General features: G+C 64.7%; 52 protein-coding genes (2 of these 52 running past the window's edge). 21 read left to right on the top strand and 31 right to left on the bottom strand.

What is annotated here, in order from left to right; genetic code table 11:
- A protein-coding gene (pbpC, locus tag B5D62_RS03415; protein ID WP_218190929.1) for a penicillin-binding protein 1C crosses the window boundary here: on the top strand, positions 1–1,609 show its 3' portion. The gene continues 422 nt to the left of window position 1, outside the view; the window shows 1,609 of its 2,031 coding nt (coding positions 423–2,031); its start codon lies beyond the left edge, outside the window; it ends in the stop codon at positions 1,607–1,609.
- Between the two features lies 1 nt (position 1,610).
- Here the strand turns inward: pbpC and B5D62_RS03410 are convergent, their stop codons facing one another.
- From B5D62_RS03410 to B5D62_RS03400, 3 genes are all read right to left on the bottom strand, one after another.
- A complete protein-coding gene (locus tag B5D62_RS03410; RefSeq protein ID WP_085932396.1) occupies positions 1,611–2,201 on the bottom strand; it encodes a LysE family translocator in 591 nt (196 codons plus the stop codon).
- 71 nt (positions 2,202–2,272) lie between these two features.
- Positions 2,273–3,178, bottom strand: a complete 906-nt coding sequence (locus B5D62_RS03405; RefSeq protein WP_085932395.1) for a hydroxymethylglutaryl-CoA lyase — start codon at positions 3,176–3,178, stop codon at positions 2,273–2,275.
- Between the two features lie 27 nt (positions 3,179–3,205).
- The gene (locus B5D62_RS03400) at positions 3,206–3,946 is read right to left on the bottom strand and encodes a sulfite exporter TauE/SafE family protein (protein WP_085932394.1); all 741 of its coding nucleotides are present in this window, start codon (positions 3,944–3,946) and stop codon (positions 3,206–3,208) included.
- Positions 3,947–4,038: 92 nt separating this feature from the next.
- Here B5D62_RS03400 and B5D62_RS03395 point away from each other — a divergent pair, with 92 nt between their 5' ends.
- The 3 genes from B5D62_RS03395 (at position 4,039) to B5D62_RS03385 (ending at position 7,924) form a co-directional block, all read left to right on the top strand.
- The gene (locus tag B5D62_RS03395; protein WP_085932393.1) at positions 4,039–4,932 is read left to right on the top strand and encodes a LysR substrate-binding domain-containing protein; all 894 of its coding nucleotides are present in this window, start codon (positions 4,039–4,041) and stop codon (positions 4,930–4,932) included.
- A gap of 58 nt (positions 4,933–4,990) precedes the next feature.
- Positions 4,991–5,920, top strand: coding sequence for an aminotransferase class IV (locus tag B5D62_RS03390; RefSeq protein WP_085932392.1), 930 nt, complete (start codon positions 4,991–4,993; stop codon positions 5,918–5,920).
- A gap of 96 nt (positions 5,921–6,016) precedes the next feature.
- Entirely contained in the window at positions 6,017–7,924 is a 1,908-nt protein-coding gene (locus B5D62_RS03385) for a serine/threonine-protein kinase (protein WP_170920766.1), read from the top strand.
- An 85-nt stretch (positions 7,925–8,009) separates the two neighbouring features.
- Here B5D62_RS03385 and B5D62_RS03380 read toward each other — a convergent pair whose 3' ends face one another.
- The 8 genes from B5D62_RS03380 to dapA all read right to left on the bottom strand — a co-directional run bounded on the left by B5D62_RS03380 (position 8,010) and on the right by dapA (position 16,872).
- The gene (locus tag B5D62_RS03380) at positions 8,010–10,022 is read right to left on the bottom strand and encodes an acetyl-CoA carboxylase biotin carboxylase subunit (protein ID WP_085932390.1); all 2,013 of its coding nucleotides are present in this window, start codon (positions 10,020–10,022) and stop codon (positions 8,010–8,012) included.
- Positions 10,022–10,798, bottom strand: a complete 777-nt coding sequence (locus B5D62_RS03375) for an enoyl-CoA hydratase/isomerase family protein (protein ID WP_139373706.1) — start codon at positions 10,796–10,798, stop codon at positions 10,022–10,024. Before B5D62_RS03375 ends, B5D62_RS03380 begins: the two co-directional genes overlap by 1 nt.
- Positions 10,799–10,806: 8 nt before the next feature.
- Positions 10,807–12,351 (bottom strand): carboxyl transferase domain-containing protein, encoded by a 1,545-nt coding sequence (locus B5D62_RS03370; RefSeq protein ID WP_419188776.1) that lies wholly within the window; start codon positions 12,349–12,351, stop codon positions 10,807–10,809.
- 118 nt (positions 12,352–12,469) lie between these two features.
- Positions 12,470–13,546 carry a TRAP transporter substrate-binding protein gene (locus B5D62_RS03365; RefSeq protein WP_170920765.1) on the bottom strand — a complete coding sequence of 359 codons (1,077 nt, stop codon included), beginning with the start codon at positions 13,544–13,546 and terminating at the stop codon, positions 12,470–12,472.
- Between the two features lie 118 nt (positions 13,547–13,664).
- Positions 13,665–14,801, bottom strand: coding sequence for an acyl-CoA dehydrogenase family protein (locus tag B5D62_RS03360; RefSeq protein WP_085932386.1), 1,137 nt, complete (start codon positions 14,799–14,801; stop codon positions 13,665–13,667).
- Positions 14,802–14,804: 3 nt separating this feature from the next.
- Positions 14,805–15,485 (bottom strand): SDR family oxidoreductase, encoded by a 681-nt coding sequence (locus B5D62_RS03355; RefSeq protein ID WP_085932385.1) that lies wholly within the window; start codon positions 15,483–15,485, stop codon positions 14,805–14,807.
- Between the two features lie 26 nt (positions 15,486–15,511).
- Positions 15,512–15,982: an SsrA-binding protein SmpB gene (smpB, locus tag B5D62_RS03350; RefSeq protein WP_085932384.1), complete on the bottom strand. Its 471-nt coding sequence runs from the start codon at positions 15,980–15,982 to the stop codon at positions 15,512–15,514.
- A gap of 11 nt (positions 15,983–15,993) precedes the next feature.
- Positions 15,994–16,872 carry a 4-hydroxy-tetrahydrodipicolinate synthase gene (gene dapA, locus B5D62_RS03345; protein WP_085932383.1) on the bottom strand — a complete coding sequence of 293 codons (879 nt, stop codon included), beginning with the start codon at positions 16,870–16,872 and terminating at the stop codon, positions 15,994–15,996.
- Between the two features lie 110 nt (positions 16,873–16,982).
- Between dapA and B5D62_RS03340 the strand changes: the two genes are divergently transcribed.
- A complete protein-coding gene (locus B5D62_RS03340; protein ID WP_139373705.1) occupies positions 16,983–19,166 on the top strand; it encodes a lytic transglycosylase domain-containing protein in 2,184 nt (727 codons plus the stop codon).
- Positions 19,167–19,193: 27 nt separating this feature from the next.
- Here B5D62_RS03340 and B5D62_RS03335 read toward each other — a convergent pair whose 3' ends face one another.
- Complete coding sequence (locus B5D62_RS03335; RefSeq protein ID WP_085932381.1) at positions 19,194–20,369, bottom strand: patatin-like phospholipase family protein; 1,176 nt, start codon at positions 20,367–20,369, stop codon at positions 19,194–19,196.
- Positions 20,370–20,552: 183 nt separating this feature from the next.
- Between B5D62_RS03335 and B5D62_RS03330 the strand changes: the two genes are divergently transcribed.
- The gene (locus B5D62_RS03330; protein WP_085932380.1) at positions 20,553–21,311 is read left to right on the top strand and encodes an acetoacetate decarboxylase; all 759 of its coding nucleotides are present in this window, start codon (positions 20,553–20,555) and stop codon (positions 21,309–21,311) included.
- Positions 21,312–21,374: 63 nt separating this feature from the next.
- Positions 21,375–22,292 (top strand): polyphosphate kinase 2, encoded by a 918-nt coding sequence (ppk2, locus tag B5D62_RS03325; RefSeq protein WP_218190927.1) that lies wholly within the window; start codon positions 21,375–21,377, stop codon positions 22,290–22,292.
- A 38-nt stretch (positions 22,293–22,330) separates the two neighbouring features.
- Here ppk2 and B5D62_RS03320 read toward each other — a convergent pair whose 3' ends face one another.
- Positions 22,331–23,299 (bottom strand): aldo/keto reductase, encoded by a 969-nt coding sequence (locus B5D62_RS03320; RefSeq protein ID WP_085932379.1) that lies wholly within the window; start codon positions 23,297–23,299, stop codon positions 22,331–22,333.
- Positions 23,299–23,616 (bottom strand): hypothetical protein, encoded by a 318-nt coding sequence (locus B5D62_RS03315; protein WP_085932378.1) that lies wholly within the window; start codon positions 23,614–23,616, stop codon positions 23,299–23,301. Before B5D62_RS03315 ends, B5D62_RS03320 begins: the two co-directional genes overlap by 1 nt.
- A 63-nt stretch (positions 23,617–23,679) precedes the next feature.
- Between B5D62_RS03315 and B5D62_RS03310 the strand changes: the two genes are divergently transcribed.
- Entirely contained in the window at positions 23,680–24,357 is a 678-nt protein-coding gene (locus B5D62_RS03310) for a haloacid dehalogenase type II (RefSeq protein WP_085932377.1), read from the top strand.
- A complete protein-coding gene (locus B5D62_RS03305; protein ID WP_085932376.1) occupies positions 24,357–25,343 on the top strand; it encodes a threonine ammonia-lyase in 987 nt (328 codons plus the stop codon). The genes B5D62_RS03310 and B5D62_RS03305 overlap by 1 nt, the downstream gene beginning before the upstream one ends.
- A 17-nt stretch (positions 25,344–25,360) precedes the next feature.
- Here B5D62_RS03305 and B5D62_RS03300 read toward each other — a convergent pair whose 3' ends face one another.
- From B5D62_RS03300 to B5D62_RS03290, 3 genes are read right to left on the bottom strand one after another with little or no spacing between them, the layout of a single operon-like run.
- Positions 25,361–26,314 carry an ABC transporter permease gene (locus B5D62_RS03300; RefSeq protein WP_085932375.1) on the bottom strand — a complete coding sequence of 318 codons (954 nt, stop codon included), beginning with the start codon at positions 26,312–26,314 and terminating at the stop codon, positions 25,361–25,363.
- Complete coding sequence (locus B5D62_RS03295) at positions 26,308–27,828, bottom strand: sugar ABC transporter ATP-binding protein (RefSeq protein ID WP_085932374.1); 1,521 nt, start codon at positions 27,826–27,828, stop codon at positions 26,308–26,310. Before B5D62_RS03295 ends, B5D62_RS03300 begins: the two co-directional genes overlap by 7 nt.
- 46 nt (positions 27,829–27,874) lie before the next feature.
- Positions 27,875–28,828 (bottom strand): sugar-binding protein, encoded by a 954-nt coding sequence (locus B5D62_RS03290; RefSeq protein ID WP_085932373.1) that lies wholly within the window; start codon positions 28,826–28,828, stop codon positions 27,875–27,877.
- A gap of 226 nt (positions 28,829–29,054) precedes the next feature.
- Here B5D62_RS03290 and B5D62_RS03285 point away from each other — a divergent pair, with 226 nt between their 5' ends.
- Positions 29,055–30,077: an adenylate/guanylate cyclase domain-containing protein gene (locus B5D62_RS03285; protein WP_085932372.1), complete on the top strand. Its 1,023-nt coding sequence runs from the start codon at positions 29,055–29,057 to the stop codon at positions 30,075–30,077.
- A 6-nt stretch (positions 30,078–30,083) separates the two neighbouring features.
- Here B5D62_RS03285 and B5D62_RS03280 read toward each other — a convergent pair whose 3' ends face one another.
- Genes B5D62_RS03280 through B5D62_RS03270 form a run of 3 tightly spaced genes read right to left on the bottom strand, consistent with a single transcriptional unit; the run spans position 30,084 to position 34,270 of the window.
- Complete coding sequence (locus B5D62_RS03280; protein WP_085932371.1) at positions 30,084–32,039, bottom strand: alkyl/aryl-sulfatase; 1,956 nt, start codon at positions 32,037–32,039, stop codon at positions 30,084–30,086.
- Positions 32,040–32,082: 43 nt separating this feature from the next.
- Positions 32,083–33,057, bottom strand: coding sequence for a Bug family tripartite tricarboxylate transporter substrate binding protein (locus B5D62_RS03275; RefSeq protein ID WP_085932370.1), 975 nt, complete (start codon positions 33,055–33,057; stop codon positions 32,083–32,085).
- 25 nt (positions 33,058–33,082) lie between these two features.
- Positions 33,083–34,270 carry an MFS transporter gene (locus B5D62_RS03270; protein WP_085932369.1) on the bottom strand — a complete coding sequence of 396 codons (1,188 nt, stop codon included), beginning with the start codon at positions 34,268–34,270 and terminating at the stop codon, positions 33,083–33,085.
- A gap of 67 nt (positions 34,271–34,337) precedes the next feature.
- Here B5D62_RS03270 and B5D62_RS03265 point away from each other — a divergent pair, with 67 nt between their 5' ends.
- From B5D62_RS03265 to B5D62_RS33275, 5 genes are all read left to right on the top strand, one after another.
- Complete coding sequence (locus B5D62_RS03265) at positions 34,338–35,168, top strand: AraC family transcriptional regulator (protein ID WP_085932368.1); 831 nt, start codon at positions 34,338–34,340, stop codon at positions 35,166–35,168.
- A gap of 152 nt (positions 35,169–35,320) precedes the next feature.
- The gene (locus tag B5D62_RS03260) at positions 35,321–37,132 is read left to right on the top strand and encodes an FAD-dependent oxidoreductase (protein ID WP_085932367.1); all 1,812 of its coding nucleotides are present in this window, start codon (positions 35,321–35,323) and stop codon (positions 37,130–37,132) included.
- A complete protein-coding gene (locus B5D62_RS03255) occupies positions 37,117–38,961 on the top strand; it encodes a 2-oxoacid:acceptor oxidoreductase subunit alpha (protein WP_085932366.1) in 1,845 nt (614 codons plus the stop codon). The genes B5D62_RS03260 and B5D62_RS03255 overlap by 16 nt, the downstream gene beginning before the upstream one ends.
- Positions 38,958–40,013 (top strand): 2-oxoacid:ferredoxin oxidoreductase subunit beta, encoded by a 1,056-nt coding sequence (locus tag B5D62_RS03250; RefSeq protein ID WP_085932365.1) that lies wholly within the window; start codon positions 38,958–38,960, stop codon positions 40,011–40,013. The genes B5D62_RS03255 and B5D62_RS03250 overlap by 4 nt, the downstream gene beginning before the upstream one ends.
- A gap of 122 nt (positions 40,014–40,135) precedes the next feature.
- A complete protein-coding gene (locus tag B5D62_RS33275; RefSeq protein WP_170920764.1) occupies positions 40,136–40,303 on the top strand; it encodes a hypothetical protein in 168 nt (55 codons plus the stop codon).
- Positions 40,304–40,310: 7 nt separating this feature from the next.
- Here B5D62_RS33275 and B5D62_RS03245 read toward each other — a convergent pair whose 3' ends face one another.
- From B5D62_RS03245 to B5D62_RS03230, 4 genes are read right to left on the bottom strand one after another with little or no spacing between them, the layout of a single operon-like run.
- Positions 40,311–42,029 (bottom strand): ABC transporter ATP-binding protein/permease, encoded by a 1,719-nt coding sequence (locus B5D62_RS03245; protein ID WP_085932364.1) that lies wholly within the window; start codon positions 42,027–42,029, stop codon positions 40,311–40,313.
- A gap of 30 nt (positions 42,030–42,059) precedes the next feature.
- A complete protein-coding gene (locus B5D62_RS03240) occupies positions 42,060–43,358 on the bottom strand; it encodes a TRAP transporter large permease (protein ID WP_085932363.1) in 1,299 nt (432 codons plus the stop codon).
- Complete coding sequence (locus B5D62_RS03235) at positions 43,355–43,846, bottom strand: TRAP transporter small permease (RefSeq protein WP_085933503.1); 492 nt, start codon at positions 43,844–43,846, stop codon at positions 43,355–43,357. The genes B5D62_RS03240 and B5D62_RS03235 overlap by 4 nt, the downstream gene beginning before the upstream one ends.
- Positions 43,847–43,902: 56 nt before the next feature.
- The gene (locus tag B5D62_RS03230) at positions 43,903–44,937 is read right to left on the bottom strand and encodes a TRAP transporter substrate-binding protein (RefSeq protein WP_085932362.1); all 1,035 of its coding nucleotides are present in this window, start codon (positions 44,935–44,937) and stop codon (positions 43,903–43,905) included.
- A gap of 78 nt (positions 44,938–45,015) precedes the next feature.
- On the opposite strand from B5D62_RS03230, the gene B5D62_RS03225 reads away from it, so the two are divergent.
- Entirely contained in the window at positions 45,016–46,314 is a 1,299-nt protein-coding gene (locus B5D62_RS03225) for an RsmB/NOP family class I SAM-dependent RNA methyltransferase (RefSeq protein WP_085932361.1), read from the top strand.
- A 132-nt stretch (positions 46,315–46,446) separates the two neighbouring features.
- Here the strand turns inward: B5D62_RS03225 and B5D62_RS03220 are convergent, their stop codons facing one another.
- Genes B5D62_RS03220 through B5D62_RS03210 form a run of 3 tightly spaced genes read right to left on the bottom strand, consistent with a single transcriptional unit; the run spans position 46,447 to position 49,496 of the window.
- A complete protein-coding gene (locus B5D62_RS03220; protein ID WP_218190926.1) occupies positions 46,447–47,892 on the bottom strand; it encodes an MFS transporter in 1,446 nt (481 codons plus the stop codon).
- Positions 47,893–47,952: 60 nt separating this feature from the next.
- Entirely contained in the window at positions 47,953–48,294 is a 342-nt protein-coding gene (locus B5D62_RS03215) for a DUF4387 domain-containing protein (RefSeq protein ID WP_218190925.1), read from the bottom strand.
- Positions 48,291–49,496: an acyclic terpene utilization AtuA family protein gene (locus B5D62_RS03210; protein WP_336470156.1), complete on the bottom strand. Its 1,206-nt coding sequence runs from the start codon at positions 49,494–49,496 to the stop codon at positions 48,291–48,293. Before B5D62_RS03210 ends, B5D62_RS03215 begins: the two co-directional genes overlap by 4 nt.
- Here B5D62_RS03210 and B5D62_RS33695 point away from each other — a divergent pair.
- Both B5D62_RS33695 and B5D62_RS03205 read left to right on the top strand, forming a co-directional pair.
- The gene (locus tag B5D62_RS33695; RefSeq protein ID WP_218190923.1) at positions 49,380–49,622 is read left to right on the top strand and encodes a hypothetical protein; all 243 of its coding nucleotides are present in this window, start codon (positions 49,380–49,382) and stop codon (positions 49,620–49,622) included. The genes B5D62_RS03210 and B5D62_RS33695 overlap by 117 nt on opposite strands.
- A gap of 126 nt (positions 49,623–49,748) precedes the next feature.
- Positions 49,749–50,399, top strand: coding sequence for a GntR family transcriptional regulator (locus B5D62_RS03205; RefSeq protein WP_170920763.1), 651 nt, complete (start codon positions 49,749–49,751; stop codon positions 50,397–50,399).
- Between the two features lie 27 nt (positions 50,400–50,426).
- Here the strand turns inward: B5D62_RS03205 and B5D62_RS03200 are convergent, their stop codons facing one another.
- The 4 genes from B5D62_RS03200 to B5D62_RS03185 are packed head-to-tail and all read right to left on the bottom strand — an operon-like array spanning position 50,427 to position 54,850.
- On the bottom strand, positions 50,427–51,968 hold the full coding sequence (locus tag B5D62_RS03200) for an amidohydrolase family protein (protein WP_085932358.1): 1,542 nt from the start codon (positions 51,966–51,968) through the stop codon (positions 50,427–50,429).
- Positions 51,969–52,012: 44 nt separating this feature from the next.
- Positions 52,013–52,837: an ABC transporter ATP-binding protein gene (locus B5D62_RS03195; RefSeq protein ID WP_085932357.1), complete on the bottom strand. Its 825-nt coding sequence runs from the start codon at positions 52,835–52,837 to the stop codon at positions 52,013–52,015.
- A complete protein-coding gene (locus B5D62_RS03190) occupies positions 52,827–53,765 on the bottom strand; it encodes an ABC transporter permease (RefSeq protein WP_218190922.1) in 939 nt (312 codons plus the stop codon). The genes B5D62_RS03195 and B5D62_RS03190 overlap by 11 nt, the downstream gene beginning before the upstream one ends.
- On the bottom strand, positions 53,765–54,850 hold the full coding sequence (locus B5D62_RS03185; protein ID WP_085932356.1) for an ABC transporter substrate-binding protein: 1,086 nt from the start codon (positions 54,848–54,850) through the stop codon (positions 53,765–53,767). Before B5D62_RS03185 ends, B5D62_RS03190 begins: the two co-directional genes overlap by 1 nt.
- Positions 54,851–55,228: 378 nt before the next feature.
- On the opposite strand from B5D62_RS03185, the gene dctP reads away from it, so the two are divergent.
- The 3 genes in view from dctP to B5D62_RS03170 are tightly spaced (each overlapping or abutting the next) and all read left to right on the top strand, a layout consistent with a single transcriptional unit that may run on beyond the window.
- The gene (gene dctP, locus B5D62_RS03180; protein ID WP_085932355.1) at positions 55,229–56,254 is read left to right on the top strand and encodes a TRAP transporter substrate-binding protein DctP; all 1,026 of its coding nucleotides are present in this window, start codon (positions 55,229–55,231) and stop codon (positions 56,252–56,254) included.
- On the top strand, positions 56,251–56,712 hold the full coding sequence (locus tag B5D62_RS03175; protein WP_218190921.1) for a TRAP transporter small permease: 462 nt from the start codon (positions 56,251–56,253) through the stop codon (positions 56,710–56,712). Before dctP ends, B5D62_RS03175 begins: the two co-directional genes overlap by 4 nt.
- Positions 56,709–56,835, top strand: the 5' portion of a protein-coding gene (locus B5D62_RS03170) for a TRAP transporter large permease (RefSeq protein WP_085932354.1). 1,226 nt of this gene lie beyond the right edge of the window; 127 of the gene's 1,353 nt are visible here — the first part of the coding sequence; its start codon is at positions 56,709–56,711; the stop codon falls past the right edge of the window. The genes B5D62_RS03175 and B5D62_RS03170 overlap by 4 nt, the downstream gene beginning before the upstream one ends.

Below are 56,835 nucleotides of genomic sequence, written 5' to 3'. Positions count from 1 at the left end.
ACTCGAATGGCGCTATTCGAAACAGGACATCCTCGCGATCTACCTGACGCTCGCCCCCATGGGCGGCAATCTCGAGGGCGTGCGTGCCGCCTCCCTCGCCTATTTCGGCAAGGAGCCGAAGCAGCTCAGCGCGGCGCAGGCCGCCCTCCTGGTCGCGATCCCCCAATCGCCGGAACGGCGACGGCCCGACCGCACCCATAGAGGAGCGGAGATGGGTCGCGACCGCGTTCTGGAGCGTGGTCTCGAGCATGGCGTGATCGACCGCGCGCTCTTCCAGCGTGCCGAAAGCGAGGCCGTGCCGTATCGCCGCCTCGCCCTGCCGATGAACGCCCCGCATCTGGCGGCGTGGCTCGCGGCCCAGTCACCGGGTCAGGTCGTGCCGACGACGTTGCGCCTCGGCTTGCAATCCAGTCTTGCCGATCTCCTGCGCGATGAGCGCGGCCAGATGGCCGACAAGCCGGACATCGCTCTGGTCGCGATCGACAATCGAACCGGCGGAGTCGTGGCCTGGGTGAGCGGCTCGGATTACTTCGGCCGCGCCGGACAGGTCGATCTGGTGCGGGCTCATCGCTCCCCGGGCTCGGCGCTGAAGCCGCTGATCTACGCCCTCGCCTTCGATGACCGCACGCTGCATCCCGAGTCGCTGGTCGAGGATGTGCCGGTGCGCTTCAAGGACTGGCTGCCGCGCAACTTCGATCGTGGTCATCAGGGCATGGTGACAGCACGACGGGCTCTGCAGCAGTCGCTGAACGTCCCGGCCGTCCTGGCGCTGGAGCGCGTCGGGCCACAGCGCTTCCTGGCGACCTTGCGCGCGGCAGGAGCCGCGCCGGTCCTACCACCCAGCGACAATGGTGCATCCCTTGGCATGGCGCTCGGCAGCGCCTCCGTCTCGCCCCTGGAACTGGCCGGCCTCTATTCCGGGCTGGCGAACGGTGGCCTGTTCGCTCCCCCGCAAATACGCCGCGATCGGCCACGGCCGACACCGGTCCGGCTGGTCGGGCCAGCGGCCGCCTGGTACGTCGCAGACGTCTTGGCCGATGCGCCCTTGCCCGAAGGATTCGCGTCGCTGCCGGTTGCGCTGCGCGAGCGCCGCATCGCCTTCAAGACCGGCACGTCGGCGGGCTTCAAGGATGCCTGGGCCGCCGCCTTCAGTACCAACTGGACCGTCGTGGTGTGGGTCGGCCATGCCGATGGCACGACGCGACCGGGAGAACTGGGGCGTGCGGCCGCCCTGCCGATCGTCCTCAAGGCCTTCGACCGGCTTCCGGCCGAGGACAATCGCGCCGCTCCGCCGCCCTCCGATGTGCTGCGCGTTGCGAACTGGCGCGACTTGCCGCCACGCATGCGCGTTCTTGCTCCGGTGGCCGACATGGCGGGCGGCCCGCGCATTGCCTATCCGCCCGCCGATGCCCGGCTCGAATTGCGCCCGCATGAGGCGATATCGCTGGCCGCGCTTGGCGGCGACGGCCGGCTGCGCTGGTTGATCGATGGCCGGCCGCTCGACGGCACCAGATGGACGCCCGATGCCTCCGGCCAGGCCCGAGTGGCTGTCGTCGATGAGGCCGGCCGCTCCAGCGCCGTCACCGTGCAGATCGTGCGGCGACCTTAGTTCAGAGCATGGCAACGGCAACCGATGCCAGCAGCAGCAACGCGAACAGGATGTTGACGATGCGGTTGCTGCGTGGCTCGCGGAAGAACCGCGTCAGGGCCGTGCCCGACAGCAGCCACAGGACATTCACGGCAGTGATGACAATGGTCAGCACCGCGATCTTGAGCCCGACGTCGACGGCCAGTCGCTCCCGCACCAGCACAAAGCTCGAGAACAGGGCCGCCATGGCGGCGTATCCCTTGGGATTGATCAACGACAGGCCGAGACCGCCCAGGAAAGTCGGCGGCCGTCCAGGTGAGCTCCCCTCCACCAGAGGCGGCGCCGAGGCGATGCGATAGGCGAGCCACAGGAAATAGATCGCCGCCGCGACGGTCACGACGGATGTCATGCCGGGCAGCGCCAGCAACAGGCCGACGAGACCGCCGGCGGTGATGGCCATCACGGCCACCATGCCGAGCACGATGCCGACGAGATAGCCACGCGTCTGATGCGCCCCGAACGCGGCGCTGGCCGCCGCCAGGCTAAGCGTTGCCGGACCGGGGCTGCCCGCGAGCGCCACCGCCGCCAGAAGAAATCCCGACAGGCCTTCCATGCCCGCGATGTGACAGGCGCGGGCCTCGGCGTCTTGAACGATCGTGCGCGGCGATGCCGTCAGACGCGGTGTCAGGCCGCCTTTGCCTTCAGCGCCTGCGCCACCTTCGACGCCGGCTCGCGGCCGAGTTCGGCGCAGATCGCGCGGCCCGCTCTGGCCACGGCGTCGATATCGACACCATGGTCGATACCCAGGCCGTTCAGCAGATAGAGAACATCCTCCGTGCCGACATTGCCGGAGGCGCCCTTGGCATAGGGGCAGCCGCCGAGACCGGCTACGGAAGTATCGAATACGGCGATGCCCCGTTCCATGACCGCCATGATGTTGGCGAGCGACTGGCCGTACGTGTCGTGGAAGTGCGCGGCCAGCTTTTCACGCGGCACCCGGGCCGCCACCGCGTCGATCATCGTCACGCATTCGGCGGGCGTCCCGACGCCGGTCGTGTCGCCGAGCGAGACCTCGTAGCACCCCATGCGGAACAGCCGCTCGGATACCTCGGCCACCTTCGCCGGCGCCACCTTGCCATCATAGGGGCAGGCAATGACGGTCGACACATAGCCCCGCACCTTCATGCCGTGCTTTTGCGCCGCCTCCAGCACGGGAGCGAAACGCTCGAAGCTTTCGTCGATGGAGCAGTTCGTGTTCTTGCGGCAGAAGGCCTCCGAGGCCGCCGTGAAGATGGCGATCTCCTCGCAGTGTGCTTCGACAGCGCCGTTCATGCCCTGCTTGTTGGGCACCAGCACCGGATAGCCGACACCGGGCTTGCGTTTGATCTCGGCCATGACGCGATCGGTGTTGGCCATCTGCGGCACCCACTTGGGCGAGACGAAACTTCCGGCTTCCACCGCGCTGTGGCCGGCGGCGGTCAAGGCGTCAATCAAGGCCACCTTGGCCTCGACGGATACCGGCTTGGCTTCGTTCTGCAGGCCGTCGCGCGGCCCGACTTCGACCAGGCGCACCTTCTTCGGATAGTTCATTCCTGTCTCCTGAGGGATGGGCGCATTCTATGCCAATCCGCGCACCGCCAGGTACAGTCCGAGCAGGAGCAGGCCGAGAAAGAATACAGTGCGAAACAGCGGTCCTGAGATGCGCCGCCGCAACGCCTGCCCCGCCTGCATGCCGGCAAGGGCGGGAACGAGCGCCAGGAGGGACATCCAGAGCGAGCCCGCGTGCCAGGCATCCACCCGCAACAGGCCCAGCGCCAGCGCGATCGTCGATACGGTGAAGGACAGGCCCAGCGCCTGGATCAGGTCGTCCTTCTCGAGGCCGATCGCCTGCAGGTACGGCACGGCCGGCAGCACGAACACGCCGGTTGCGCCCGTCACCACCCCGGTCGTCACGCCCATCAGCGGTGCCAGCCACCCTTCGTGTCGTGCCGTGACGTGCAGCTTGAGACCTGCCAGGCCGGTCACGGCGTAGAGCAGCAGGGCGATGCCGAGCCCGACGCTGGCCAGGCCGGCCGTATCGGCTGCCAGAATTCCCGCGCCAGAGACTGTCCCGACCAGGACACCTGCCATCATCGGCCAGAGCCGCCGCGCCAGGGCGGCGAAACTGGGGCCGGCCATCAGCTGCCAGACGTTGGTGACGAAAGAGGGCACGACCAGCAGGGTGGCTGCCTCGGCCGGTGGCAAGGTGAGAGCGAGCAGCCCCATGGCAACGGTCGGCAATCCCATGCCGATCACGCCCTTTATCAGCCCGGCCAGGACAAAGGTCACGGCCACAAGGATCACGAAGTTCGTGTTCATGCGCGCACCATCGACGGCAGGCCCAGGCACCACAATGCGGAAGGTCTGAACTCAGCCTTCGGCCAGTCCGAAGGCTGGGCTATGCTTCGGACATGCGCATCGACCTGGTGGATTTGAGGCTCGTCCTCGACATCGCGGAGGCCGCGAGCATCACCCATGGCGCGAACAGAAGCGGCCTGGCGTTGGCGTCGGCAAGCGAACGACTGCGCGCTCTGGAGCAGACGCTGAGCGTGTCGCTTTTCGAGCGCCAGCGCCGCGGCGTGAGACCGACGCCCGCCGGCCTCGCTCTGCTCCATCATGCCCGCATGGTTCTGCAACAACTGGAGGCCATGCGCGGCGAACTGCACGGCTTCGCCACGGGAATACGAGGACGCGTCCGGCTCTTGTCGAATACCGCGGCGACGCTCGAGTTCCTGCCGCCGGTCCTCGGGCCGTTCCTCGCCGCCCATCCTCGTATCGATGTCGAGGTCGAGGAGAAGCCGAGCCCGCAGATCGTACGCGGCATCGCCCAAGACGATGCCGACATCGGCATCATCGCCGACGCCGTCGATCCTGCGGCGGAGCTGGAAACCTATCCCTTCGCAATCGATCGCCTGGTCCTCGTCGTTCCGTCGAAGCATCCCTCGGCGAGACGCCGACACCTCGCCTTCCGCGACATCCTCGCCAATGACTTCGTCGGCCTGCCGTCCGGGAGTGCCCTGCAGGAGCGTATCGAGGAACATGCCGGACGGATGGGCCACCGGATGAGGCTGCGCGTTCGGCTGCCGAGTTTCGACGCCATTTGCCGCGTCGTCGAAAGCGGCATCGGCGTTGCCATCGTCTCCCATCGGGCAGCCGATCGTTGCCGTCGATCAATGGATATCCGCGCAGTGCCGCTTAGCGATGCCTGGGCGCTGCGTCACCTGCGACTGTGTGTGAAAGCCCAAAGCGCGCTGTCGCCGATGGCACAATTGCTGCTGACTCACTTGCGGGCCGGGATTAACTAGAAGCAGCAACGCTCGATCGTGCGCCGCTCAGCTTGCCATCCCGGTGCAGGAGAATGTCATGGCCCAATCGCTCAGCAATCAACGTGTCGCCTGGTTCAACGGCAAGTTCATGCCCGAAGGCCAGATCATGATCCCGTTCCGGGACCGGAGCTGGAAGTATGGCGATGGCGCCTTCGACATGACGCGCACCTTCGAGGGCCATCCGTTCCGCCTGAAGGAGCATATCGATCGCTTCTACCGCTCGCTGCGCTACCTGCAGATCGATCCCGGCCTGTCGCCCAAGGAGATGATCGCCTACAGCGAGGAAGTGGTGGCCCGCAACGAGCATCTGCGGCCGGCGGTCGGCGACTGGTGGCTCGGCCAGCGGGTCAGCCGCGGCGTCGACGCAGTCGGCGACGAAGGGTGGGATCATACGGGACCGAATGTCGTGATCGAGGTGCTGCCGTTGCCGTTAGCCAAGCGGGCCAAGCTGTTCCGCGACGGCGCCGACGTCATCACGACCACCGCCCGCCGGACAGCACCGTCGATGCTGTCGCCGCGCGCCAAGACGCACAACTATCTCAACATGATCGTGGCCGAGCGTCCGGTGAAGGCGCTCAACCCCGATGCCTGGGCAGTGCTGCTCGACGAGAACGGCAATCTCGCGGAAGGCCTCGGCAGCAATATCTTCCTCGTGCGCGATGGCCAGCTCTTCACGCCATCGGAGCGCTACGTCCTGCCGGGCGTGAGCCGGCAGATGACGATCGACATGGCCAACCGGCTCGGCATCGCCTGCACGCAAGGCGACATCGATCTGTTCGACGCAGCCAACGCCGACGAGATGTTCCTGACCTCGACCAGCCTGTGCATCCTGCCCGTCCGAAGCTTCAACGGCACGCCGGTGGGCGATGGCAAGGTACCGGGCGCCGTCACGAAGAAGCTGATCGATGCCTACTCCAAGGACGTGGGTTGCGATTTCGTCGCTCAGTATCTGAAATTCCTGCAGTAAGGGCGGCGATCTGCGGCGAAACGTGCCCGCTAGGGCTGGCTGTGCTATTGAGTTCCTGGGCGACAACAGGACGGTCCGACGCCCAGGGGAGTGCCTGTGCCGAACGTCGACGCACAGTCAGGCGTAGCAGCGAGCGGGGAATTGCGCGGGACATTGCCTCCCGGCACTCGACTACGCAGCTACGAAGTACTGTCCGTCCTTGGCCAGGGCACCTTCGGCATCACCTACCGTGCCCATGATACGGCCTTGGAGCGCCGCGTCGCGATCAAGGAATATCTTCCCGTTACGCTCGCGGTCCGCGAAAAGGACGGGATGGTCGTGCCTCGCTCGGCGAGGCTCGCGGACGAGTTCATCTGGGGCCGGGATCGATTTCTCGAAGAGGCCCGCACCCTCGCCAGGCTCGGCCAGGCGCCGGCAGTTGTCCGTGTGCACGATTTTCTCGAGGCCAATGGGACCGCCTACATGGTCATGTCGCTGGCCGAAGGGGAAACGCTGAGTCAGCGGCTGCAGCGCGGCGATCGTCTCGATCCTGAAACGGCTGGGCGCGTGCTCGATCGCCTGCTCGATGGACTCGAGCAGGTCCACACGGCCGGCTACCTGCACCGCGACATCAAACCAGCCAACGTCGTTCTTGATACCAGGGGCGATCCGACCCTGATCGACTTCGGCGCGGCTCGGATGGCAATGGCCGATCGCACGGCGGCGCTGACGGCGATCTTCACACCGGGCTATGCCGCCCCGGAGCAGTTCACGGCCTCCCGGCAAGGACCATCGACCGACATCTATGGCCTGGCCGCCACGGTCTACAGCGCCATCATCGGCAAGGCCCCGCCGAACGCCGTGGAACGCCTTCAGGACGACACCTACGAGCCGCTTGGGAGGCTTCTGCCACCCGGCTTTTCGCTGTCGCTGCTGCGCGGCATCGATGCGGGGCTTGCGGTTCGCACCGTAGATCGACCGCAGAGCGTTGCCGAGTGGCGAAGCCTGCTGCGGCAGCGACACTTCGGCGTTGCAGACAACGAAGTGACGACCCTCCTCACCAGCGAACCTATCGGCTACCCAGGCCGCACTCGCACTGCCGTCCACGAGCCGCAGAACGTGTCGCTGCGGCTCGGCTACAGGCAGAGGGTGACAAGAATGGCGCTCGCGGCTGTGATCGTCCTTCTCGCCTTCGGTGCCTATTTCAACAGATCGCTTTTGCCGACCGCATCACTCCGGACGGCGACCGTCAGCGAACCAGCGCCGACACCGGCGCCTCGAACCAGCGATGCCGCGATGGACGCCAGAGCGGCCGAGGCGGTGGAGGCCAAGCTCAAATTGACGATGGCGGATCGCCGCCGGCTGCAGGTTGCCCTTACCGCGCTTGGTTTCGATACCTACGGCAACGACGGCACCTTCGGCCAGCGCTCCCGTGAAATGATCGCGAACTGGCAGCGGGCACGCAATCGACCGCCCACAGGCTTTCTCGACGACGCGCAGCGCCAGACGCTTCTGACGGAGGCGGCTTCGGCCGTCGGACGGTATGACGCGACAGTGAAGAGAAGTGCCGAGGAGAATCGTGACCTGCCGGGGACGAGCCAAGCCGTCGCCGCCGTGGCAATGCCGTCGCCTGCCCTTCCGGCGGGCGCTCTTGCTCCGTCCCCGCCGCCACCTGCTGCAGCGACGTCCGCCGCAGCCTTCGACGGAACCTATGAGGGCTCGTTCGTCATCTATTCCAACAACTCGGCGGCCACCATTGTGGCGCGGACGAACATCAAGCTTACGAATGGACACGGCTCTGCCCCTCTCACCTTTGGCGGCAGCATCGGCTCGGGCGGCGGAACGATCTCGCTGGATGTTTCGGCCGATGGCAAAGTGACCGGCAACGGCGACACCATCGGCCCCAACGGCGTGCACGACAAGTTCGTCGTCACGGGCCGACTCCAAGACCAGCACCTCGCTCTCGAGCTGACAGGATTGGGCAAGGCTCCTTTCCGCCTGACCCTTCGCCGCATGTCACAATAATCCTGCGACTTCGGCGTCCATGGTTTCGAGATTCCCTGCGAACAGGCGGATTTCCGCGCTGTCGCGGTCGCCGAGCCGCGCCCGTTCAGTCCTGCTCGAACTCCATCAGCTCGGCACCTTCGCTCACCTGCTCGCCAACGGCATAGCGGACACTCTTCACCCGGCCGTCGCCGGGCGCAGTCAGCGTGTGCTCCATCTTCATGGCTTCGAGCACGAGCAACGGCTGGCCCTTGCTCACGCTATCGCCGGGCTTCACCCGCACATCGATGATCTTGCCGGGAAGCGGCGAACGGACGGTCCCCTCACCCGCTGCGACGGCTTCGTATTGCGTCACGTCGAGCGGATCGACCAGCCGCAACCGGCGCAGGCCACCGTCGGCGAACAGCGTGTAGTCGACGCTTCCGTCATTGGCGGGCCGACGTACGACCGCCGCGGTGAAGGTCTCGCCATCCAGCCAGATGGCAAGCCGGCCATCGTCGGCGCGCTGTACCCGCGCTTCGAGAGTGCCCCCGGGAAGATCGAGACCGATGCCGCCGCTTCGACGGCGATGCGCCTTGACGGCGATCTCGCGGTCGCCATCCTTCCAGCGCACCTCATCATGGCCTTCGCCGAGCAGGCGAAAGCCGTTCTGCAGCCCCCACGGTGAATGCGGGTCGCCAGGCTGAGCCGCGGCTGATTCCCGCCATTCGATCAATCGGGCCAGGGTCGCGATGGCAAACACCCGGTCGTCGGCCGGCCCCGGCTGGCCAAAAAGCTCAGCCCGATGGCGCTCGATGAAGCCGGTGTCGACATCGCCAGCGATGAAGGCCGGGTGCGAGCACAGCGCCTTGAGAAGCGTCGCATTGGTCGCGACCCCGACAACCTCGGTCTCGCCCATCAGGGTCGCCATGCGCCGTAGCGCCGAGGTGCGGTCGCGGTCATGCACGATCACCTTGGCGATCATGGGATCGTAGTACGGCGTCACCGTATCGCCTTCGCGCACGCCGGTGTCGACACGCACATGCGGCCCTTCATCCGGCAGGCGCAGATGGATGAGCGCCCCGGTCGAAGGCAGGAAATTGCGTGCCGGGTCTTCCGCGTACAGCCGGACCTCGACGGCGTGGCCATCGATGTGGAGTTGATCCTGCCGCAGGGGCATCTTCCCGCCGGCGGCCACGACAAGCTGCCATTCGACCAGGTCCTGGCCGGTGATCGCCTCGGTCACGGGATGCTCGACCTGCAGGCGGGTGTTCATCTCCATGAAGAAGAAGGTGCCATCCTGATCGGCGATGAACTCGACCGTTCCCGCGCCGACATAGCCGATCGCCTTGGCAGCAGCGACCGCCGCCTCGCCCATCGCCTCGCGGCGCGCCGGATCCATGTTCGGCGCCGGCGCCTCTTCGATCACTTTCTGATGCCGGCGCTGGATCGAGCAGTCGCGCTCGAAGAGATACAGGCAGTTGCCGTGCGTATCGGCGAAGACCTGGATCTCGATATGGCGCGGCCGCGTCAGATACTTCTCGATCAGGACATGATCGTCGCCGAACGCTGCCTTGGCCTCGCGCTTGGCGCCGGCAAGCGCCTCGGAAAACTTGGGCGCGCTCTCGACGACGCGCATGCCCTTGCCGCCACCGCCGGCGGAGGCCTTGATCAGGACGGGATAGCCGATGCGCCCTGCCTCTCGCGCCAGCAGGTCCGCCGCCTGGTCGTCGCCGTGATAGCCCGGCACCAACGGCACCCTGGCCTTTTCCATGATCTTCTTGGCTTCGCTCTTGGAGCCCATCGCCCGTATCGCCGCCGGCGGCGGACCGATGAAGACGATGCCGGCCTTGGCACAGGCTTCGGCAAAGGCGGCATTCTCCGACAGGAAGCCGTAGCCGGGATGGATGGCCTGGGCGCCGGTGCGCCTGGCCGCGGCAATGATCTTGTCCGCCACCAGATAGCTCTCACGCGCCGCCGACGGCCCGATATGGACGGCCTCGTCCGCCAGCGCGACATGCCGCGCGCCCGCATCGGCATCGGAATAGACGGCGACCGTCTTGATGCCGAGCCGCCGCGCCGTCTTCATCACGCGACACGCGATCTCGCCTCGATTGGCGATCAGGATCTTGGAGAACATCAAACAGCCCACCTCGGCTTGCGCTTGTCCAGGAAGGCCCGCATGCCTTCGAGGGCGTCGTCGGTGACACACTGCTCGGCAACGTGCGACGCCAGCATGGCGGCAGTGACCGAATCGTGCGGCAGGGCGTCGATCTGCGGGACCAGTTTCTTCACCAGGGTCTGAACCGATGGCGCGCCAAGCTTGAGTTCACGGGCGAGCGTCGCCACGGCCTCGTCGAGCGCCTCGGGCTCGACGACGCGATCGACCAGACCGATCCGCTCCGCTTCGCCGGCCTCGAAAAGTCCGCCATGCATCAGCAGTTGCCGTGCCCGGCGCGGTCCGACCGCCTCGATCAGGACCGGAATGGCGATCGCCGCCAGCAAGCCGTTGCGCGCCGAGGTCAGCCCGAACCGCGCCGTCTTCGAGGCCACGGCGAAGTCGCACGCCAGCATCAGGCCGATGCCGCCGCCGACCGCGGCGCCGTGCACGCGAGCGATCGAGGGCTTGGGAAAATCATAGATCGCCTGCACCGCGCCCATCATCGCCTGCGCGCCAGCCTGCCGTGCCTCGGCATCGAGCTGCGGCCACTGCAGCACCCAGTTGAAATCACCGCCGGCCGAGAAGGACCGGCCCTCGCCCGCCAGCACAAGAACCCGAACGGCCGGATCGACCGTGAACGCCTTCACGGCGTCCTGCACCGCCTGCGACGTCGGCGCATCGAGCGAGTTCATCTCCTGGCCGCGCTGCAGGAGCAAGGTGGCGATGCCGTCTTCGATAGAACACTGGACAGTCATCGTCTGCGTCACATCCGGAAGACGCCGAACTTGCTCGGACCGATCGGCTGGTTCATCGCCGCCGACAGGCCCAGCCCCAGCGCCAGGCGCGTATCGACCGGATCGAGGATGCCGTCGTCCCACAGGCGCGCCGTCGCATAATAGGGATGGCCCTCGCGATCGTATTGCTCGCGGATCGGCGTCTTGAACGCCTCCTCCTCTTCCTTGGCCCAGTGACCGCCCTTGGCCTCGATATTGTCGCGCCGCACCGTGGCGAGCACGCTCGCCGCCTGCTCGCCGCCCATGACCGAGATGCGCGCATTGGGCCACATCCACAGGAAGCGCGGACTGTAGGCGCGGCCGCACATGCCGTAATTGCCCGCGCCATAGCTGCCGCCGACGATCACCGTGAACTTCGGCACCGCGACGGTCGACACCGCGGTCACCATCTTGGCGCCGTCGCGGGCAATGCCGCCTGATTCATATTTGCGGCCGACCATGAAGCCGGTGATGTTCTGCAGGAACAGCAGCGGGATGCCGCGCTGGCCGCACAGCTCGATGAAGTGCGCCGCCTTCAGCGCCGATTCGTTGAACAGGATACCGTTGTTGGCGACGACGCCGATCGGATAGCCCCAGATTCGCGCGAAGCCCGTCACGATGGTCGTGCCGTAGAGATGCTTGAACTCGTCGAACTCGCTGTTGTCGACCAGGCGGGCGATCACCTCGCGCATGTCGAACGGGGTGCGGCCATCGGGCGGGATGATCCCGTAGAGTTGCTCGGCCGGGAAGCGCGGCTCGGCCGGCGGCAGCAGCGAAACCGACGGCTGCTTCCTCCAGTTGAGATTGGCGACGATGCGGCGCGCCATGCCCAGCGCGTGGCTGTCGTTGTGCGCGTAATGATCCGCCACCCCCGACGTGCGGGCATGGACATCGGCGCCGCCTAGCTCCTCGGCGCTCACCACCTCGCCGATGGCGGCCTTCACCAGCGGCGGACCGGCGAGGAAGATGGTGCCCTGCTTGCGCACGATGATCGTCTCGTCACTCATGGCCGGCACGTAGGCGCCGCCAGCGGTGCACGAGCCCATCACCACGGCGATCTGCGGGATGCCTTGCGCAGACATGTTGGCCTGGTTGTAGAAGATGCGGCCAAAATGGTTCTTGTCGGGAAATACCTCGGGCCATTGCGGCAGGTTCGCGCCGCCGGAATCGACCAGGTAGATGCAGGGCAACCGGTTCTCCATCGCCACTTCCTGGGCGCGGAGATGCTTCTTCACCGTCATCGGATAATAGGTGCCGCCCTTAACAGTGGCGTCGTTGCACACGATCACGCACTCGACACCACTGACACGACCGATCCCGGTGATCACGCCCGAGCCCGGCGCCTCGTTGTCGTACATGTCCAGCGCCGCCAAAGGCGACAGTTCCAGGAACGGTGAACCAGGATCGAGCAAGGCCCGGACGCGCTCGCGCGGCAGCAGCTTGCCGCGGGCAACGTGCCGCTTGCGCGATTCCTCGCCGCCCCCAAGCTGAACCTTCTCGGTTCGGCCCCTGAGGTCGGCCACGAGGGTGCGCATCGCTTCGCTGTTTCGCTTGTAGCTGTCGGAACGCGTATCGATTTGGGAGGAAAGGATCGTCATGTCCGGGTGAACCTGCCCGGACCCAGGCGCCCGTGCAAGAGCGCCGTATGCCGTTCTACGGCAGCCGCGACAGCGACCGCCAATCCGTGCTCTGGGCCACGAACTTCTTCTGGTTTTCCCAGGCCGCGGCGAATTCAGGATCGGCGTCCGCACGCTCCTTCAGGACGACCTCGGTATTGCGCCGCAGGGCATCAAGCAGTTCCGGCGACCATTGCTTGATGGTCACCCCGGCGGCCCGCAGCTTCTCGAGGGCAAGCGCCTGCGTATGCGTCGAGCGACTCAGCATCCAGGTGATGTTTGCGCGACAGGCCGTTTGGATCTGCGCCCGCTGAGCCGGCGGCAGAGCCTGCCATTTGTCCTTGCGCATGAGGAAATCGAGCACCGACGAAGGCTGCTGCCATCCCGGCATGTAATAGGGCAGGCCCAGCTTGTCGAAGCCCAGCGCCGCGTCCATGGCCGGCGTCGACATCTCGCCGCCATCGACCTTGCCTTGCTGGAGCTGATAGAAGAACTCGCCGGCCGGCAGCGGCACGACCGTGGCTCCCATGCGCTCGATCACCGGAGCGGCGATGCTGCCGTAGCGCAACCGCTCGCCCTTGAAATCCTGCACCGTGTCGAGATCGCCGCGGAACCAGCCGCCGCCCTTCGGTCCCTGCATGCCGCAGGGAATGCCGGCGACGCCTAGCTTGGCGTAGGCCTCGCGATGCAGCCGGCCGCCATCACCTTCCAGGATCCAGGAGGTCATCTCCTCCGGACCGGGGCCGAAGGGAACGGTCGCAAACAACGCCAGGACAGGCGCCTTTTCCGCCGCATAGCCGGACCAGGTGAAAGCGGCTTCCAGATCACCGTTCACGACCGCGTCGAGCATGTCGCGGGTCGGCGCGACTCGCCCCGGCTCGATGATCTTGATGACCAACCCGCCGTCGGAGATGTGCTTCAGTGTCTTGACGAAGGTGCGCACCCCTTCCCCGGCACCGGGCAGGTTGGGGTTGAAGGCCGTCTGCATCTGCAGAACGCGGTTCGATCCGGCCGGCTTCGGCGCTTCCGGCGCCGGCTCGCCCGCCCGCGCGCCCAGCCAAGCCGCCAGAATGGCGACGGCAGCGATCGCGGCAATTCGAACATTTGGGCGCACGGTTGACATCCGCCGCCACGACTCCCTTCTTGCCCCAGTCCCCAAGGAGCCGAAAACGGCTCACTTCATAGGGGCTGAGCCTCGCACGTGCAGGCGCTGTTCACAAGCGATGGCGACGTCAAAGCGCAGCCAAGCCGCGGCCGATGAGAATCCTTTGCACGTCGCTGGTGCCTTCGTAGATTTGGCAAACGCGGACGTCGCGCCAGATCTTCTCGGCCAGATAGTCGGCGACATAGCCGTAGCCGCCGTGGATCTGGATGGCGGCCGAGCACACTTCCTCTGCCATCTCGGAGGCATACAACTTCGCCATTGCGGCCTCGGTAAGGCAGGGCTGACCGGCTTCGCGCAGGGATGCCGCATGCAGGACCATCTGCCGGGCAACCGCGACCTTGGTCGCCATGTCGGCCAGTCGGAATTGCACGGCCTGGTGGTTGATGATCTGGGTGCCGAACGCCTCTCGCTCCCCGGCATAGGCGCGGGCCAGTTCGAAGGCGGCGCGAGCCATGCCGACGGACTGGGCCGCGATGCCGATGCGCCCGACCTCCAGATTGGCCAGCGCAATGCGATACCCCTGCCCTTCAGTTCCGAGCAAGGCATCGGCGCCGACCTGGCAGTTCTCGAAGGCGATCTGGCAGGTATCGGAGGACTTCTGTCCCAGCTTCTTCTCGGTGGAAGCGACGCGATAGCCCGGATTGTCGGTCGGAACGATGAAGCAGGAAATGCCCCGCTTGGGATTGGCCGGATCGGTGACCGCGAAGACCAGAGCGACATCCCCGGTGCGGCCGGAAGTGATGAACTGCTTCACCCCGTTGATGATCCAGCCATTGCCCCGCTGTTCTGCCCGGGTCCGAAGATTGGAGGCATCCGAACCGGCCTGGGGTTCGGTCAGGCAGAATGCTCCCAGCATCTCGCCGGCCGCCAGCGGCTTGAGCCACTTCTCCTTCTGCTCCGGCGAGCCGTAGGCCGACAAGGCGGCGCACACCGGCGAGTTGTTGACGCTCATGACGGTGGAAAGCCCGCCGTCGGCGGCCGCGATCTCCTCCAATGCCAGTACGTAAGCGACCATGCCTGCGCCGGCGCCGCCCCACTCGGGAGAAACGCACATGCCCATGAAACCGAGGCGCCCCATCTCCAGGCGCAGGTCGCGCGGTATCTCGCCCGCGGTCTCCCAGGCCCGGACGTTGGGCAGGACCTGCTCCTGTGCAAAGGCACGGGCGGTGTCGCGGATCAGCGTCTGTTCTTCGCTCAGCAGCATGGCTTACCAGGGAAGCTCGGCGCCGTCATATTGCAGGAAACGGCCGTTGTCGGACGGCTTCAATCCGTCGATCACCTTGACCATCGCCGGAACGCTCTGCTCGATCGTCAGCGTCGCGGTCGGGCCGCCCATGTCGGTCTGGACCCAGCCCGGATGCAGGGCGACGCAGATCACGCCCTTGCTCTCGAGGTCCTTGGCCAGGCAGCTCCATTCCATATTCAGCGCCGTCTTGCTGGCGCGATAAAAATAGCGGCCGCCAGTGTTGTTGGCGATGCTGCCCAAGGTCGAGCTGATGGCGATGAGCTTGCGCTGGCTCGAACGCGCGACGTGATCGGCGAATGCCTCGGCCATCATCAGCGGCGCGAGCGTGTTGACCTCGAACACGGTGCGCCATACGTCCGGCCGCAACGTACCGAGGGTCTGGGCGTCCGCGCCCCCTTCGCCGCCCACGCCCGCATTGCAGATCAGTACATCGATCGGTTCGTCCGCCAGCTTCGCGGCCAGCGCCTTCACGGCACCGTAGTCGGTGACTTCGAGCGGATAGTGATGGACATCGCCTGCGATACCCTTGAGCGCATCGGGCTTGCGGGCGCAGGCCAAGACCTTCCAGCCCTTGGCCGCATATTGTTTCGTGAAGTCGAGGCCCAGGCCGCGGGCGGCGCCGGTGATCAGCACGGTACTCATCACGCTTCTCCTTATCGATGGATCGATCAGCCGCGACTCAGCAGCCGCGCCTTCTGGCGCTTCCAGTCGCGCTCCTTGATGGCCTGACGCTTGTCATGCGCCTGCTTGCCGGTCACCAGGGCGATCTCGATCTTGGCCCGGCCGCGCGGATTGAAATAGACCTGCAACGGCACGACGGTGCGGCCCTCGCGCTGGATGGCGCCGATCAATGTGTTGATCTGCTTGCGGTGCAACAGCAGCTTGCGCGGCCGCTTGCGCTCGTGATTGAAACGATTGCCCGAGGCATATTCCGGGATGTCGGCGTTGACCAGCCAGGCTTCGCCGCCCGATTCGGTGACATAGGATTCGGCAATCGAGCTGCGGCCGCCACGCAACGACTTCACTTCGGTGCCCGTCAATGCGAGGCCCGCTTCGAACGTCTCTTCGATGAAGTAGTTGTACCGCGCCTTGCGGTTCTGGGCCACGACGGTGCGGCCCAGCTCCGGTTTTTTCGCCAAGAGTGCCGCCCCTAGTTGATCAGGCCGGCATGCACCATCGCGTCGCGCACCTGCTTCTTGGTGGCTTCGGTGCATTCGACGAGCGGCAGACGGAGCTTGGCGCTGCCCTGACCGACCAGCTCGCAGGCGTACTTGACGGGAGCCGGGCTGGTCTCGACGAACAGCGCCTTGTGCAGCGGCATCAGCCGGTCCTGGATCTCGAACACCTTGTCGAGGTTCCGGGCCTTCCAGGCGTCATGCATGTCGGCGCACAGGCGGGGTGCCACGTTGGCGGTGACGGAAATGCAGCCGTCGCCTCCCTGAGCCATGAAGCCCATCGCGCTCGCATCCTCGCCCGACAGCTGGATGAACCCCTTCTTGACCCGCATCTTGGTAAGCGTCGGGCGCGCCATGTCGTAGCTCGCATCCTTGATGCCGACGATGTTCTTCACCTGCGACAGGCGCACGACGGTGTCGACCTGCAGGTCGCAGCCCGTCCGCGGCGGCACGTTGTAGAGAAGGATCGGAATATCGACCGCTTCCGCCACCGTCTTGAAATGCTGGAACATGCCTTCCTGGGTCGGCTTATTGTAGTAGGGCACGACCAGCATGGCGGCATCGGCGCCCGCCTTCTTGGCGTGCTTCGTCAGTTCGATCGCCTCGTCGGTCGAGTTCGAGCCGGTGCCGGCGATTACCGGGACGCCCGAGCCTTTGGCAGCCTGGATGCAGATGTCGATGACCCGCTTGTGCTCGTCCATGGAGAGTGTCGGCGATTCACCGGTGGTGCCGCACGGTACGAGACCGTCGGTACCCTCCTTGATCTGCCAGGCCACGAACTTCTCGAATCCCTTTTCGTCGACCGACCCGTCCTTGAACGGGGTGATCAACGCGACGAGCGATCCGGCGAACATGGCTTTCCTCCAATTTTCGGCAAACTTTTAGTTTAAGCGCCGGACCTCGCACGAGCAAGGCGAGCAACTTGCCATTGTGATGCCTTAAGGACCTGCCTACGATTCCTAGCGTGAAAACCCCTCGTTCCTCTCTAATTCTTCTGTTGGCGGCTCTCGGCGCCGGCTCGGCCTACGCCCAGCAGGGCGGCGTCACCATTTTGCGCGGCGACAGCGCAAATCAACCGCGGCCGGGCGTACCGGACACGGGTGTGCGCCGCATTCCGTCCACCAACAGCGGGAGCAGTGCGGCAGGACCGTCGTCGGGTCTGCCGCCTGCAGCGCCCCGGACGGCGGAGATCCCCATCGCCAGCCAGCCTGGACAGGGGCTGGCGCCGGCCGATGCCTCCAGCGATCTGGCGCAGGCGATGAGCTCCAGCAAGCAGCCGCTTTCCCCAGCCGAGGCAGCGGCCCTCAGCGCGGCTTTCAAGGCGATCGATGACGGTCGCTATTCCGATGCCCATGCCGCCGTGGCCAATTTCAACAATCCGCTGCTGACCCAGATCGTCGGCTGGCACGTATTGCGCGTGGCCCCCAAGACCGACGCGGATTTCGCCTCGACCTGGCGCTTCCTGCGCGAACACCCGGATTGGCCCGAGCCCGAGCTGCTGCGCCGGCAGGCGGAAGACCGCATCACGCCGGATACGCCTCCTCGCGACGTCTGGCGGTACTTCGTCGCCTTCCCGCCCCTGACCAGCCAAGGCCATCTCCATCGGTTGGAGGCGGCGAGTGCGGTCAGTCCAAAGGACGTGCCGCGCCTTGCGGGCGAGAGCTGGCGCACCGCAACGTTCCGCCGCGCCGACGAGGACGATTTTCTCAACCGCTACAGCCAATATCTTTCGGGTGAGGATCAGGTCGCGCGCTTCGACCGGATCCTGAAGGAAGGACGCGCCCAGGCGGCGCGCGATCTTCTCTCCAAGCTGCCGCCCGACTATCAGCCGCTGGCCGAAGCCCGTCTCGCGATGGCCACGCGAGCGGCCGACGCCGTGACCATTCTCAGGGGCGTCCCGGCGGCGAAGCTCAACGATCCCACTATCCGGTTGGAGCGCATCTCCTGGCTGCGTCGCACCGGCAAGCTCGAGGATGCCAAGACCCTGCTGTCGGGCTCCGGAGCCGACCAGGGAGAAAGCTGGTGGAACGAGCGCCAGCAACTCGCCCGGGACCTTCTCGCCGCCGGCAAGGCAGCCGATGCCTATGCGGTCGCCGCCCAACACGGCCAAAGCAAGGGCGTGGCTTTCGCCGAGGCCGAGTTCCTGGCCGGCTGGATCGCCCTGCGTCACCTGAAGAAGCCGGCAGAAGGGCTGAAGCACTTCCAGACGCTCTACGACGGCGTCTCGACCGACATCTCGCGGAGCCGCGCCGCCTACTGGCTCGGCCGCGGCTACGAAGCTTCCGGCCATAGCAAGGAAGCCAAGGAGTGGTACGGGCGCGCCGCCGCCTTCGGCCAGACCTTCTATGGGCAGTTGGCGGCCCGCAAGCTGCCCGGTGGCGCGTCGCGGCTGCCAAGCGATCCTGTCGCTTCCGATGCCGACCAGCAGTCCCTGTCCAGCCGCGAGCTGGTGAACATCGCGCGCTATATCGGCCAGGCCGGCGATTCGGAACGAACGCGCCCCTTCCTGTTGCGGCTCGCGCGCCTGGTCAAGGGACCGGGCGAGACGTTGCTGCTCTCGCAGCTTGCCGTCGAACTCCGGCGGCCGGATGTGGCATTGGTCATCGCCCGCCGCGCGACCGAAAATGGTGTCACGCTGTTCAACGCATCCTTCCCCGTCGTCGATCTTGGCGCGACAGGCTCGATCGAGCGCGCGCTGGCCTTGGCGGTGACGCGCCAGGAGAGCGCCTTCAACGCGGCGGCGGTGTCGCCTTCGGGAGCGCTCGGGCTGATGCAGCTCATGCCGGGCACGGCGCGCGATGTCGCCGGCCGATTGGGCCTGCCCTTCATCCAGGACAAGCTCACCCGCGATCCGGGCTACAACGTTGCGCTCGGCAGCCAATATCTTGCCGAGATGCTTCAACGTTTCGGCGGCTCGTACGAACTCGCCCTCGCCGCCTACAATGCCGGCCCCAACCGCGTCGCGCGCTGGCTGGAGACGATCGGCGATCCGCGGGGCGGGAAGATCGATATGGTCGACTGGATCGAGATGATCCCGCTGCGCGAGACCCGCAACTACGTCCAGCGCATCATGGAAGGGGTCGGCGTCTATCGCGACCGCCTGAGCGGCCCCTTCACCATGATGTCGCCGGCAATGGGTCGATCCTAGCCTCGCTCGTCGGATCGCTGAACCACGTCAGCGATCGTCGGCGCGGTGCACGTCATGGACGACGATGCCGGTTCCTTCGGGAGGCATGGCGATCCACTCCTTTCGCCGCAACGTGCGCTTGGTGTCCTCGTAGCCGCTTTGCCAGTGTTCGCGCATGGACGTGCCCGAGAACTCGTAATCCTTGGCATGCCCTTCGTAGGCCTTCTGCTGGTAGATCAGATGCAGGATGGTCAGGTCGGGCAGGTTCCGCAGCTCGTTGCGCAGGGTGAGTTCGTCGTCGGCCAACCGATCCTCGGGAACCTTCTCCAGAGCGAGATGCAGCCGCTTCTTCCAGGTGTGCATGCGCCGATAGACGTCGGTGTTATAGCGGGTGCGCGAGGAGTACATGATGTCCTTCTGGCGCCCCAGCACATCCGGCAGATCGCGCGGCAGCACGCCGCGGGCCGAGAACAGATCGATCTGGAAGATCAGCGAACTCAGCTTGTCCTCCTGATCCAGCAGATGCTGCAGCGGCGTGTTCGATACGATGCCGCCATCCCAGAAGTGATCGGTGCCGATCTTGACCATCGGAAGCGCCGGCGGCAGCGCGCCGCTGGCCATGACGTGCTCGGGTCCAATCTCTTCGTTGGCGTTGTCGAAATACACGAAGTTGCCGCTCAGGACGTTCACGGCGCCCACCGAGAAGCGCACCAGTCGGCTGTTGATCAACGAGAAATCGACCAGTTCCCGCAACGTCTCGATCAAGGGCGCCGAGTCGTAATAGCTGGTCGCTCCCTGAGAACCGGCGAAGCTGAGCCAGGGGCCCGGAAGGCGCGGCGTGAAGAAGCCGGGCTGCCCGTGGGCCATGGTTATCCAGGAGCTGATCGCGTTGCGCGCCATGCGGAAAACATCGCCATCCGGCGTGTAGTGCCAGATCTTGCGTTCAGTGATGCGCTGCCAGAAGGTCTGCAGGCGTTCGAGACGATGCTCCGGGGAATTTCCCGCGATGATGGCGGCATTTATGGCGCCGATCGAAACGCCCGACACCCAGTCCGGTTCGATGCCGGCCTCGTGCAAGGCCTGATAGACGCCCGCCTGATAGGCGCCAAGAGCACCGCCGCCTTGCAACACGAGAGCGATCCGGTCGCATCCCGGGGGACGCCAACCACGCGGTGATGAAGGCACCAGCTCTCGACCATATTGCTCACTGACAGCAGCATCCATGACGGGTCTCTCCAGCAGCGCTTCCGGTTCCCTGTATCAGGCGTGCCATGACTGCATCATGACGAACCGCTCCCGATCCGCGGCCGTCGCGCGATTTCAGGAAATCCGTCACGGCGGTGTCAGAGGGTATTCCTATGAACGGCGGGGTGAGCGTGGCCCTCTTCCACGCCGAGGAGGCTGGCGATGCGCGAGCAAGACGTCCTGAAGCTACCGTCAATGCCGGCCGCCGGTCCGAGCTATCCGGCCGGTCCCTATCGCTTCGTCGATCGCGAGTTTCTGGTCATCACCTACGAAACCGATGCCGCGCTGATCCGCGAGCAGCTACCGGAACCGTTGGAACCGATCGACCAGCCGCTGGTCCACTGCGAGTGGATCAAGATGCCCGACAGTTCGGGCTTCGGCAGCTATACCGAGTCCGGTCTGGTCATCCCCGCGCGCCTGCGCGGCGAGGAGGTCAACTTCGTGATGCAGATGTATCTCGACGACGACCCGCCGATCGCCGCCGGCCGCGAGATCTGGGGCTTTCCCAAGAAATACGCCCATCCCAAGCTCGAGGTCGTCAAGGATACGCTGACCGGCACGCTCGACTATGCGGGCCAGCTCGTCGCCATGGGCACCATGGGCTACAAGCACGAGAGCATGGCCGGGAACGGCGAGCGGACCACCGCCATTCTGTCCAAGACCCAGATCAACCTGAAGCTCATCCCCGGCGTCGATGGCCGGCCCGAGATCTGCCAGCTGGTGGCCATCAACCTCACCAACATCGCCATCAAGGGCTCGTGGATCGGCCCCGGGCGCCTGCATCTCGTACCCCACGTCAATGCCCCGGTGGCGGATTTGCCGGTCCGCCGCGTGGTCGCGGCGCACCACTTCCTGGCCGACCTGACGTTGCCCTATGGCCGGGTGGTCTACGACTACAATCGCCGGGAGTGGGCCTCCTGACGTGTAGCTTCCCTGTTACTTAACCGTCTTACGATGCTGCCGACGGGACGGCAGAGGGTAGTCATGAGCATATCGAACGACCAAGGCAGCCTTCAGGATCGGCTGCACGCCGAAATGATCGACAATCTCGACGAAGAGATCGAGATGGAGCTCGACGACGAGCGGCTTGCCGGCCTGGTGGATCAGGCGACGGATCCCGAGTCGGAGACGCTCGCTCGCAAGCAATACTTCACCGAGTTGCTGCGGCTCCAGCGCGAGCTGGTCAAGCTGCAGGACTGGGTGGTGCACAGCAAGCTCAAGATCATGGTCCTGTTCGAGGGCCGCGATGCCGCCGGCAAGGGGGGCGTCATCAAGCGCATCACCCAGCGCCTCAATCCCCGCGTCTGCCGCACCGTCGCCCTCTCGGCACCGACGGAACGCGAGCGTACACAGTGGTATTTCCAGCGCTATGTCGCGCACCTTCCCGCGGCGGGCGAGATCGTCCTGTTCGATCGCAGCTGGTACAACCGCGCCGGCGTCGAGCGCGTCATGGGCTTCTGCAGCGATGCCGAGGCGGAGGAGTTCTTCCGCACCGTGCCCGAGTTCGAGCGCATGCTGGTCCGCTCGGGGATCACTCTCATCAAATACTGGTTCTCGATCACCGATTCCGAACAGCACCAGCGCTTCCTGATGCGGATCCACGATCCGCTCAAGCAATGGAAGCTGTCACCGATGGATCTCGAATCGCGCCGGCGTTGGGAGGACTATACCGCCGCCAAAGAGGAGATGCTGGCGCGCACGCATATCCCTGAGGCGCCCTGGTGGGTTATCGAGGGGGTGGACAAAAAAAGAGCGCGGCTCAACTGCATCCATCATTTCCTGCAGCAGGTCCCCTACCAGGAGGTCCCGCACGACCCGGTCATCTTGCCGCCGCGCGAGCACAAGCCGAACTATGCGCGGACGCCGGTGCCGAAGGAAATGCACGTGCCCACGATCTACTGACGGCCTCCGCCACTGTCCGGTGGGCGCCGATCGACCGCCTAGGCGTGATTGATCCGTTTCAGGACTTCAGCCGGTAACGGACCCTTCTCGACCGCGGCAGCGGCCTGCTCGAGCTGCTCGAGCGTGGAATAACCCACAAGCATCGTGGTCACCGTCGGGTTGGCGATGACGAACCGCTGGGCGAGCTCGGTGAGGCTTTCCGCAAGGCCCTGCTTGACCAGCGGTTCGAGCGCCTTGGCTCGCGCGACATCCTCCACGAAGTTGGCCGCCGAGCCGATCGGCGCCACCTGCTGCATGGCCAGGGGATGACGTTCGGTCGTACCGGCAAGCGCGCCGCCGGCGAGGGCGCGGATGACGATCGTGCCCATGTCCATGGCCTTGGTGCGTTCGAGCAACCGGTTGTAATCCTGTCCCGGCGCCCCTTTCGGCATCGGCTGGCCGGCGCTGGGATTGAGGAGGTTGTACACCACCTGCATGGTGTCGAACGCGCCCGATGCGATCGCCTTCAGCAGGGCATCGGTTTCGCCGACGCCGCTGAAACCGATGAAGCGCGTCTTGCCAGCCTTCTGCAAGCGTTGCATCGCCGGCACGACTTCGTTCAGGGCGATGTCGATGGCCAGGTGATCGTCGGCATCGCGCGCGACCAGGGGATTGTGCAGTTGGAAAAGATCGACATGGTCGCGGCCGAGCCGATGCAGGCTTTCGTCCAAAGATTGCGCGACGAAGTCGCCGATCCGCCCCCGATCCGCCGCCTTGAGCCTGACCTTGGTGCCGATGACGACGTCCGGCTTCAACACCTTCAGGATGCGGCCAAGATTACGCTCCGACTCGCCGTTGCCATAGAGCGGCGCGGTGTCGATATAGTTGATACCGAGTTCGAGGGCGCGTGCCAGGGCGCGTTCCTGATCGCCCGGCGTGCCCTTGGTCATGAGCCCGCCCACGGCGCCGGCCCCGAAGCCGAGCACCGAGATGTCGAGATTGGTTCGTCCGAGACGCCGCTTCTGCATCAGCCCTCTCCTTCGACCCGAACCGTGCCCGCTTCGTTATCGACGACGACGTGACTGTCGTAATAGGTGACTCGGGGCTTGGCGCCGAACCGCGCCTCCATCTGCCTCTCCCAATCGGGCGTGTACCAGGCACGGGCGGCAGCCTCGGATTCCCAGAGATACACCCCGCCGCCACCTTCTTCGCCATTGAGATAGTATTTTCTCAGCAGCCCTTTGGCGCCAAGCGCGCTATAGGTCGGGGCCGACTTGCGTGCCGCCTCTATCGCGGCGTCGCGCGGGCGCTTGCTCATGGGGATCTGCACGATGGCGACGAACATGTGGGATAGCCTAAGGTCATCGCCGGTCCACGGCAAATCAGCCAGGATCGACTGACGAAAACCATGCTTGCCGATACCGAGATCTGCGTCTTCGACGCCTACGGTACGCTTTACGACTTTGGCTCGGCGGTCGCCCGCCATCGCAGCGCCATCGGCAGCAGCGCCGAATCGCTGACCGAGATGTGGCGGAGCAAGCAAATCCAGTACACATGGCTGCGCAACAGCATGGGTGCCTATGCCAAGTTCTGGCAGGTCACCGGCGAGGCGCTCGATTACTGCCTCGCCGCGCATGGTCTTTCGGACAGGTCGATCCGCGAAGCACTGATGACCGCCTATCTCGCGCTCGAGCCGTTTCCTGAAGTACCGGCCACACTCGCCGCATTGAAGCGTTCGGGCATGCGCCTTGCCATCCTGTCGAACGGCAATCCGGAGATGCTCGAACCGATGGTGGCGGCATCGCCGGTGTCTGATGCCTTCGAGGCGATCCTCAGCGTCGAGTCGGTGGGCGTCTTCAAGCCCGATGCCAAGGTCTATCGCCTGGTCGAGGCGCGCTGCGGCGTGAAGCCGGGCAAGGTCTGCTTCCTCTCATCGAATTGCTGGGATGCGCACGGTGCGGCGCATTTCGGCTTCCCGACCGTCTGGGTCAATCGTGGGGGCGCCCCCGACGATGGATTGCCCGGAACGCTCGCCGCCCAAGTGAAAGACCTGTCGCAACTTCCTTCCCTGCTAGGTGTGTCCTGATGTCTTCACTGCCAAGCTTTGCCGATGTTCAAGCTGCCGCTCGTCGCCTCGAGGGCATTACCATCAAGACTCCGCTGCTTGAGAACGACCGCGTCAATGCCAGGCTCGGCGGGCGCCTGTTCATCAAGGCGGAATGCCTGCAGCGGACCGGCTCCTTCAAGCTGCGCGGCGCCTACAATTTCCTGGCCAGCATGAGCGACGTGGATCGTCAGAAGGGCGTGGTCGGATGGTCGTCCGGCAACCATGCCCAGGGTCTTGCCGAAGCGGCGCGGCTGATGGGCATCAAGGCCACCATCGTCATGCCGGCGGACGCACCGGCGCTCAAGGTCGCCAATACGCGCGCCTCCGGCGCCGAAGTGGTGCTCTATGACCGCGTCAAGGATAGCCGCGAGAAGATCGGCCTCGGCATTGCCCAACAAACCGGCGCCACGGTCGTGCCGCCTTACGATCATCCCTGGATCCTGACTGGCCAGGGAACGGCGGGTCTGGAACTGGCGGAACAGGCCAAGGCCCTCGGCGTCACGCTCGACGCCGTCGCCGCTCCCTGCTCCGGCGGCGGCCTTGCGACCGGCGTGGCGCTGGGCGTGCACGGCGTCAGCCCGTCGACGACAGTGCACGCCGGAGAGCCGGCCGGTTTCGACGACATGACCCACTCGCTCGCCGCCGGCGCCAAGCGACGCAACGAGAAGCTGTCGGGCTCCATCTGCGACGCGTTGTTGGCTCCCGAGCCCGGCGATGTCACCTTCCCGTTGGCCCAGAAGGTGCTGGGGCCGGGTGTGGTCGTCAGCGACGAGGAGGTGCTCGACGCCATGGAAGTGGCGTTCCGCGAGTACAAGATCGTCGTAGAGCCGGGCGGCGCCGTGGCGCTTGCCGCGGCCCTGACCGGCAAGCTGCCGGTCAAGGACCGCAACGTTGCCGTCGTCTGTTCCGGCGGCAATGTCGATCACGCCACCTTTGTCCGCGCCCTGTCCCGCTACAAGTCGTAGACGCCCACGGCACCCGGTCAGCGTGCGCGACGGTTCCTGAGCCAGGCGAGCTGCTGGTCGGCCAGCACGCCGATCAGGATCACCGTCCCCATCACGGCAAAGTTGAGGGAACTCGGGATACCCAGCAGGTTCACCAGGTTCTGCAGCACCTGCAGCAGGATCGTGCCCAGCACGATACCCAGGATCGAGCCCTCACCGCCGCGCAGGGAGCAGCCGCCAAGGACCGCGGCGGCGATGCCGTAGAGCTCATAGAAGTTGCCGTGCGAGGCCGGCGAGATCGAGCGCGTGTACATGGCCAGATAGATCGAGGCGAGGCCGGCCAGACCGCCGCTGATGATGTAGGCCGCCGCGATCACCCGGTTGGTCCGGATGCCCGAATGCCGCGCGGCCTCCTCGTTCTTGCCCACGGCGAAAAGATAGCGCCCGAAGACGGACCGATGCAGGACCACCGCCATGACGATCGCCACCACCACGAACACGATGAACGAATGCGGCACGCCGAAGGAGCGGCCGGTGGTCAGCCACTCCAGCGTCGGAAAGCTCTGTCCGAACTCGAATCCCGCCGTGCCATCGTTGGTGTAGTAGCGCGCGATGCCGCGATAGATCAGCAGGCCGCACAGCGTGACGATGAAGGGCTGCAAACGCAGGCGCGTAACCAGAAAGCCATGGATCGACCCGAGCACGATGCCGCAAGCCACGATCACCAGGACCGCCAGTTCCCATGGCATTTGCCACGTCACGAGCAGGTCGACGAAGACCACTCCCAGCAGCGCGAAGATCGATCCGATCGAAAGGTCGACGCCGCCGGTGATGATCACGAAACCCTCGCCGATCGAAAACAGGCCGAACAGCCCGATCAGGTTGGCGGTATTGGAGAGATTGATCGGCGACAGGAACCGTGGATTGAGGATATCCACGACCGTACCCACGACCAGGATAAGGACGAGCAGCCCGAGATCCTTCTTCAGCACGGCACGGCTTCCTGCTTGTCCGTGCGCCCCACCGCCAACTGCATCACCCTCTCCTCGCTGAACTCCTGACGCGCCAGAAAGCCGCCGATCTGCCCCTCTCGCATCACCACGATGCGATCGCTGACCCCGATCACCTCCTCCATGTCGCTGGAGATCATGAGGATGGCGACGCCCGAATCGGCCAGGCCGCGCATCAGGCCATAGATTTCCGACTTGGCACCGACATCGATGCCGCGCGTCGGCTCGTCGAAGATCACGACCCTCGGCTTCATCGACAGCCACTTGGCCAGGACGACCTTCTGCTGGTTGCCACCTGACAGCGTGCCCACGATCGTATCGACGGACGCCGTCTTGATGTTGAGCGCCCGGCGCTGCTCCAGGGCATTGCGCTTCTCGGCGCCGGTACGGACAAGTAGGCTCGTCGCGAAGGCCGCCAGGTTGGCGAGTGAGATGTTCTCGGTCACGGACAGTTCGAGCACGAGCCCGTCGCGTTTGCGATCCTCGGGAACGAGGAAGATGCCGCGATCGATGGCATCGCGCGGAACCCGCACGCCGATCGGCTGGCCGTCGAGGCGCAGGTTCCCGGCCACCGGACGGTCGATGCCGAAGACCGCTCGGGCCAGTTCGGTACGGCCCGCTCCCACCAGCCCGGCCATGCCGAGGATCTCCCCGGAACGCAGCGACAATGTCAGGGCATGTTCCGGATAGGCCGAGGTCCGGAAGCCGGCGATATCGAGCACCGCGTCGGCCGGTTCACGCTTCGGCGGGATGTAAAGCGATCTCAGATCCCGGCCGATCATCATGCGGATCATCGCGTCATGCGTGATCTCGGCCCGGGCGAGCTCTCCGACCACAGCGCCGTCTCGCAGCACAACGACCCGGTCGGCGCAGTGCGCGACCTCGGCCAGCCGGTGCGAGATGAAGATCACCGACACGCCGCTCGCCTTGAGTTCGTCGATGACTTTCAGCAGACGGGCGGTCTCGGCGACCGTCAGACTCGATGTCGGCTCGTCCATGATCACGAGACGCGCGTCGAGCGACAGCGCCTTCACGATCTCGACGAGCTGGCGTTGCGCCAGGGACAAGGTCGACACCGGCGTATGGGCCTGGAAATCGACACCGAGGCGCCGCAACAGCGGAGCTACCTTGCTGTCCAGCGCCTTGCGGTCGACCAGCCTGAGCGGGCCGCCGTACACCGGCTCACGCCCGAACATCACGTTGGCCGCCACATCGAGATTGTCGAAAAGATTCAGCTCCTGGTGAACGAACGCGATCCCGGCGGCCATCGCGTCCGCGACCGTCAGCGACGGCCGTTCCCGGCCGTCGATGCGAATGGCGCCTTCGCCGGGCTCGATGACGCCACCAAGGATTTTCATCAGCGTCGACTTGCCGGCGCCGTTCTCTCCAATCAGCGCCAGCACCTCACCCGCGCCAACCTGCAGGTTGACGCGGTCGAGCGCCTTCACGCCGGGATAGGTCTTGCCGACGGATACGAGCTCGAGAAGCGGCGTCATCAGCGATGCACGACAGCCAGAAGCCGATCGTCCGCCAGCGGCCCCTTCACTTCTTGCCCTGACGCGCCTTCAGCTCGGTCCAGAACGCATCGACGTTGGTTTTGTCGATGATCTTGGTCGGCACGATGATCAGGTGATTGGCAGGAATGAAGGACTTGTCGCCCTCGAGATACTTCGCCATGTCCTTCATGCCCTGGTAGCCCCATTCGTAGGGCTGCTGCACGACGGTGCCGACAATGGTGCCCTCCTTCACGCCGCCCAGCGTGATCGGATCCTCATCGAAGCCGACAATCGTGATCTGGCCGAGCTTGCCGGCATCCTTCAGCACGCTGTAGATGCTGGGCGTGTTGTAGGAATAGAAGCCGATCATGCAATTGACCTCGGGATGCGCCGTCAGCATGTCCTCGACATTGCGCTTGGCCCGGGTCTGATCGATGTCATCGGCCCGCACGTCGATGAGCTCGATCTTCGAACCCTTGATGGTCTCTTTCACGCCATCGATGCGTTCCCGGGCATTGTCGGCACCCGGCAAACCGACGAAGCCCATGCACTTGCCGCCGTTCGGCAGCGCCTTGAGCAGAAGCTGACCCGCCTGCTTGCCGGCGTCGGTATTGCTCGATCCGATATAGGCGATGCGCTTGCTGTTCGGGGCATCGCTGTCGGTCGTGAACAGCGCCACCTGCGAGCCCACCCGGTTCAAGGCGTCGCCCATGGTCTTGGGATCGACGGCGCTCACCATGATGCCGGCCACCCCCGATGCGACGAGATCGTCCATCATTCGGGTCTGGATGGCGGCGGACGATTGCTCGGGATACTTGAAGACGAGATTGTAGTTCGGCAATTCCGACTGGGCCTTCTTGACGCCGGCCTCGGCAGCCTTCCAGAAATCGGACGAACCATTGACCACGAAGGCCAGCGTCTTCTTGTCGGCGCCCTGGGATGCCGCACCGAGCGTGGTCAGCACTGCGCAAGCGATTCCCGTCAGCAGCAACTTTTTCATGATTTCCTCCCTCGCCCGGCCGACGCTGCGTGTCGAATCCAGCGATCCGAAGCCGCGCGATTGTTGAGTTGTTCTAGATTGGGTACACAACCAAATCGCAGCAGGACAAGCAAGTCAAAGGGCGAGCAGATGGTCAACCCCGACGAAAGGCTGAGAACTCGGCGCCACTTCCCCTCCAAGCGCCGCAGACGGCCGCGTTCCTTGCGAACTACCTTTCCGTAAACCAATGTCCCTTGCGACGCGCAAACGCCGAAGCTGGCGCATCTTCCTGTGGTTGAGCGTGGGTTCCGCGCTCGTCAGCGCCTATTTCGGTTATTCGGTCGGCGACCAGGACACGCCGTGGCATTCGGCTTGGGCGGGTGTCGTCAACTCCATCCTGATCGCCACCCCCATCCTCCTGTTCGAGATCGAAGGACGCCGGTTCGGGCTGGTGAAGCGCCTGCTGCGCCTGCCGCTGCTGTGGTACTTCGTCCTGCGCATCCTGTTCTATGTCGTGGTCATCGTCACCGGCCTGGTTCTCGCGCGGGTGATCGCCAGCACCAACGGCTTCAAGCTCGACGACATCTTCCGGAACTCGGTCGTCTTCGCGATCGCCATGTCGGTGAGCGCCAACATCGTCTTCGAGTTTGGCGGTCTCGTGGGCTTCGCCACGCTGCGCAACCTGCTGACCGGACGCTATGTCAAGCCTCGAACAGAGCACAGGGTCTTCCTGCTGGTCGACATGAAGAATTCCACCGGTATCGCGGAAAAGCTCGGGTCGATCGCCTTTCACCAGTTCCTGAACGAATTCTTCCGCAACGTTTCCGATGCCGCCCTCGATTGCCGGGCCGAAATACACAAATATGTTGGAGATGAAGCCATCCTCACCTGGTCGAAGACACGCGCCCTGGCGAATGGTGAATGCCTCGCCTGCCCGTTCCTGATCCGGGAGCGCATCACCGCCGACCGCGAAGTCTATCTAGAGCGCTTCGGACTGATGCCGGAGTTCCGCGCCGCCATTCACTACGGCGAGATCGTCGCCGGCGAAATCGGCGACGTGCGTCGCGAGATTGCCTTCGTGGGCGACACCCTCAACGTCGCAGCGCGACTGCTGGATGCATGCAGGGCCCTGGGCCACGACGTACTGGTATCGGCCGATACCCTTGCTCACACATCGGCGCCGGACGGCGTGACCGTCCAGACACTGCCCATGATCAGCGTACGCGGGCGTTCCGCCCCTCTCGCCATCGCAGCCCTGTCCCAGGCCTGACGCGGATCAGCCGCGACCCTCGCCCGGCGTCAGGATATCGAACATCATCCCGGCAGCCGGATCGAGCATGGCGAACAAGGCAGCCAGTCTCGGCGCCTCCCCCTCTATCCGGAGAGCGCCGGACATCAGGGCCTCAGGGACCTTGATCTTTCCCAGGACGATCGAGTCGAGTGTGGCTCGCGTCGTCGTGATGGAAACGGTGGCGCGATCCGACCATGCCCCCAGCCGATGCGTCAGCGTGCAGTTGCTGAGGGTCAGAACCAGCTTCTCCGAACGATCGGTGAAGTGCCAGTTCACCACCATCGACTGGCCGGCGGCCTTCTGCGGATCCAAGCGGATTTCCAGCATGTCGAAGAAGATGTCGGTGCTGAGGCCCGCGATCGTGTCGGCCGCCATGGTGACCCGATTCGGCAACTGGAATACACCGTGGCGCAGTTCCTGCGCCCCATAGAGGAAGGCGTTGCGCCAGGTTGCCGACTCGGCCTGATAGCCCATCTGCTCCAGCGCATCCGCACAGAGGGCACGCGCTTCCTGGTTGTCGGGCTCGGCGTAGACGACTTCCTTCATCACCTGCGCCACCCATCGGAACTCGCCTTTGGCGAAGTCGGCGCGGGCCCGCTCGACGACCGCTGCCGCGCCGCCCATGTATTCGACGAACTTGCGCGCCGCCGGCGCCGGCGGCAGCGGATGGAGATTGCAGGGATTGCCATCGTACCACGACAGATATCGCTGATAGACGGCCTTCACATTGTGGCTGACCGTGCCGTAGTAACCGCGAACCGACCAGCGTTCGGCCAACCCGGGCGGCAGATCGATCGCCTCCGCGATCTCGGCCGGCCGCCATCCCTTGTTCATCAGGCGCAGGGTCTGGTCGTGGATGTGCTTGTAGAGATCGCGCTGGGCCTCGAGATAATCGATTACCGCGGCGCGTCCCCAGGTCGGCCAGTGATGCTGCCCGATCAGCACCTCCGTGTGCGGACCATAAAACTCGATGGCGTCGTTGATGTACTTGGCCCAGATGCGCGGATCACGCGCCACGGCGCCGCGCAGCGGTATGAAGTTGTGCAGCACCGGGCAGGCATTCTCGGCCATGTTGAGCACGCCGAGCTGCGGATAGAACATGTGCATCTCAGCCGGTGCCTCTGTCTCGGGCGCCAGCTGGAAGATGATCCGGATCCCGTCGATCGTGTGCTCCTCGACCGGCTTCTCGATCGTCATCGTCGGCGCGATCAGGCCTGGTGTGCCGCGAGCCACTCCTTTGCCGAGGCCGGCATCGACCTGTCCCCGTGGGCCCCGCGGCAGCAGATGGCCGAACTGGAACTGGGCACGACGGATCATCGGCAGGCCGGCCAGGACATTCTCGCCGGAGATCGCCTCCATGAAGCCGGACGGTGCGATAATGGCCACCTTCCCGGCCTTGACGTCGGCCTCGTCGACGACGCCGCGAACGCCACCGTAATGATCGATATGGCTATGGGTATAGATGACGGCGACGACAGGCTTCCTCGGCCTATGCCCGAAATAGAGCGCCAGGGCCGCACGCGCGACCTCGGCGGTCGTCAGCGGATCGATCAGGATCAGGCCCGACTCCCCTTCCAGCACCGTCATGTTGGAGATGTCGAAGCCGCGCAGCTGATAGACGCGGTCCGCGACCTTGAACAGGCCGTTGGCGAGATTGAGCCGCGCCATGCGCCAAAGGCTCGGATTCACGGTCGCCGGCGCAAGATCGCCATCGATGAAGGCATACTCCGACAGGTTCCAGAGCACGGTGCCGCTCTCCGTACGCACCATGCCATCCGGTACCGGCGCGATCAGTCCACGCTTGGCCGCTTCGAAGTCGCGCGTGTCCCCGAAGGGCAGCTTGGCGGCCATTGCCTTGTTGGCTGCGCGTGTTGCTGGATCGGCATCCCGTGCCGCATCGAGATGGGTTGACGGTACCGGCACCGCGGAGCCTGCAGACATTCCGAACTTTCCTTCCGTGACTCGCCCAGGACCAGGTCGAACCCTAGCTCTCGATCTTGATGTTGTTGTCCTTCACCACCTGGGTCCAGCGCGCCGTTTCGGCCTTGAGCTTGTCCAGATAGGCTTGGGGCGAGCTGCCGGTGGTGAAGAAGCCCAGCTCGGCGAATTTCTTCTTCACCTCGGCATCCCTGACGACGTCGAGGCACAAGGCATTGAGCCGCTCGAGCACGGGCTGCGGAATGCCAGCCGGCGCCACGATGCCGTAATAGACGGCTCCCTCCATATCCTTCATGCCGAGCTCGCCCACGGTCGGCACATCGGGGCAGACCGGGGAGCGTTGCGCCGATGCCACGACGAGGCCTGTCAGGCGACCGGCCTTCACATGATTTCCACTCGGCAGTACCACGTCGACGACGGCGGGCACGTGACCCGCCATTGCATCGCGGATGGCGTCGGCGGCACCCTTGTAGCCCACGACTTCGAGATTGAGCTTGTTGCGGGTGCGGAAGAGCTCCGCCCAGAGATGAGGCTGGTTGCCGACGCCCGAGCAGCTGTAGCGCACGCGCTGCGGCTGCTTGTTCACCCATTCGGCGAACTCCGCGTAGTTTCGGGCCGGCACGTCCTTGTTGATGGCAATAAGATCCGGGATGTCGGCGATCATGGACACCGGCTGGAAATCCTTGAGCGGTTCGAACGGCTGCTTGAGGCCGAGAGCGGCGTTGGTCGCCAACGTTGTCGTGCCCAGAAGCAAGGTATGACCATCGGGCTTGGCCTTGGCGACGACCTCCATGCCGATGATGGTGTTGCCGCCGCCGCGATTCTCGACGATGACCTGCTGGCCGAGCTGTTGGCTCATCTTCTCGGCGACGACGCGCCCGGCCGTGTCGGTCGCTCCGCCGGCAGGATACGGCACGACGATCTTCACCTGCTGGCTTGGCCAGGACTGAGCGCGCACCGCACTTGCAGCCACGATCGTCCAACCGCTGGCGCCGGCCAGCACAGCCCGTCTTTTCAGCATTCTTCCTCCCTATTGGGGAGGAGTCTTACTCTGCCGGCTTGAGCGCTGCCACTGGATGCTCGCGTTCGCTTGGCAAAAAGGCGATTGCGATTACGGTGCAGGCCGCGACGCCGGCCAGCATCATCAGAAGCGTGGGAAAGCCCGCAGCCTTCACCGACGGACCGATTGCGGCGACGACGAGCGAACTCACACCGAAGCCGATCGCAAGCCGCATGCCCGTCACACGACTGCGGAGGCGATCGTCGACATAGCGGACGATCATCGCGTCGGTGAAGGGAATGGCGCCGAACACGAACACCATGAACAAGGTCGTGACCGCCACGAGTCCCCAGCCGTCGGCATAGGCAGCGAGCATGAACAGGGGAATCTGGGCCACGACGATCGGCAAATACACTGCCTTCAATGGGAAGCGATCGATCAGCATCCCGACGCCGATCTGGGCAAGAGACGCGACCGTGAAGACGCCCAGCAGGACCAGGCTGAGCAGCCATGGATCGGCCGCGAGTTCGGTCAATCGCGCCTTCAACATTTCGCCGTTGGAGTTGGTCGTGAAGTTGAACACGATGCTTCCCGAGACGGCCGCGCAGGTCATGATGAAGAAGATGCGCGCCATCACGCCAGGAGGCAGGTCGAGCGTGCGGGATTTCCGCTTGGCCGGCGCTTCCTGCTCCCGCGGCACGAGCACGGCGAACAGCACGGCGCCCACGAGACAGATCATGCCCGGAACGATGTAAGCCATCTGCCAGCCGAAGCGCGTCGCCAGCAGGACCGAGACGCTGGAGCCAATGGCGATGCCGAGATTGCCGATCAGTCCATTGACGCCGATCACGAGGCCCGGCCTCTCGGCGCGCTGCACCAGCATGGGGATGCCGACCGGATGATAGACCGAGGCGAACGCGCCCATCACCGTCAGCGCCACGCCGATCTGCCACTTGTTCTGGCACAGGGCGATGACGAGACAAGACAGGCCCATGCCGGCGAAGAACAGGATCATCATCGCCCGTCGGCCCCACTGGTCGCCGAGCTTGCCCGACACGATCGAGCCGGCGCCGAACATGAACGAGGCGCCGAAGGCATAGGGCGTCAGCTCCTTCCAGTCGGCGACCCACACGCCGGCAATCACGCTGACGGTATAGAGAAAGATCGCCAGCACCCAGTGATCGAGCGCATGGCCAAGGTTGAGCAGGAGAGAGGTCGGGCTGCTGAACTTCATTGGGCGTCTCCTCGTCCACAAGAATAAGCGGGACGCCCTTGGCTGTCTTACGCTAGAATGCCAACTTATGTCGCGAAAAGGACAAGCACAGGCCACCGGTACGCGGTCGACGAATGCCGACGATTACCAGTGTGTCCCGCGCGCGCTGGCCGCGATGCCCAAGGATTTCGCGCCCGGGTCCGAGATCCTTCCGCACCGCCATGAGCGTGCCCAGCTGATCCACGCGACCGCGGGCACCATGCGGGTCGCCACGGACGACAGCGTCTGGGTGGTGCCGCCGCAGCGGGCGCTGTGGATGCCCGCCGGCGTGACCCACAGCATCGCCATGCTCGGCGAGGTGCGGATGCGGACGCTTTACCTGCGCAATGACGCGGCAGCCTTCATGCCTCGGGAGTGCCGCGTTCTGCCGGTGTCGGGCCTGTTGCGTGAGCTCATCGTGCGCGCCACAGAATTGCCTCTGCACTACGACGAGGCCGGACCGGCCGGGCATGTCGTCGCCCTCATCCTTGCCGAATTGAGTGGGCTGCAATCTTTGCCGCTGCAATTACCGATGCCGCGAGATGCCAGACTGCGGGCGATCTGCCAGGCCCTGCTCGAAACACCGGGCGACGCGCGGCCGCTCGAGGCATGGGCTGGCACGGCGAATCTGAGCACCCGCACCCTCGCCAGACAATTTCAGAGCCAGACGGGGCTGAGCTTCGGCGCCTGGCGGCAACAGGCACGGGTGCTGGAGGCGATGGGTCGGCTCGGTAGTGGCGAGCCCGTCACCCGCGTCGCGCTCGAACTCGGCTACGAAAGCGTGAGTGCCTTCAGCGCCATGTTTCGACGGGCGGCTGGTACCGCGCCCAGCCGCTATCGTTCGCGTCCATCGATTGGGGATAAACCTTTTGTCGCATAAGGAATTGCCGTCCTGCAGCAACCATATCGCACATAGAATCCTTGACGTGACGGGTACGAGTCTCCCCAATGCGCACCCTGTTTGCGTTAGTGTGAATCGTCGTTTATTCCAGCTCGGCCGCTGCGGTCCGCAGCCCCGAAGTGAGTTCAGTTTTGAAGCCGACAGACATCTCGAATCCCGACTATTTCCACAAGGTCGTCGACTGCCAGTGGGCCTGCCCGGCGCACACGCCGGTTCCGGAATACATAAGGCTCATCGCCCATGGCCGGTATTCCGATGCCTACATGATCAACTGGAAGTCGAACGTCTTCCCCGGAATCCTGGGCCGGACCTGTGATCGCCCCTGCGAACCGGCTTGCCGCCGCAGCCGCGTCGAGGACGAGACGCTGGTCAAAGGCAAGAAGGAGCCGGTGGCGATCTGCCGCCTGAAGCGCGTCGCCGCCGATTACAAGGATGACGACATCGGCACGCGCATGCCCAAGGCGCCGGCCAAGAACGGCAAGCGTGTGGCCTGCGTCGGCGGTGGCCCCTCCTCGCTGACCGTGGCGCGGGATCTTGCCGTGCTGGGTTATGAGATCGTGATCTACGATCAGGATCCCAAGCTGGGCGGCTTCATCCGCACCCAGATCCCCCACTTCCGCCTGCCCGAGTCGGTGATTGATCAGGAAGTCGGCTTCATCACTGGCATCGGCAACATCGAGTTCCGTCACCAGCGCGTCGACTCGCTGAAGAAGCTGACGGCCGAGGGCTACGACGCGGTGTTCGTCGGTTGCGGCGCACCGCGCGGCCGCGAGCTGGACGTTCCCGGCCGCAAGGAAGCGGCGGCCAATATCCATATCGGCATCGACTGGCTGTCGTCAGTATCGTTCGGCCACACGACCAAAGTCGGCAAGCGCGTGATCGTGCTGGGTGGCGGCAACACCGCGATGGATTGCTGCCGCACCGCGCGCCGGCTCGGCGGCGAGGACGTGAAGGTGATCGTCCGTTCCGGCTTCGAGGAGATGAAGGCCTCGCCATGGGAGAAGGAAGACGCGATGGGCGAGGACATCCCCATCCTGAACTTCCTGGTGCCCAAGGAAGTGAAGCACGACAACGGCAAGATCAAAGGCGTGCTGTTCGAGAAGGTGAAGGCCGAATACGACGCCAAGGGCCGCCGCTCGCTGGTACCGTCGGGCGAACCCGACGAGTTCCACGAGTGCGACGACGTCCTTGTCGCGATCGGCCAGGAAAATGCCTTCCCCTGGATCGAGAAGGACGCCGGCATCGAGTTCGACCGCTGGGGTCTGCCCCAGCTCGACGAGAAGACCCTGCAGAGCACGGTGAAGAACGTGTTCTTCGGCGGCGACGCCGCATTCGGCCCCAAGAACATCATCTGGGCCGCCGCGCACGGGCACGAGGCCGCGACCTCGATCCACAAGCTGCTGTCCGGCGAGAATGTCGAGGAGCGCCCCGCTCCGGGCGTCAACATCGTCAGCCAGAAGATGGGCATCCACGAGTGGAGCTACGACAACGCTCCGACTGTCGACCATCGCTTCAAGGTTCCGCATCGGCCGAAGCTCGATGCGCTGAAGGACATCATGGCCGAGGTCGAGCTCGGCTTCGATCCCGAGCTTGCCTTCAAGGAAGCGCAGCGCTGCCTGAACTGCGACGTGCAGACCGTGTTCACGGGCAAGCTCTGCATCGAGTGCGACGCCTGCGTCGATATCTGTCCGATGGATTGCATCACCTTCACCGAGAACGGTGACGAGAAGGACCTGCGCGGCCGGCTCAATGCGCCGGCGCCCAATCCGACGCAGGATCTGTATGTCGGCGACGGCCTCAAGACCGGCCGCGTCATGGTCAAGGACGAGGATGTCTGCCTGCATTGCGGATTGTGCGCCGAGCGCTGCCCGACCGGTGCGTGGGACATGCGCAAGTACTACATGGAAATGACTCACGCGGAGCATGCATGCCGCAAGCACTGACTGCCGTTAACGATTTCGTCGTCAAGTTCGCGAACGTCAACGGATCCGGATCGGCCTCGGCCAACGAGCTATTCGCCCGCTCGATCCTGCGCATGGGCGTCCCCGTCAGCCCGCGCAACATCTTCCCGTCGAACATCCAGGGCCTGCCGACCTGGTACGAGGTCCGGGTCACCGAGAAGGGCTATCTCGGCCGGCGCGGTGGCGTCGATCTCATGGTGGCCATGAACCCGCAGACCTGGGCGCAGGACGTCAAGGAGATCGAGCCGGGCGGATACCTGTTCTACGATTCGACCAAGCCGATGCCCTCCTCCGCCTTTCGCGAGGACATCAACGTCATCGGTGTGCCGCTGACGGCGATCTGCAACGCCACCTACACCGACGCCCGCCAGCGGCAGCTGTTCAAGAACATCATCTATGTCGGCGCGCTGTCGGTGCTGCTGGATATCGATCCGGCCGAGATCGAACGGCTGTTCGGCGAGCAGTACAAGGGCAAGGAGAAGCTGCTCGATTCCAACGTCAAGGCGCTGCATCTCGGCCGCGACTGGGCTAAGCAGCATCTCGATCCGGCGTCGGTGAAGCTCAAGGTCCGCCGTGCCGACAATGTCGGCAACCGCATCTTCGTCGAGGGCAACAGCGCGGCGGCGCTGGGCGCGGTCTATGGTGGCGCCACGGTCTGCGCCTGGTACCCGATCACGCCCTCCTCCTCGCTGGCCGAAGCCTTCGCGGCCCATTGCAAGCGGCTGCGCCACGACAAGGAGACGGGCAAGGCCAGGTACGCCATCGTGCAGGCCGAGGACGAGCTGGCCTCGATCGGCATGGTGATCGGCGCCGGCTGGAACGGCGCGCGCGCCTTCACCGCGACCTCGGGCCCGGGCATCTCGCTGATGACCGAGTTCATCGGCCTCGCTTACTTCGCCGAAGTGCCGGCAGTGATCGTGAACGTGCAGCGCGGCGGTCCCTCGACCGGCATGCCGACACGCACGCAGCAGTCTGACCTGCTGTCCTGCGCCTACGCCTCCAACGGCGACACCAAGCACGTGCTGCTGTTCCCGGAAGATCCGCGGGAATGCTTCGAGTTCACCGCCGAGGCACTCGATCTCGCCGACCGGCTGCAGACGCCGATCTTCGTCATGACCGATCTCGACATCGGCATGAACCATCGCCTCTGCAAGCCGTTCGAATGGGACGACAAGCGCGTCCACGACCGTGGCAAGGTGATGACCGCGGCGGAACTGGAGGCCGGCAAGAACTTCGGCCGCTATCTCGACGTCGACGGCGACGGCATCCCCTACCGCACCTATCCCGGCACGCATCCCACCAAGGGTTCGTACTTTACCCGCGGCACGACCAAGGATGAGTACGCGCGCTATTCCGAGGAAGGCCCGGTCTATGTGCGCAACATGGAGCGGTTGCAGAAGAAGTTCGCGACCGCGGCGAAGATCGCGCCACAGCCGTTGCGCTACTCTTCGCCCAAGCCGACGCGCTACGGCGTGATCTATTTCGGCTCGACCAGCCCGGCCATGGCAGAGGCGCTCGACCATCTCGAGGCCGACGGCAACCACGTCAACGCGCTGCGCGTGCGGTCCTTCCCCTTCAGTCAGGCGGTCGAGGACTTCATCCACGAGCACGACAAGGTGTTCGTGGTAGAGCAGAACCGCGACGGCCAGCTCCGCTCCATGATCATGAACGAGTTCACGCTCGACGCGCGCAAGCTCGTTCCCGTCCTCCACTATGACGGCACGCCGATCACGGCGCGCTTCATCGCGGCCGATATCGCCCAGAAGATCGGCCAGTCCAAGGTGGTTTCGTTCGACAAGGCTGCGTCATGACCTTCATCGCCAAGCCCAAGCTGCACCATCCGTCGCTGGTCAAGAACAAGGCCGGCTTCACCCGTCGCGACTACGAGGGCGCGGTGTCGACGCTGTGCGCCGGCTGCGGCCACGACTCGATCAGCGCCGCCATCATCCAGGCCTGCTTCGAGCTCGACATCCTGCCACACCAGGTCGCCAAGCTGTCGGGCATCGGCTGCTCGTCCAAGGCGCCGACCTACTTCATCGGCGCCAGCCATGGCTTCAACACCGTGCACGGGCGTATGCCGTCGGTGATGACCGGCGCCAACCTCGCCAACCGTGACCTGATCTATCTCGGCGTGTCGGGCGACGGCGATTCGGCCTCGATCGGTCTCGGCCAGTTCGCGCACATCATGCGCCGCGGCGTCAACATGACCTACATCGTCATGAACAACGGCGTCTATGGCCTCACCAAGGGCCAGTTCTCGGCGACCGCCGACAAGGGCTCGATCAGCAAGAAGGGCGTCAGCAACCCCGACTCCTCGATCGACATGGTGTCGATGGCGATCCTGATGGGCGCCACGTTCGTGGGCCGCTCCTTCTCCGGCGACAAGCATCAGCTCGTCCCGCTGATCAAGGCCGCGCTGTCGCACAAGGGCGCCGCCTTCCTCGACGTCATCAGCCCCTGCGTCGCCTTCAACAACCACGCCGGCTCGACCAAGAGCTACGAGTATGTGCGCGAGCACAACGAGGCGCTGAATCGGCTCGACTTCATCGAGGGCCGCGACGAGATCACCACCGAGTACGAGCCCGGCACCGCGACAACGGTCGAGCAGCACGACGGGTCGATCCTGCGCCTGCGCAAGCTCGGCGAGGACTACGATCCTTCCGACAAGATCGCTGCCATGAAGCGGGTGCAGGAAGGCCTGGCGGCCGGCGAGGTCGTGACCGGCCTGCTCTATGTCGATCCCAGCTCGCGGGACCTGCACGCCAACCTCAACACGGTCGAGGCGCCACTCAATAGCCTGCAGACGGCCGACCTCTGCCCCGGAACCGCAGCGCTCGAACGCATCAACGCGAGCCTGCGCTGACCAAGTCGATCTTCGCCGCCCTTGGGGGCATAGGGGGAGCGCTCATCCTCGCTCCCCTCGCGGCGCTGGCATCGACAGCCGTCGCCCGCGAAGTATTCGGCCCCCTCGAAAGTGCCGTCTACATGAACATCGGCGTGATCGGCGGCGCGGTCGGCCTTGTCCTGGGCCTGCTCGGCGGGGTCTTGCTCGTCCTACGCGATGAAGGCAGCCGGGCCGGTCCGACCGTGGCCTGGCTGTGGGTCGGCGTCTTCATCGTCCTTCTTTCGCTCGCCTGGGTCGTGACCCAGTAGAGCGACCTCAGGCCGGCACCTCGACCAGGGTGCCGACCTGGCCCGGCTCGCGCCGGAGTTCGAGTTGCGCGTCGTGCCATTTGCGCAGTGCCGGACGATGCCCGATCGAGATCATGGTCGTATCGGGCAGCCGCTTCCTCAGCGCGTCATAGACGGTCTCCTCCGCCGCCTCGTCGAGCGACGCCGTCGCCTCGTCCATGAACAGCCATTCCGGCTTGAAGACGATGGCTCGGGCGGCCGCCAACCGCTGCTGCTCACCGCCGGACAGGACGTTGGTCCAATGCGTGACTTCGTCGAGGCGGTCCGTGAGATGACCGAGTTGCACGGCCCGTAGCGCCTCGGCGATCTCGCCGTCCGTGGCAGTCGATTGCTCGTCGGGATACTTCACGGCATCGCGCAGCGAGCCGATCGGAATGTAGGGCTTCTGCGGCAGGAACAGCACGCGTGCATTCTCGGGAATGCGCACATGGCCGCTGCCATAGGGCCAGATGCCGGCCAGGGCCCGGAACAGCGTGCTCTTGCCCGAACCGCTCGTGCCTTCCACCAGGACCGATCGCCCCTTCTTCAGCGGCAGCGTCAGGTGCTTGAGCAGCGCCTGACCGGTCGGCAGCGCAAGCGTCAGATCGTCGACGGTAACGTCGGAGAGGCCTGGCTTCGGCTCGATCTCGATGGCCGTCGCCGGTCTTTCGGCGCTGGCTGCCCGCAGGCCCTTGAGACGGTCCATCACGGCCCGCAGTTCGGCGAGGCTCGTGTAGTTGTCGACGAAGAAGGACAATGCGCCCTGCACCTGTCCGAATGCCGACGCCGTCTGCATCATGACGCCCAAGGTGATCGCCCCAGTGAAGAAGCGTGGAGCGGTGACGAGATAGGGGAAGATGATGGCTAGCTGTGCATAGCCCGACTGGTAAAAGCTGAGCTGAAGCTGGGTTACCAGCACCTGCCATCCGTTGCGGAAGATGTCGCTGAACCGCTCGTTCAAGGCCTGCCGTTCGCCCGGCTCACCGCGATAGAGGGCGATGCCCTCGGCGTTCTCGCGGACACGCACCAGGCCGAAGCGGAAGTTCGCCTCGTAGCGCTGGCGCATGAAGTTCAACGGGATCAGGCGGCGGCCGACGAGGTTCGCCAGGAAGGAGCCGGCGACCGCGTAGATGATGGCGGCCACGGCCATGTAGCCCGGAACGTTGACGTCGAGGCCGATGATGCCGAGGTGAAGCGGCCCCGAAAGGGTCCAAAGGATGAAGATGAAGGAGAACAGCGTGGCGACGGCGCTCAGAAAGCCGAGCAGGAGCTGCATCGTATATTGGCCGAGATAGTTGAGGTCCTCGGCGACGCGCTGGTCGACATTGTCGATCGTCCGCTGCAGCTCGATGCGGTAGTAGCCCCGCCCGTCCAGCCAGTGCTTGAGATAGTAGCCGGTCAGCCATCGCCGCCAGCGCAGGCGCAGATAGGGGCTGACCAGTCCGCGCGAAATCGCGTTCAGGATGAAGAACGCCGCCAGGATCGAGAAGACCAGGATCTCGTGCCAGAATGCCGCCTCGTTCTTGTTCTGGAGCGCGTCGTAGAAGCGGCGGTTCCACTGGTTGAAGAGGACTTCGAGGCCAACCCCGGTAAAGGTGAGCGCAATCGCTCCGATCAGGAGCGGGATCGCCCACCGCCAGTCCTCGGACCGGAAATAGGGAATGACCAGCCGCCACCAGTCGCCGAGGAAGCTACCAACTCTCTTCATACAAAAATCCTTTCGGGCCGCACGATAGCGTTACATGCGGCCGGGCAGCCAGAGCGCGATGACCGGGAACGCGATCAGGATAACGAGTCGCAGGATATCGGTCGCGATGAAAGGCAGTACGCCCTTGAAGATTGACGAAAACGTGACGTCCTGCACCACGCTCTTGATCACGAACACGTTCATGCCCACCGGCGGGTGGATCAGCCCCAGTTCCACGGTCATGACGATGATGACGCCGAACCAGATCGGATCGAAGCCAAGCTGGGTCACCACCGGGAAGATGATGGGCACGGTCAGGATGATCATGGCCATGGCATCCATGAGGCAGCCCAGCACCAGATACATCAGCATGATCAGGGCCAGCACGCCGTAACGGCCGATGCCGAGGCTGGTCAGGAACTCGGTCACCGTCTGCGGCACCTGGGTGATTGTCAGGAAATACCCGAACAGCAAGGCACCGATCAGGACGGTGAAGACAGCGGCGGCCGTCCGGGTGGCCTGCAACAGCGAGGCCCGGATCTCGGACCGTCCCAGTCGGCCCCGCAGCACCCCGAGCAGGAAGGCGCCCCCTGCCCCGACGCCACCGGCCTCGGTGGGGGTGAAGATGCCGCCATAGAGACCGCCGATCACGAACACGAAGAGCAGCAGCGGCGCCCAGACGTCGCGCAGTCCGGCCAGCCGCTCCGACCATGGCGCCTTGGGGGCGATCGGCAGCAGATCGGGCTTCACCCGGCAGATGACCGCGATGGTCGTCAGGTACATCGACATGGCGAGGATGCCGGGCAGGATGCCGGCCATGAACAGCTTGCCGATATCCTGCTGGGTGATGAGGCCGTAGACGGCAAGCACGGTCGAGGGCGGCAGCATGGCTCCGAGCGTGCCGCCGGCAGCGATGACTCCGGTGGCGAAGCTCTGCGGATAGCCGTAGCGGCGCATCTCGGGATAGGCGACCGTCGAGAAGGTTGCCGCCGTTGCCACCGAGGAGCCGGAGATGGCGGCGAACCCGCCACACGACAGGATAGTCGCCAGGCCGAGCCCGCCGCGGCGATGACCGATGAAGGTGTTGGCCGCCCGGAACAGCTCCCGGCTCACGCCTGAGTGCGATACGAAGGCGCCCATCAGCAGGAACATCGGGATGACGCCGAACTGGTAGTCCGTCACGGTCCGCATGGAGGTGAGGCCGACCAGCTTGAGCGCCGGCGCGCCGCCGGACAGGTAGGCATAACCGCTGACGCCGACCAATCCCATCGCCATGCCGACAGGCACCCGCAGCAGCATCAACGCGAACAGGACCAGGAAGCCGATGATGGCGACGGTGTCGGGACTCATCGGGAGACCGGTCTCGACTCGCGCATCTCTTCGGGATGGACGATCAGCCGGAAGGTCCGGATGGCGATCAGCACCACGGCCGACACGTCCCCGATCCAGGCCACGGCGAAGAACGGCCAGGTCGGCAGCCCGAGATCGAAGGTCAGCACATGGTCGACATAGGTCGAGCGGACCTTGTCGAACAGCGTGTAGGTCTGCACCGTCACCACGAACAGCAGGACCAGCGTGGCGAAGATATCGATCACGCGCTTCCATCGGCGGTTGGCCTGCGCCCACACCAGATCGACGGTGATGTGCGTACCGCGATAGGAGGTGGCGGCGATGCCCCAGAAGATCAGGATGCCCAGCAGCATACGGCCGAAGTCATAGCTGTCAGGGATCTGGATGCTGAAGAAACGCCGCAGCAGGACCGAGAGGAAGATATCGGCCGCCACCAGCCCGACGAACAGCGCTGCGATCGCCTCGATCGTGTCGATGATGCGATCCATGATGCCTCGCACCGGCCGCGAAGCGCCGACTTTATGAGCCGGATGCGATTCCGCGCTCACAGCCCCGCGCCAGCCTTCTCCACATCGGCCTTGAACTCCTTCCATAAGGCGTCGGCATCGCTGCCGGCCTTGGTGACGGCCTCCGCCCACTGCTTCTGCAGCGGTGCCGTGGCCGTTTTCCACGCGTTGAGCTGATCGGGCGTGAGCTGATAGACCTCGTGCGCCTTGTCGGCCTTCATCTTCTCGCGACCGGCAGCCTCGAAGTCGTTCCACGGCGACGACACCTTGAGCGCCCATTCGGTGGTGCAGTGGTCGTCGATCACCTTCTTCTGCGCCGGCGACATGGCGTCGTACTTGGCCTTGTTCATCGAGTAGGTGAACACGGTCGTGTAGAGCGGCACGTCCATGTCGTACTTGGTCACCTTGTCGAGGCCGAACAGGAACATCGAGCCCCAGGGGAAGAAGATCGCATCGGCGACGCCGCGCTCCAGGACGTCACGCGCCTCCGGCGCCGAGGCCTGCACGTTGGTACCGCCCAGCGCCGTCACCATCTGGCCGATCGTGCTCTGGGCCGGCCGCAGCTTCATCCCCTTAAGGTCTTCCGGCATCACTACCTTCTTGCGGCCGTGATAGGCGCCGGGATCGTGGATGAAGGCGAAGCAGAAATGCGTGTCCGCCATCTCCTTGGCCGCATGCTTGCGATACCAGGTGTCGACGGCCACCGTACCCCTCTTACCGTCGGCAAAGATGAACGGAAGCTGGCCCGCGGCGATGATGGGAAAGCGGCCCGGCTGGTAGCCCGGATTGACATAGGTGACGTCGGCAATGCCGTCGCGCGCCATGTCATAATGATCGAAGGCCTTGCCGAGCTGCTCCGAGGGGAAGATCGCGTACCGGATGCTGCCACCCGACGCGCTCTTGATGTCCTCGGCCCAGGCCTTGGTCGCCGGAACCAGCGGATGGGCTGGTGGCAGCCAGATGGAGATTTTCAAGTCGACCGGCTTGTCCTGCGCCTTGTCCTGCGCCCAGGCTGGCAGGCCGATCGCCGCGCCCAGCAAGCCGATGGCCAAGGCCATTGCTTGTTTTTTCATGGCCGTTCCTCCCGATTGTTTGTTGTCCAAACATACCGGCCCATGACAAGCGCGCCAACCGCGTTTATAGCGCCGGCAATGGATACTCCTCTCGCCTCCCGGCGCGCCGCGCTCGAGGTTCTCATCGCCTGCCTGGACAAGGGCCAACCGCTCGACGACGCGCTCGCCCGGCACCAGGGTTTCGCCAGCCTCGAACCGCGTGATCGCGCTTTCGTGCGCCTGCTGCTCGCCACCACCCTGCGCCGCCTGGGCGAGATCGACGACGTGCTCAAGGGCCTGGTCGCGCGTCCTCTCGAAGGGGCGAATGCGCTGGGCCATCAGGTGCTGAGGCTGGGAGCTGTGCAACTCCTGTTCCTTGGCACGCCAGCCCATGCCGCTGTCGATACCTCCGTACGCCTTGTCGAAGGCGCCCACCTGCCGCACCTGAAGGGGCTGGTGAATGCCGTCCTGCGCCGCGTCGCGCGCGAGGGGACGGTCCCGCTCGGCGATCACGATGCGGCGCGCTTGAACACGCCGCTGTGGCTGTGGGAGAGCTGGATGGAGGCCTATGGCGAGGCAGCCACACGCGCCATCGCCGCCGCCCATCTCAGCGAAGCGCCGCTCGACCTGACGCCGCGCACCGATGCGGCATTCTGGGCCGGCCGACTGGAGGCGGAGGTATTGCCGACCGGCACGATCCGTCGGGGTGCCGGCGGCAACATCACCGAGCTGCCAGGCTTTGCCGAGGGCGCCTGGTGGGTGCAGGACGCCGCCGCCGCCCTGCCGGCGCGCCTGTTGGGCGACATTGCTGGCAAGCGCGTGGCCGACCTTTGTGCCGCTCCGGGCGGCAAGACGCTGCAGCTTTGCGCGGCTGGCGCGGCCGTCACCGCGGTCGATATCTCGGCCCGGCGCATGGCCCGGCTTGGCGACAACCTCATGCGCGCCGGCCTGAAGGCAGAGCTGGTGACGGCCGACGCCACCAAATGGCTGCCGACCGAGAAATTCGACGCCATCCTGCTCGACGCCCCCTGCTCCGGCACGGGCACCTTGCGCCGTCATCCCGACATCGCCTGGCTCAAGGACGAATACGACGTCGACCGGCTCGCCGTGACCCAGGATCGGTTGCTGCTCCATGCGCTCGATCTGCTGAAGCCGGGCGGCACCTTGGTCTATGCCGTGTGCTCGCTGCAGGAGGACGAGGGCCCGGCCCGCATCGAAGCGCTGCTGGCACGCGACCGCCGCGTCGAGCGCGTGCTGATCGCGGCCGACGAGTTGCCCGGCCTTGCCGAAGCCATCACGCCAAAAGGCGACGTCCGCACCCTGCCCTCGATGTGGACCGAGCGCGGCGGCATCGACGGTTTCTACATCGCCCGGCTGAGGCGTAGTTACGAAAAGTGACGCTTTAATAAATGGAAATAAAATGGAGCGCCTGCTCGGGCACGCCCATGTCGACGCAGGAAAGACGAGGATCGCGGAGCCCAGCATGGGCGCAATCTACCGCGCCCAAGGCCGGTCAACCGATTCCGGTCCTTACCGCTTTTCGGAATCGCGACAGGCGGCATAGACGGCTTGTCCATTGCGCCGGGATTGCTCGATTTCCTCCAGGGCACGGCCGCGCGTACGCGGTCCGAACAGACCGATCGACAACATGACGAGCAGCATACTGATGGAGATGAAGACGAACACGCCGGTCGGACCGGTGTTCGTCAGGAAGAACGCGATCAGGTAACTCGTCAACACGGTAGAAAGGCGGCTGAACGAATAGACAAAGCCGACGGCTCTTGCGCGGATATGCGTCGGGTAGAGCTCGGCTTGATAGGGATGATAGGAAAATGACAGCAAGGTGTTGGCGCCCGCAATCAGGACTCCACAAGCAACAAGGAGCGGACCGCTCGTGAGAATGGAGAAGAGGAGTCCCAATCCAGCTGTGACGCCCGACGAGAACACGATCAACCACTTGCGCTCGAAGCGATCGGCCACGGTAAAACTCCAGAGCAGCGGCCAGATCGGGAATGAGACGGCTACGGCCAACGAGTAGAGCAGGCTTTTTGTTACCGAATGTCCTTGTGCCGCGAGCAAGGTGGGCAGCCAATTCGTGAATCCGAAAAAGCCGATGGTCTGAAAAAAGTTGAAGACCAGAAGCATGATTGTGAAGCGCATCAAGGGGGGCCGGAAGATATCCGTGAACGCGCCATCGCGGGGCGGCACGAAAGCTGTCGGCAACGGAATTGAAAGAGGACGGCGTAGCTCTGCCTCGACACGCCGTTCGAGCGCTGTGAGCAGGGCTTCGGCTTCCGCAATCCGGCCCTGTTGGGCCAACCAACGCGGCGACTCCGGCAACTTTCGGCGAAGCCACCATACCACCATCGCGCCGGAACCGCCGATCACCGCGATCCATCGCCAGCCCGAGACACCGAATGGACTGATCGGGATCAGGAAGTAGGCGAGCAGCGCCAGTAACGGGATGCCGAGATAGGCCACGAAATGGAAGATGGCAAACACCTTGCCGCGGAAAGTCTTGGGGACGATCTCGACCAGGTAGGTGTCGATCGTCACCAGTTCCACACCGAGCCCCACGCCGGCTAGCAGCCGACACAGATTGACGCCGATTGCGGTCGTTTGCCCCGCCATAGCTAGGGAGGCGACGCTGTATCCAACGAGAGCCCACAGAAAAATCGGACGACGACCGAAGCGATCCGACACGGACGAGAAGATCAGGGAGCCGAGGAACATCCCGAAAAAAGTGGCGGCGGCGAAGGTCGCCTGATCTGTAATGCCGAGCAATCCGCTATGGCCACCCGTGAAGATGCCGTCGTGAGCAAGACCAAGAGGAAGATATGCCGTCTCGTAGAGATCGTAGACCTCGAAGATGCCGGCAAACGAGGCGACGATAGGGAAAGCCCAGACGGCGCGACATTCGGGAAGTCGATCGATGCGAGCCGAGATCGATTCCGCCTGTTCGCACGACGTCTCCACTGTTCGCTCCCTTTCAATTTCATTGATTTCCGCCCTTGGCGGCCTGATGCCTTACATCGATCAGTCAGCCGACTCTCGCCACGGGATGCGGATTTCCTGCAGCGGCACGTGTTGCTGGGCGGCGTGCATGTCGGTCTCACCGACGCCGCCTTGCACGCGCGGCCGCGGCAACGTGATCTTCACGGCGTTGACGAGGTCGAAGAAGCCGAATGTGATGATCGCCTGGCTCGGCACGCCGTAGAGCTCGGAAACCAGCTCCTTCGTGATGATGCCGCTCTTCCTTACTGCCTCGTAGTCTTCCCTCGACTTGAAGATGATATCGAACGTGATTTCGAATGGGCCGGCGTTCTTGCTGCGCACGACCTTGGCGATGTTCCGCAATGGCGTAGGTATGGTTGTCACGCGATTTCCTCGTACCTGATCGGAAACAGGGCGGTAGGGCTGTCGACCGTCATCAGGTGGTAGACGTTGAATTCACACGCTTGGCCGAGCGGAATCTCGAGCGGGGTAAATGGGGAAGCGAGGTTGCCTGCGGTGGCGATCCGGCCAGGATAGGGTGCGTGCATCAGGCCGGTCCGCAGTTTGCCGCAAATCGCGGTCGCCAGAGCTTGCGTCGCCGCCGCGACCTCCACGATGATGCAAAGCTCGTGTGCCGGCACCTTCACCGGCTCGAGGTCGCCCATGACTCCGTTTTTGCCGTAGATGTGCGGGACAATGCGGTAGGTCTCCTCCGGCACATCCCTGAAATAGGCGCGGGCCTGCGCGATCACCCTCTCGAGAATCGAATCAATTTGGCCGATGAAGATCGGATCGCGGGCGCCGGCGATGAAGATGCTGCGCCAGCCCGCAGTTTTTGCTCCCTCGAGCTTCACTGTGTAGCGCGCCCCTGAATTGAAGCGGCTACCCGAGACACGCACACGGCGGTCGGTCATCTGCTCGTACTTGCAATTCGAGAGATCTAACGTTCCGCCAGGACCGGCGAGCAGAAAGGGATGGGATTTTTCGTAGAGTGTATGAGCCGCAACCGAGGCAGTGGTACAGCGCTCGGCCGGATTGAGCGGCTCGATCTCGAAGTGATCGTGCCGCAGGTAGCCGATGACGCAACGTCCCACCGGTTCGGCACATAGCGCGCCGCACTCCATAATCTTGCCCATATGCCAAGCGAGCGCGGGATCGAAGCCGGCGCGGATCGCCATGGCGGCAGTTGGCGAGGGATCATAGGCGCGGCCGCTGACGATCACGTCGACACCTTCGCTCTCGTCGAGTGCCTTCTGGAAAGGCTCAGCGCCCATCTGCGCCACGACAACCGTCGCCGCCTCGATCTCGCGCGGATCAAGCAGCGGCACCGGACCGAGCGGCTCGATTCGCCCCGCTTTCAGTTCGCGGCGGATATGATCCTTGTCAATATCGGCATAGATGCGAGCCAGCTTGAACCGCCAGCCGCGCTTATGCGCGATGTCAGCGATCATATCGCGAAAGACATCGACGTGGAGATTGCTGCCGTCGCCTCCGGCGGAGGAGATCAGAAGTGGCACACGCCCCTCTTTCTGTGCCTCCAGCAGGACCTCGAGGTCCTTCAGGTAGGCCTCGCGGCTGCAGGTCATCTCGCCCAGTCCGAGCTTCTGCGGGCCCGAGTCCGTCGAGCCGGAATCGATAGTGATGGCATGGGGCTTTTGCGCGAGGCCGAGCCGGAGGTGCTCGACCGGGAAGCCGTAGCCCAGCATCCCTGAAGGTGTGAGGATGCGAATCTCGTCATTGCCCGCGGCGACCATCATTTTACGTCCTCCAGGGGTCGCCAATTAGCATTGGCCTGGATGGGATGCAACTGGTATACCACTTACATAATGGACGGCTTAGTGAAACGCGATAACGTCAACAGTGAGAGCAGAAGCCTCTCGGCCATCGCTTATGGCGCGCTTCTCGACATGATTCTGCGCGGCACCATCGCCCCGGGCGAGCTCGTAACCGAGCGTCAGATCGCAGCCCGACTCGACATGTCGCGCACCCCGGTGCGCGAGGCTGTGAGGCGACTTGAAGGCGAAGGCACGCTGGAGCGTCAACGAACCGGCGCCTTGGTCGTGAGGCCCTATTCTATGGAGGAGTTCCTGCATGCTCTCGCGGTCCGCCGCCTGTTGGAGGGTGAGGCGGCACGACTCGCTGCAGGCAAGATCTCACCAAAGTTACTCGCCGCGGCTCGTGAGCGTATTGACCGGCTACGCCGGGAAGGACTAGCCGATGCCGCCCATCAGGACGATCGCGACTTCCATGATGCCATCGCGCAGGCTTCGGGAAACCCCGTACTGGCGAACGCAATAGCCGATCTGCGCAAGCGAACGGCGATGTTTCGCCTAGGTCGCTTGCCAGAGCACCGCGATATGGTATGCGCCGAGCATCTTGCTATCGTCGAGGCGCTGGAGCGCGGCCAGGGCGAAGCAGCACGCGACGCAATGCACGCACATATCGACAATGTGCGGGCTCATCTCCTGCAACGGCTAGCGGCCCTGTAGCCGAGCCTCTCGGGCGCGCCGACTCTCTCACACCATCGAGCTAGGCCGGTAGAACGGCTGGTGCTTCGAGGTGTCGATGTAGTCGGCGTAGAATTTCCGCGCGTGCGGCAGCAGCGCCTTGGAGAGCTTGCGCCGCTCCACTTCGTCGTCGCTGAGCGCCTTGGTGAGATCGTCGTGTAGTGCCTTTAGCGCCGCCGTGCGGTCGACCTTGGTGAACGTGCCGTCCTGGTAGATCACCTCGCCGTCGCACATGGTCATGGTGACCGACTGTTGCTTCGCGCGCTGCACCACCGCATCGAGCGTCGGAGTCAGTTCGTCGAGATAGGGATAGGCGATGCTGTCCCAGTCGAGCAGCACCATGTCGGCCGCCTTGCCCACCTCGAGCGTCCCGAGCGTTTCGCCATAGGGCGTCGTGCGGGCGCCGCCCACCGTCGCCATGCGCAGCACCTGGGACATGGTCGGCACATCCTCCTCGACCATGCCGGGGACACGATGCGCCCGCAGCACCAGCTTCAGCTCCTGCAGCATGTCGCGATCGTCGTTGATGCCGGCCTCGTCGAGGCCGATGGCGGTATTGATGCCCCTCTTTTCGAAGAAGTTCAGCGCCGCCACGCCGGACCGCAGCCGGAAGTTGGAGGAGCAGTTGTGGCAGACGCAGCCCTTGGCGGCGGCGAGCCGGTCGATGTCCTTTTCGTTCAACCACACGCCGTGACCCAGCGTCAGCCGCTCGTTCACCATGCCGAAGCGGTCGATATATTCGAGCGCGGTGCAGTTGCCGCGACGCCAGGCATACTCCTTCTGGTAGGCCGTCTCGACCAGATGCATGTGCATCGGCACGTTGTAGGACGCCGACGCGTCGGAGAGCTTGGTCAGCGCCGTGTCCGAGCACCAGTGCAGGTTGGCCGGCGCGAGCTGGATCTTCACCCGGCGCTTGTTGTGGTGCTGGGAGTGGAACGACTTGAAGAGATCCATCGCATCGTCGAGGCTCATCTTGAAGCGGTCGAACCACTTCTTCATCGGTCCCTGCAGCTCGGCGGGCAGGCTGGCCACGAATTCCTCGTCGGCCTGGTAGACGAGCCGGTTCTGGTCGCGCACGGCGTAGCAGTAGCTGACGCGCATGCCGACATCCTCATAGGCGCGGATGACGTCGCCTGACCGCTTCTCGACCTCCGGCAGCGTCCCCGGCATCCAGCCATGGATATGCTGCACCGTGGTGATGCCCGAGCCGATCATCTCGAACGCCGAATAGAGCGTGTCGAGATAGAGATCGAGGTTACGGATCACCATGCGGGTGATGAACCAGAGTTCGAGCGGCATGTCGGGCGAGCCGAGCTGGACCGGAGTCAGGCCGACATGGTGATGGCCATTGACGAAACCCGGCAGCAGGATCTCCTTGCCGCTGCCGATGACTGGCACGGTCGGATGCTTGCGGTGCAAGTCGTCATAGGTCCCGACGGCGACGATCACGCCATCCTCTTGCAGCACGGCGCCATCCTTGATCTCGTTCCAGGACAGGCGGTCCTTCGTTCCCGTGATGGTGGCGCGGCTGCGGATGAGACTGGTGGCCATATCAGGCTTCTCCCTCTTTCCTTGATTGTGTGCGTGGGATTTGTCTAGGCGACGGAGGCGAGGCCTTCCTGTTCCGCGAAAGCCCGATCGACCTCGTCCCGCAGCAGATCGGTGAGCTCGATGCGCAGTGCCTCGGCCTCGCGCGAGAAGAGATCGCGCGGGCGTGGCAGGTCGACCGGCACGATGGTCTTGATGCGGCCAGGCCGGGCGGTGAAGACGACCACGCGATCGGCAAGTGCCACGGCTTCGTCGATATGATGGGTCACGAACAGTACCGAGGCGCCGGAATCGCGCCAGACATCGAGCAGGAAATCCTGCATGCGCGCGCGCGTCTGGACATCGAGGGCGGCAAAGGGCTCGTCCATCAGCAGCACCTTGGGCCGCATGGCCAGCGCGCGGGCCACGGCGACGCGCTGGCGCATGCCGCCGGACAGCTCGTCGGGCCGCTTCTCCATCGCCGCCTTGAGCCCGACCCGCTGCAGCGCTTCTTCGGCAACGGCGCGCCGCTCGGCGCGGGAGGCGCCGCGGATCGACAGGCCGAAACTCACATTCTCCCATACGGTCAGCCACGGGAAGAGCGACGTTTCCTGGAAGATCAGGCTGCGCTCGGGCGACGGCGTCTCGACCTTGTCGCTGAACGACCAGATGCTGCCGCCGGTCGCCTCTTCCAGTCCGGCGATGAGATAGAGCAAGGTGCTCTTGCCGCAGCCGGACGGTCCCAGGAAGACCACGAACTCGTTGGGCTTCACGTCGAGATCGATGCCGCGCAGCGCCTCGTGGGCGCGGCTAGTGCCGGCGGACCAGGTCTTGCCGACATTGCGGCAGACCACGGCGTCCTTGGACGAGAAGGTCGGAGGGCTAGAGGCCACGCAGCTTCCCCTTTGTATCCGGCAACCAGTAGAGGATGCGCCGCTGCGCCTGGCGCAGCAGCCAGTCGAAGGTGAATCCCAGCAGCCCGATCACCGCGATGGTGAAGAAGACCAGCGACGGATTGAAGGTGTTGCGCGCCAACATGATCACCTGCCCCAGCCCGTAGCCGACGCCGGTCGATTCGGCCACCAGCACCACCATCCAGGCGCCGAACAGGTTCATGCGCAGCACCGCCAGCATGCCGGGCAGGATCGCGGGCAGGATCACTCGCCCGTAAATCTGCCGCTTGGTGGCGCCCACCGTGCGGGCAACGTTGATCAGGTTGGGACTGACGCCGTCGATCTGGGTGACCGTGGCCAGCACCATATGGAAGAACAGCGCCACCACGACCATGAAGATCGCGGGCCCATTGCCGATGCCGAACAGGAAGATCGCCACCGGCAGCCAGGCGATGGGCGAGACCGGCGACAGCAGCGTCACGGTCGGCAGCACGAGCTTGTCGAACAGGTTGGAGTAGCGGATCAGGATGCCGACGCCGATGCCCAGCACCGAGGCGATCAGCAGGCCGACGAAGACGCGCATCGTCGTCGCGCCGACGGTGATCATGACCGATTCGAAGGCGCTCGGACCGGCATTCATGGACTGGCCAACCTGCCAGCGCGTCGCCGTGTTGAAGAACTTGGCCTGCTCGACGATGCTGCCCAGGAAGATGTGCGGCGGCGGCAACAGCTTGGGGTCGGCCCAGCCCGCAGCCCAGCAGAACTCCCACAGGCCAGCAAACAAGCCGATGGACAGGAAGGTCCAGACGATCTTGGCGAGCAGCCCCTCCCCCGCCATCGACGCGAACAACCGCGCGACCGCCGCCGGACGGGTTGGCCCGGCGGCAGAGGCGGTATCGGTATAGTCGGGCGGCGTCGCGACAGTCATCAGGCCGACTTGTACTTGAGCTTGCCGTAGAGCTCAGGGTTCTCCTTGATGACTTCCTCGAGGAGCGTCCAGTCGATGGCGTCGGGCCCCGGCTTCTTCTTGATGTAGCCCATCTCCATCACGCTGTCGGTGCGCTCGAGGATGAACTTGGTCTGGCTGCGCGCGTCGACCACGGCGGGCTGCTTGCCCTTGGCGATCTTCGCGTTCTCCATCGAGGTCTTGTAGTACTTGCCGACCAGCTCCTTCAGCGCACCGTCGGGATCGGTCTCGGCATCGTACTGCGCCTGCATCATCGCTTTGATGATGGCCTTGAGACCAGCCGGATTGTCCTTGGTGATGCTGGCGCGCGCCGCCAGCACGCAATCGGTGTAGCCCGGCCCGTAGAGGTCGGTGCCGTCGGTCAGCATCTTGGCGCCCTTGACGTCGTTCACGAGCGCCGACGCATAGGGCTCGATGGTGCAGATCCAGTCGAGCGCGCCGGCCTTGAAGGCCTCGACCGCCTCCGGCGTGTTGCCCATGTAGCGGACCTTCACGTCCTTGAACGAGATGCCGTTCTTCTTGAGATAGTCGTAGGGCATCACTTCCAGCGTATCGAGCTGGAAGGTGCCGAGCGTCTTGCCCTTGAGCTTCTCCGGCGTATCGAGGCCGGGCTGGGCCACGATCGCGCAGCCCTGGATGCCGCCGCCGGCGACGATCTTCACCGGCGCGCCGGCATCGTAGAGGGCCATGAAGCTGGTGTAGGGCATCAGGCCGACATCGACCTGTCCCATGCCGAGGAAGGTCACCATCTCGGCCGAGGTCGGCGTGTTGATGAAGTCGAGCTCGACGCCGTCCTTCTTGGCGTACTGCCGGGCGTGCGCGAGGAAGATGTTGAGATTGCAGAAGCCCGAGCCGTGCGTGCTCTTGATCTGGCCGCTGGCGGCATGGGCCGGCCCGCCCAGCAGCATGCCAGGTCCGGCGGCCATGGTGATCGTGGTCGCCGCCGCAGCTCCCTTCAGGAAGGCGCGGCGCGAACGGATCGCAGCCCCGGACAGGTCCAGCCCCTGAAGCTTGGGAAAATGGGTACAGCCAATTCGTTCACACATGGGTGCTGCCTCCTCGATCATCGATTGCGAAAGTTAAGAATCGAAACGGAATGACGCTCGTCGAACGCGGATAGTCCTTCCCCGACCACCGCAAGCGGCGGTCCCCCGAAACCCCGGCACGCCAACCGAAGAGACCGCGAAGCGGCCTGCGCTGACCGGAAATGGTGCAAGGCGTATGCCAGTGCTGCCGCGGCGGACCCCGGCGACGGCAGTGCTCGGCATGCTGCAGCGCACACGCTCAAAACTTGGCCAATTGATCAAAACTTGTTCGCAGGCCCGGTGCGCGGAAACTTCATTCGAGTTGACATCAGCGGGCGGATATTGCCTATCCGGCCCCGACAAAATCGTCTCAAAATGGAATTCGGAGGAGAACGCTCGATGACCATCTCTCGCCGCCGGCTTCTTGCCGGCGCGGCCGCCGCGCCGCTGGCCGCTCCCTGGATCGCCGGCACGGCCCGCGCCGAAGCCAAGCAGCTCAAGATCTCCCATCAGTTCCCGGGCGGGACGATCGACAGCGGCGATTTCCGCGACCAGCTGTGCCGCCGCTTCGCCGCCGAGATCGCCAAGCGCACCAATGGCGCGCTGACCGCCGAGGTCTATCCCAACTCCTCGCTGGTGAAGACGCTCGCGCAATATTCCGCGATCCGCCGCGGCGCCCTCGACATGACGCTCTATCCCCTGAACTACGCCGGCGGCGAGGTCAGCGAATACAATATCGGCTTCATGCCGGGCGTCGTGACGTCCTACGAGCAGGGCTATGCCTGGAAGAATGCCGAGATCGGCAAGAAGCTGACGGCGCTGCTGGCCGAAAAGGGCGCTATCCTCGTTACCTGGCTGTGGCAGGCCGGCGGCGTCGCCAGCCGCAGCAAGCCGATCCTGGTGCCGGACGACGTCAAGGGCCTGAAGGTGCGCGGCGGCAGCCGCGAGATGGACCTGATGCTGAAGGGCGCCGGCGCCTCGGTCGTCAGCATGCCGTCCAACGAGCTCTATGCGGCGATGCAGACGGGTACCATGGACGTCGCCATGACCACGTCCACCAGTCTGATCTCCTTCCGCCTCGAGGAGATCGCCAAGACCCTCACCTCGTTCCGCAAGAAGGGCTTCTTCTTCGTGTTCGAGCCGCTGCTGATGTCCAAGCAGGTGTTCGACTCGCTGCCCAAGGACCAGCAGACGGCGATCATGGAGGTCGGCGCCTCGCTCGAGAAGTTCGGCCTCGACAAGGCCAAGGCCGACGACGACGAGGTCGTGCGCGTCTACGAGAAGGCCGGCGCCAAGATATTCGAGCTCGACCAGGCCCAAGCCGACAAGTGGAAGGCCGTGGCGCTCAATACCAGCTGGAAGGAATACGCCGACAAGTCCGCCAGCAACGCCGAATTCCTGAAGCTCAGCCAGCAAGTTTCGTGAAAGCTCTTACTCTCCTCAACAGGGCGATCGTCTTCTTCTCGGCGGTCGCCCTGGTCGTCGCAGCCTGTGTTCTGACCTACAGTGTCGTCCTGCGCTATTTCTCGCCCGAGCCGACCGACTGGCAGGACGAGTTCTCCGTCTTCCTGCTGATCGGCATGACGTTCCTGTCGGCAGCCTGGGTCCATTCCCAGCGCGGCCATATCGGCATCGAGGCCCTGGCCAGCGTCCTGTCGCCCAAGGCCAACCGCTTGCGCCTCTTCGTCGTCGACCTCCTCAGCGCCGCCTTCTGCGCCTTCTTCGCCTGGAAATCCTGGACCCTGCTCCACGAGGCCTGGAGCGAAGGCTATGTCAGCGCCACCGCCTGGGCGCCGCCCTTGTGGATTCCCTATCTTGCCATGTCCGTCGGCATGACCCTCCTCACCGTGCAGATCCTCGTCCAGGCCTTCCAGCGTCCATGACTACCCTCGAGATCGGCCTCCTCTACGGAGGCTTCACGCTGCTTGTCATGTTCTCTGGCATGCCCATCGCCTTCTCGCTGGGGCTGGTGGCGACCGTTTTCATGATCTTCTTCATGCCGCCGG

The sequence above is a fragment of the Enhydrobacter aerosaccus genome, from assembly GCF_900167455.1.
GTDB classification, from domain to species: Bacteria; Pseudomonadota; Alphaproteobacteria; order Reyranellales; family Reyranellaceae; genus Reyranella; species Reyranella aerosaccus.
The sequence above is the reverse complement of the archived record's forward strand: the minus strand, read 5'-3'. Positions and strand labels throughout refer to the sequence as shown.

Excerpts from the sequence above, each read along its gene's own strand:
- B5D62_RS03410 (WP_085932396.1), bottom strand. The coding sequence starts at position 2,201 with ATGGAAGGCCTGTCGGGATTTCTTCTGGCGGCGGTGGCGCTCGCGGGC.
- B5D62_RS03190 (WP_218190922.1), bottom strand. The coding sequence starts at position 53,765 with ATGACTGTCGCGACGCCGCCCGACTATACCGATACCGCCTCTGCCGCC.
- B5D62_RS03270 (WP_085932369.1), bottom strand. The coding sequence starts at position 34,270 with ATGAAGTTCAGCAGCCCGACCTCTCTCCTGCTCAACCTTGGCCATGCG.
- B5D62_RS03280 (WP_085932371.1), bottom strand. The coding sequence starts at position 32,039 with ATGTCTGCAGGCTCCGCGGTGCCGGTACCGTCAACCCATCTCGATGCG.
- B5D62_RS03400 (WP_085932394.1), bottom strand. The coding sequence starts at position 3,946 with ATGAACACGAACTTCGTGATCCTTGTGGCCGTGACCTTTGTCCTGGCC.
- B5D62_RS03265 (WP_085932368.1), top strand. The coding sequence starts at position 34,338 with ATGTCGCGAAAAGGACAAGCACAGGCCACCGGTACGCGGTCGACGAAT.
- B5D62_RS03355 (WP_085932385.1), bottom strand. The coding sequence starts at position 15,485 with ATGAGTACCGTGCTGATCACCGGCGCCGCCCGCGGCCTGGGCCTCGAC.
- B5D62_RS03290 (WP_085932373.1), bottom strand. The coding sequence starts at position 28,828 with ATGAAAAAGTTGCTGCTGACGGGAATCGCTTGCGCAGTGCTGACCACG.
- B5D62_RS03390 (WP_085932392.1), top strand. The coding sequence starts at position 4,991 with ATGGCCCAATCGCTCAGCAATCAACGTGTCGCCTGGTTCAACGGCAAG.
- dctP (WP_085932355.1), top strand. The coding sequence starts at position 55,229 with ATGACCATCTCTCGCCGCCGGCTTCTTGCCGGCGCGGCCGCCGCGCCG.
- B5D62_RS03255 (WP_085932366.1), top strand. The coding sequence starts at position 37,117 with ATGCCGCAAGCACTGACTGCCGTTAACGATTTCGTCGTCAAGTTCGCG.
- B5D62_RS03250 (WP_085932365.1), top strand. The coding sequence starts at position 38,958 with ATGACCTTCATCGCCAAGCCCAAGCTGCACCATCCGTCGCTGGTCAAG.
- ppk2 (WP_218190927.1), top strand. The coding sequence starts at position 21,375 with ATGAGCATATCGAACGACCAAGGCAGCCTTCAGGATCGGCTGCACGCC.
- B5D62_RS03225 (WP_085932361.1), top strand. The coding sequence starts at position 45,016 with ATGGATACTCCTCTCGCCTCCCGGCGCGCCGCGCTCGAGGTTCTCATC.
- B5D62_RS03285 (WP_085932372.1), top strand. The coding sequence starts at position 29,055 with ATGTCCCTTGCGACGCGCAAACGCCGAAGCTGGCGCATCTTCCTGTGG.
- B5D62_RS03310 (WP_085932377.1), top strand. The coding sequence starts at position 23,680 with ATGCTTGCCGATACCGAGATCTGCGTCTTCGACGCCTACGGTACGCTT.
- B5D62_RS03230 (WP_085932362.1), bottom strand. The coding sequence starts at position 44,937 with ATGAAAAAACAAGCAATGGCCTTGGCCATCGGCTTGCTGGGCGCGGCG.
- B5D62_RS03200 (WP_085932358.1), bottom strand. The coding sequence starts at position 51,968 with ATGGCCACCAGTCTCATCCGCAGCCGCGCCACCATCACGGGAACGAAG.
- B5D62_RS03380 (WP_085932390.1), bottom strand. The coding sequence starts at position 10,022 with ATGTTCTCCAAGATCCTGATCGCCAATCGAGGCGAGATCGCGTGTCGC.
- B5D62_RS03370 (WP_419188776.1), bottom strand. The coding sequence starts at position 12,351 with ATGCGCACCCTCGTGGCCGACCTCAGGGGCCGAACCGAGAAGGTTCAG.
- B5D62_RS33275 (WP_170920764.1), top strand. The coding sequence starts at position 40,136 with ATGAACATCGGCGTGATCGGCGGCGCGGTCGGCCTTGTCCTGGGCCTG.
- dapA (WP_085932383.1), bottom strand. The coding sequence starts at position 16,872 with ATGTTCGCCGGATCGCTCGTCGCGTTGATCACCCCGTTCAAGGACGGG.
- B5D62_RS03405 (WP_085932395.1), bottom strand. The coding sequence starts at position 3,178 with ATGAACTATCCGAAGAAGGTGCGCCTGGTCGAAGTCGGGCCGCGCGAC.
- B5D62_RS03210 (WP_336470156.1), bottom strand. The coding sequence starts at position 49,496 with ATGACCTGCAGCCGCGAGGCCTACCTGAAGGACCTCGAGGTCCTGCTG.
- B5D62_RS03320 (WP_085932379.1), bottom strand. The coding sequence starts at position 23,299 with ATGCAGAAGCGGCGTCTCGGACGAACCAATCTCGACATCTCGGTGCTC.
- B5D62_RS03305 (WP_085932376.1), top strand. The coding sequence starts at position 24,357 with ATGTCTTCACTGCCAAGCTTTGCCGATGTTCAAGCTGCCGCTCGTCGC.
- B5D62_RS03335 (WP_085932381.1), bottom strand. The coding sequence starts at position 20,369 with ATGGATGCTGCTGTCAGTGAGCAATATGGTCGAGAGCTGGTGCCTTCA.
- B5D62_RS03185 (WP_085932356.1), bottom strand. The coding sequence starts at position 54,850 with ATGTGTGAACGAATTGGCTGTACCCATTTTCCCAAGCTTCAGGGGCTG.
- B5D62_RS03295 (WP_085932374.1), bottom strand. The coding sequence starts at position 27,828 with ATGACGCCGCTTCTCGAGCTCGTATCCGTCGGCAAGACCTATCCCGGC.
- B5D62_RS03235 (WP_085933503.1), bottom strand. The coding sequence starts at position 43,846 with ATGGATCGCATCATCGACACGATCGAGGCGATCGCAGCGCTGTTCGTC.
- B5D62_RS03275 (WP_085932370.1), bottom strand. The coding sequence starts at position 33,057 with ATGCTGAAAAGACGGGCTGTGCTGGCCGGCGCCAGCGGTTGGACGATC.
- B5D62_RS03360 (WP_085932386.1), bottom strand. The coding sequence starts at position 14,801 with ATGCTGCTGAGCGAAGAACAGACGCTGATCCGCGACACCGCCCGTGCC.
- B5D62_RS03315 (WP_085932378.1), bottom strand. The coding sequence starts at position 23,616 with ATGTTCGTCGCCATCGTGCAGATCCCCATGAGCAAGCGCCCGCGCGAC.
- B5D62_RS03245 (WP_085932364.1), bottom strand. The coding sequence starts at position 42,029 with ATGAAGAGAGTTGGTAGCTTCCTCGGCGACTGGTGGCGGCTGGTCATT.
- B5D62_RS03330 (WP_085932380.1), top strand. The coding sequence starts at position 20,553 with ATGCGCGAGCAAGACGTCCTGAAGCTACCGTCAATGCCGGCCGCCGGT.
- B5D62_RS03240 (WP_085932363.1), bottom strand. The coding sequence starts at position 43,358 with ATGAGTCCCGACACCGTCGCCATCATCGGCTTCCTGGTCCTGTTCGCG.
- B5D62_RS03375 (WP_139373706.1), bottom strand. The coding sequence starts at position 10,798 with ATGACTGTCCAGTGTTCTATCGAAGACGGCATCGCCACCTTGCTCCTG.
- B5D62_RS03395 (WP_085932393.1), top strand. The coding sequence starts at position 4,039 with ATGCGCATCGACCTGGTGGATTTGAGGCTCGTCCTCGACATCGCGGAG.